Source organism: Chelatococcus sp. GCM10030263 (genome assembly GCF_042666455.1).
GTDB lineage: Bacteria > Pseudomonadota > Alphaproteobacteria > Rhizobiales > Beijerinckiaceae > Chelatococcus.
On record NZ_JBHTDB010000002.1, the window covers coordinates 513,752 to 568,884 of the forward strand.

The following is a 55,133-nucleotide window of genomic DNA, read 5'->3' on the forward strand; positions in this document are numbered from 1 at the left end:
GGCGGCACACCGGTCGTCTATCTCGCGCCCTTTTCCGACGGCCTCGTCGACCAGGACGCGCTCGTCGTTCTCGACCAAGGGGGGCTCGTTCTGGCCGGCCCGGGCGCCGTTCCCCTGCCGGAGGGCATCGGCGACCTCATGGAGGTGCCGCAATGGGAGCAGGCGGACGCGGTTGCGGCCAAGCTGGTTGTCCTCGTTTGTGATTATCACGCCACCTGGGCCATGCTGCACAATCGGGCCAGCGAGGCGTCGGCGGCGCTGCTGCCCAGGCCAGCGGCGGCATAGCGCGATGGCTGGGCTCCGCGTCACCGGATTGCTGCTCGGCCGCTTGCCGCGTTCCCTGAAGCGTGGTTTGCGCCTCGACCGCATCCCCAGACGACCCGCTTCCCGCATGCGAACGGGAGAGGAGCCGCTCAACCGCCAGTCGAGCATCAAAGCCGCGGCGCGCATGCGCCCACGTCCGGGCGAAACGCTGGTTACGCCGCTGGCGCCGGCTTTCGCACGCTGGCTGCCGGAGGAGGCGGTGGTGGTCACCGCCATCACATCCGAGGCCGGAACGCCGCTCAACTTGACCTCGCTCGCGCTGCCGACCGGCGGCGAGCGCATCCGCAATCTGCGCGCCGGCCATGGCCTCCATGTGCCGCTGGCGATCCGGATCACTCCCGGCGATGTCCTGCGCCTGCCGCACGGCGCCTGCACGATCGAGCTTTTGAGCGAGCCCGACGCTGGGCTGGTGCGCATCGAGACGGCCGGTCACCCGCCCGTCTTCGCCGATCTTTACGACGTGACGCCGCGGCCGGTCCGCTTCGCCATGCCGAAGGCGGCAGGCGCACGGCGCCGCCGCCATGTCAGCGCCCGCCAGCTGCGCTTGGCCGCCTTCGAGGCGGAACTCGACAGCCGCATCGCAATCGCCATGGCGGCCACAACCCGGTCCGATACCCAGGCTGGAACGCTCGCGATCTATTCGCCGCGATGGCGCGACGCCGCGGCAACGACGACCAATCTCTTCACTCGGACATTGCCTCTCCCGACGGATGACGGCCATCCCGAGGATCTGACCGCCGCAGAAATCGAGCTCGGTGCGGCGCGGCTGGCGGGATTGCCGGTCGATCGTCTCGTCATGGCGGGCAGCGATCCGGCCATGCTGAGGCTCATCGAGGCGGTTCGTCGACGCAGACGCCTCGAGATCGATCTGCTCTGGCATGGAAGCTATCTCGACATGGGTGAGCCCGAAGACTGGCGGCTGCTCTCCATGTGGCTCGATGCCGCCAAGGGCCGCGTCATTCGGCGCGTCGGCGCCGTCAGGAAGGGATTCGACGGCTTTCTGCGCGCCTTCGGCTTCGACGCCCGCTATGTGCAGAACCGCATTCCCGCGGATCCGGCGATCCTGCGCCCGCCGAAGGTGCGCGACACGGTCGGCATCTGGATCCCGCAATCGCGGCAACGGGGTAGTCTGCCCTATTCCAGCCTCTGTGCCCTGGCGGATCTTCCCGGGGTCATGGTGACCGGCGCGGGCTTCGACGATCGAGCGCTGGCGCTCGCCGAGGAACTCGGCATCAGGGCGCGCGATCTCCGTCCACAGCCGCTCGCGCCAGATGATCTCAAGCCGGCGCTGCGCGAGACGGCGCTCACCCTTTCGGTCGCCACGTCGGAATATGTGCCCGGTCTCTCTCTGGAGAGCCTGGCGCAGGGCGTGCCCTGCCTGATCGGAGCCTCCTGCCCCCTCTTCCAGGATGACGCGGAACTGCGGGCCCTCTATGTCGCCGAGCGGCCGGAGCATCCCGCCTATCTCGCCGGTAAGATCCGCGAGCTTCTGGGCGCGACGGACGCCACATTCCCGCGGCTGATGGCCTATGTGGCCGCCTGGAATACGACCTCTGCCGCGAGCGTCGAAGCCTTCCTCAGCCCCGCCGCGGCCGTGCGATGACCCGGAGCTGCGCCGCATGAATGTCGATCTGCAGGATCTGAGGCATCTCTACGGCCGTTTGCGGCGCCTGCCGCTCGTTGGGCGCCTCGTCACGAGCATCGTCCGGGCGACGAAGCTCGTTCGGCGCGTCGGTTCCCGTTTCGATCGCGACAGGGACGAGCTCCATCTCGTCAGCGCCATCGTGCAGGATCTGCGCGCCGAAGTAGACAGGCTCGGCCGCGAGGTCATTGCGCTGCGGGCGGCGCGCCTCGATCTCGAGCCGTTGCGCGGGCTGCCCGCGCAGACGATCACCGAGGTCGCGGGAGCAATGCCGGCGGCAACGGCCGTTCTCGCCAGGGAGGGCGCCGCGCCTGCCGAGGAAATCGCGCTCGACCTTCACGCCGACGATCGCTCGGATTTGATCGCACGGCTCAAGGCCTATGCGCCGGCCGAGCTCTGCGCCGCCACCATTCCCCTGTCGGGCAGCGAGACGCCGGAAATGCTGCGCAACATGGCGCATATGCTGGCTCGCGCCATGCGTGGCCGCGCCATCCTGTGCCTGCGGCTGCTCGACCGCTTGTCGCTGTTTCTGATCGGGCCGCGCATGCCGGCTGCCTCGGGTGACGGTCCGCAAGTCTCGCCTCGAGCTTCACCGCAAGTCTCACCACAAGTCTCACCGCAAATGTCACCGGAAGTCGTGATCGAGCTTTTCGAGCTTCACGGCTGCCGCCTTGTCGGTCTGAGGCGCGGCACGACCGGAGCCCTGCCGACCCTCGACCTCATCCTGGAAATGCGAGAGTTGTAATGCCTGTCGAACAGCTGCCTGCCGTCAGCCTGATCATCAACACGCTCAACCGCGCAGCCTATCTCGCGTCGACGCTGTCGGCGCTCAAGCTGCTGCGCTACGGGGCCTTCGAGGTGATCGTCGTCAATGGCCCGTCCGACGATGGCACGGACGCCATTCTCGCGGCCTATGGCGACCAGATCCGGATCGCGCGCTGCGACACGGCCAATATTGCCGCCTCCCGCAATATCGGCCTTGGGCTCGCGGGCGGAGACATCGTCGCCTTCATCGACGACGACGCCATTCCGGAACCGGGCTGGCTCGATGCCCTGGTCAAGCCCTTTCGTGATCCGCGCGTCGGGGCGGCGGGCGGTTTCGTCCGCGACCGCACCGGGCTTCATTTCCAGGCGCGAGTCATCACCTGCGATCGCACGGGGCGGCTGGAAAGCTTCGCCACGGCGGAGGCGGCCGGGCTCGATCAGCACCCGGGTGCGCCGCGCGTCCTCGCCCTGACGGGTGCGAATATCGCCTTCCGGCGCGATCTCCTCCTGGAGCTCGGCGGCTTCGACGAGAACTATCGCTATCTGCTCGACGAAACCGATCTGAATTTCCGCATCATGGATGCGGGCTATCTGAATGTGGTCGTGCCGCAGGCCGAGGTGCATCACAAGCAGGCCCCGAACCACTTGCGCAATGCGGCCCGGATCCCCCAGTCGCTCTATGCGATCGCCCGCAGCACCTATTACTTCGCGCTGCGGCACAGCCGCGGCCATCTCGATCCGGCTTTGGTCGAGAGGCGGCTCGAGCGGTTCCGGCGCGATCGCTCCCGCGACATCGCGCTGCTTGCGCGGGAAGGCCATATCGATCTCCCCAAGAAGGCGTCCTTGATCACCGATCTCGCCCAGGGCGAGGCGGATGGCCGCGCGGCGGCGGCGCGGCCGCCGCTGACCCCGCTCACGCCACCTACGGCCGCGCCGATGTTCTTCGTGCCGAGCAGCCTGTCTGTGGCGCGGGACCGGCTGCGCATCGGCCTGCTGTCACAGCAATATCCCCCCGGATCCACGGGCGGCATCGGCAACTGGACGCAGACGCTCGCCGAGGGCCTGGCGGGCGAGGGGCACGAGATCTCGGTCATCACCGATGCCGCACCCGGCGATGGCGACAGCGTCGATTTCGAACGGGGGGTCTTCGTTCACCGCCTGTCGCACCGACAGGTCGTCGGCTCCGCGCGATTGAACCTTGGCCCGGCGGTTCGCCACCTCGAAGCGCGCTCCGTCCGTTGCTTCGACGAGGCTATGCGCATCCACGCCTTGCGTGGGCTTGATCTCGTCTCCGGCCCCATTTGGGACCTCGAGCCCTTCGCCTGCCTGAAGAGAGGGCTTCTGCCGACGGCGGTCTCGCTTCACACCACCTATGCGCTCGCGCGGCCGCGTAACCTTGAGATACCGCTGGCTTCGGCCAAGGAGCGGGCCATCGTGGACGGGGTGATCGCCGCCGAGCGCTGGATGCTGGCCACCGCTCCCTTTCTCCTGTCGAATTCGCACGCCATCATCGACGATCTCGAACGGGTCTATAAGCTGCCGGGTCTCCTGCGGCCGCGCACCGTCGCCGTGCCCCATGGCGTTCCCGATCGCCGGGGAGCGATCCGCGCGAAGGCGCCGAAGGACAACCGGGTGACGGCCGTGTTCATCGGCCGGTTGGAGCCGCGCAAAGGGGCTGATGCATTGCTCGCCATCGCGCCGCATCTGCTCGATGCCGCGCCCCATCTCGAACTCGTCATGGTTGGCGAGGATCTGCCGATCGACGGCGCCGGCACCACGCTGCGGCAGCGGTTCCTGGAGAGCGCCGATGCGGATATCGCCGCTCGCGTCACCTTCTGCGGCAATGTGCCGGCGGAGGAGCTGCGCTCCTGGTACGAGCGGTCCGATTTTATCCTGGCACCCTCCCGTCACGAGGCCTTCGGGCTCGTCTATGTGGAGGCTATGATGCATGGCAAGGCGGTGATCGCCGGCCGCAACGGCGGCAGCGCGGATATCGTCCTGCCCGGCGAGACGGGCTTGCTCGTCGATCCCGATGAGACCGAGGATTTCATCGACGCCATCCTGCGCCTGACGCTGGCACCGGCGGAGAGGGAGCGCATGGGCAGCGCCGGCCGGCGGCGCTATGAGGATCATTTCAGCGTGGCGGCGATGATCGCAGGCGTGGAGACGGTCTTCAGGACCTGGATAGGCTCGCTCAAATCCATCGAGCGCCCCTTCTCGTCCTCCGCTCCCGGCGCGGGCGATCACATCCGGCTGAAACCGCTGTTTCCTTGAACGAAGGCCGGCAGGTCCGGGTGCTTCGCCTCTGGTCGCCTTACTCGCCCGAGACGAGCGGCCCGGTCACTCGGCGGCGTCGGCGCCGGCAACCACGACGGCTTCGGCAACCTCCTGCGCCTTCAGGACTTCCGGGCGCGGCATGGAGATGATGTTGTAGCCGGAATCGACGTAATGGATTTCGCCGGTGACACCGGTCGAGAGATCCGACAGCAGGTAAACCGCCGCCCCGCCGATCTCCTCGATCGTCACCGTGCGCCGCAGCGGCGCATGGGCGCGCTGGTAGTTGAACATCAGCCGCGCATCCGTGATGCCGGCCCCGGCGAGCGTCCGCACCGGCCCTGCCGAGATGGCATTGACGCGGATCCGGTCGGCGCCGAAGTCGCCCGCGAGATAGCGCACGCTGGCCTCAAGCGCGGCCTTGGCAACCCCCATCACATTGTAGTTCGGCATGACCCGTGTCGAGCCGCCGTAGGTCAGCGTGATCAAGGATCCGCCACGTGTCATGAGCGCGGCGGCGCGCTTGGCGATCTCCGTGAAGGAGAAGCAGGAGATCAGCATCGTGCGGGCGAAGTTCTCCCGCGTCGTATCGGCATAGCGGCCCTTGAGCTCGCTCTTGTCGGAAAAGGCGACCGCATGCACGACGAAGTCGAGGCTTCCCCATTGCTCTTCGAGGGCCGCGAAAACCGCGTCGACGGAAGCGAGGTCCTCGACGTCGCAAGGCAGGAGCGTAGACGAGTTCACTGACGCTGCGAGCGGCGCGACGCGCTTGCGCAAAGCCTCGCCGTGATAGGTGAAGGCCAGTTCCGCGCCGTGCGCGCTCAGCTGCTTGGCGATGCCCCAGGCAATCGAATGATCGTTGGCAACGCCCATGACGAGACCGCGTTTACCCTGCATCAGTCCCGTCGTGGTCATTCCTCGTGCCCCTGTGAAAAGCCTGCTCATGTAGGCTCATTGCGAATGCGCCAGCTGTCCATCAGCCCGGCGCGTCCGGTCAGAGATCGACTCGTTTCATGACGATCGTCGCGTTGGTGCCGCCGAAACCGAAGGAGTTCGACAGCACGCAATCGATCCGCACGTCGTCCATGCGCTTTCTGACGATCGGCATGTCGGCGAAGGCGGGATCGAGCTCCTCGATATTCGCGCTTTCGCAGATGAAGCCGTTGTTCATCATGAGCAGCGAATAGATCGCCTCCTGTACGCCCGTCGCGCCGAGCGAGTGGCCGGTGAGCGACTTGGTGGCGGCGATCGGCGGGCATTTCTCCCCCGCCCCGAAGACGGTGCGAATGGCGTCGATCTCCGGCGCGTCGCCGGCCGGCGTGGAGGTCGCATGCGGATTGATGTAGTCGACCGGCACCTTCACGGTCTCCAGCGCCATGCGCATGCAGCGCACCGCACCCTCGCCGGAGGGGGCGACCATGTCGTAGCCGTCGGAGGTCGCGCCATAGCCGACGATCTCGCCGTAGATCTTGGCGCCGCGAGCCTTGGCGTGCTCCAGCTCTTCGAGCACGAGAACGCCCGCTCCGCCGGCGATGACGAAGCCGTCGCGGTTCTTGTCATAGGCGCGCGAGGCGGTGTGCGGCCGATCGTTATATTTCGACGACATCGCGCCCATGGCGTCGAACAGCACGGACAAGGTCCAGTCGAGCTCCTCGCAGCCGCCGGCGAAGATCACGTCCTGCTTGCCCATCTGAATGATCTCGTAGGCGTTGCCGATGCAGTGATTCGACGTCGCGCAGGCCGAGGAGATGGAATAGTTCACGCCCTTGATCTTGAACCAGGTGGCGAGCGTGGCCGATGCGGTCGACGACATCGCCTTCGGCACGGCGAAGGGCCCGACGCGCTTGGGGCCCTTGCTGCGGGTCGTATCGGCGGCCTCGACGATGGCTCTCGCCGACGGTCCGCCCGACCCCATGATGATGCCGGTGCGGGTATTCGACACTTCATCCGGTTCGAGCCCGGAATCCCGGATCGCCTGTTCCATGGCGATATGGTTCCAGGCCGCACCCTCGCCGAGAAAGCGCATGGCGCGGCGGTCGACCAATTCGGCGGCGTCGATCTTCGGCGCTCCATGCACTTGGCAGCGGAAACCGAGCTTGGCGTAGTCGTCGGCGAATACGATTCCCGACCGTCCTTCGCGCAGCGACGCGAGCACCTCCTGCGTGTTGTTGCCGATGGACGAGACAATGCCCATCCCGGTCACCACAACGCGTTTCATCGCAATCGTTCCTCTGCTTGTCCCACGACCCGGCGGCCGCTTTCGCTCTGCGATATGACCACTCGAAAGGGGCAAGTCCAGCGCCGGGACGAAAAGATTTCGTCAGCCACCCTGCTCGGCGCCGACCTGGAACAGCCCGACCCGAAGGTCCTGGGCGACATAGATGCGCTTGCCATCGGCCTCGAGCCAGCCGTCGGCGATGCCGAGGACGAGCTTCGACCGGAACACGCGTTTCAGATCCACACCGTAGACCACGCGTTTGACGCTCGGCAGCACCTGATCGATGAATTTGACCTCGCCGACGCCGAGCGCCCGGCCGCGCCCCGGCGCTCCCAGCCAGCCGAGGAAGAAGCCCACGAGTTGCCAGAGCGCGTCCAGCCCAAGACAGCCCGGCATCACCGGGTCGCCCTTGAAATGGCACGGGAAGAACCAGAGGTCCGGTCTGACGTCGAGCTCCGCGCGCAGGAAGCCCTTGCCGTGTTCGCCGCCGGTATCGGCGATAGCCGAGATGCGATCGAACATCAGCATTGGCGGCAGCGGCAGCTGCGCGTTGCCGGCGCCGAACATCTCGCCGCGGCCGCAGGCCAGAAGCTCTTCGTAGTTGAAACTGGACTGCCGCTCCATCCCTTGAGGCAACCTCTTCATAGTTTCGTCAAGTTTCGCAGGCTCCGTCTGAGCCGGCCGACCCATCGTTGTCCTAACATACCGACTTGCGCGCCGAAAGTCGGGATCCCATCCTTTTAGCGAAGGAACGGTCGTAGATCATTTCGTGTGGCGCGCAGAACCGGCAGCGGGAGATGCGGCGGCCGCAACCGCCGGCGCCAGCCTTGCGCGGCTGCGCCGGGTTGCGGGGATGTGCTAGAGTTCCTATGATTATAAAACCTATGGGCGCAGATTTGGAAAGCGGGACAATGAGCGAGACCGTCAAGGTCCGTGTGGCTGGAGATGCATCGGAGCCGTCGGACCAGGCCGGCGGGCCGCAGGAGCGGTCGGTGCGGAGCGGCTGTCCCGTTCACGAGCTGCGCGAGCATCTTCGCCGCGCGGGATTGCGGCCGACCCGCCAGCGGGTCTCGCTCGGCTGGCTGCTCTTCGCCAAGGGTGACCGGCATGTCTCGGCTGAGATGCTCTATGAGGAGGCGACGCTCGCGCGCGTTCCCGTGTCGCTCGCAACCGTCTACAACACCCTGCATCAGTTCACCGAAGCCGGCCTCCTGCGGGAAGTCGCTGTCGACGGATCGAAGACCTATTTCGATACCAATGTGACGGATCATCACCACTTCTTCCTGGAAGGTGATGACACGCTGGTCGACATTCCCGCGCCCGCGGTCGAGGTCGGCGACCTGCCGCCGCCGCCGCCCGGGATGGAAATCGCTCGGGTCGACGTCATCGTTCGTTTGCGCCGCAAGGCCTGAGACTGCCACAGCAACTCGGGGCCGGGCGTATCGGGCCGGAAATCAGTATGTCGATTGAAGACAAGATGAGCGGCGATGCGCCGGAGGCGGCATCGTCGCTTTTGCAACACGTTATCGACCATCCCTCGGATTATGCCTTCTTTTTCGATGTCGACGGGACGTTGCTCGAGATTGCGCTTTCGCCCGACGCCGTCGAGGTTCCTCCAGGTCTGCCCGACGCATTGCGGGACCTTGCGGAGCGCTACGGCGATGCGGTCGCCCTCCTGAGCGGGCGCGCGATCGCCTGGCTCGACGGGCGTTTCGACAATGCCGTCGTGCCGATCGGCGGCCTCCACGGACTGGAGCGCCGCGACGCCGGCGGCACCGTACGGCGGCGCGAGCCGCCCCCTATGCTGGACACGGCGCGTGATGCGATCCTCGCCGCCCTCGACGACATGACTGGGGTGCTGATGGAGGACAAGGGTCTCTCGATCGCTCTCCATTATCGAGCTGCACCTGAGCAGCGCTTGACCGTTAAGCGGCTTTTGACCAAGCTCGCTGATGCGAGCGACGGCACGCTCGAGGTGTTGCCGGGTAAAGCTGTCGTGGAGCTCAGGACCACAGGCGCCCACAAGGGATCGGCATTGCTCGCCTTCGCGAGCGAGCCGCCCTTTGCGGGGCGGCGGCCCGTCTTCTTCGGCGACGATCGCACCGATGAGGACGCCTTTGTGGCCGCCAAGGAGAAGGACGGCATCGCGGTCGTCATCGGCCGGCCGGCGGAGGAGGTCGGGGCGACCCTCTCCCTGCCCGATCCCGCCAGCGTCAGGGCGTTCATCGCGCGTGCCGGCGCATCATCGCGGGTCGATCGGACGGGTGCGACTGCATGATGAATCTTGATCTTGGCGTTATTGGTAACAGCGCCCTTGCGGCGCTGATCGACGACAAGGGCAGCATCGTTTGGTGTTGCTATCCCCGCCTCGACGGCGACCCGGTCTTCCACGCACTGCTCGGCAGCCCGCAGCCGGGCGATGGCGCCTTCGCCGTGGAACTCGCCGATGTCGTTCGCACCGAGCGGCGCTATTGGCCCAATACCGCCATTCTCGAGACCATCCTCGAGACGGCGGATGGGGCGCGCGTGCGCATCACCGATTTCGCGCCCCGCTTTAAATCCAGCGGCCGTCTGTTCCGTCCGGCCATGCTGATGCGCAAGATCGAGCCGCTCGTCGGCACACCGCAGGTGACGATCAGGGTCAGGCCGCGCCACGATTTCGGACGCCTGCCGCCGGAAATCACGCGCGGGTCGAATCACATCCGCTTCCGCCTCGGCGATCAGACGCTGCGCCTGACGACCGATGCGTCGCCCGGGCTCATCCTCGATGAAGTGGCCTTCGTGCTCGAGCGGCCGCTCACCTTCGTGCTCGGCCCCGACGAGACGTTGAACGAGGCGCCCGGCGCGGTTTTCCGCCACTTCCTCGAAGAGACGATGCAATATTGGCGGGAGTGGGTGCGCTATCTCGCCATTCCCTATGAATGGCAGGACGTCGTCATCCGGGCTGCCATTACACTCAAGCTCTGCGCTTATGAGGAGACGGGCGGCATCGTCGCGGCGCTCACCACCTCGATCCCGGAATATGGGACGAGCGGGCGCACCTGGGATTACCGCTACTGCTGGCTGAGAGATTCCTTTTTCACGGTCCGTGCGCTGAACCGCCTCGGCGTCACCAAGACGATGGAGGATTTCATCAGCTACGTGGCGAATGTCGTCACCCGCAGCGCCGGGCGCGAGTTGCAGCCGCTCTTCGGCCTGCACTTCCAGGAGCGGCTGGACGAGGAGGCTCTCGACTGCCTGCCGGGCTACCGCGGCTTTGGGCCGGTGCGCCGCGGCAATGCCGCCTATCTGCAGCGGCAGAACGACGGCTACGGCTCGGTGATTCTCGCCATCGCCCAGTGCTTCTTCGACGACCGGCTGGAGCTCAAGGGAGATCTCGATCTCTTTTACCGGCTGGAAGCTCTCGGCGAGCGCGCGGCCGCCCTGTGGGATCAGCCGGACGCAGGATTGTGGGAATACCGGACCTTGTCCAATGTCCACACCCATTCGGCGGCGATGTGCTGGGCGGCCTGCGACCGGCTGGCGCGTGTTGCGCTCAAGCTTCATCTCACCGATCGCGCCGCTTACTGGCGGGAGCATGCCGATCGCCTGCGCAGCGGAATTTTTGCGGCAGCCTGGAACGAGGAGGTCAACAGCTTCGTTTCGTCCTTCGGGGGCAACGACGTCGATGCAAGTCTCCTCCTTCTCGCGGATGTGGGTCTGGTACGCGCCGATGATCCGCGCTTCCGCAGCACGGTCGAGACCATCGGTGTCCGGTTGAAGCGTGGCGATCATCTGTTCCGCTATGCGGGTGAGGACGACTTCGGCCGGCCTGAGACGGCCTTTACCATCTGCACCCTCTGGTATATCGAGGCCCTCGCCAAGATAGGGCGAGGGGCGGAGGCGCGCGAATTGTTCACGCATATTCTCGGCCGCCGGAACAGTCTCGGCCTTCTCTCCGAAGGCATTCATGTGGAGACTGGCGAATTGTGGGGTAACTTTCCCCAAACCTATTCGATGGTCGGACTCATACATGCGGCAATGTCGCTGTCGCGTTCCTGGGAGGAGGCCTTTTGAGCAAGCTGGTGGTCGTTTCCAACCGGGTTGGCGTTCCCTCGAAAAAGAGTGGCGTCGCCGCCGGTGGATTGGCCGTGGCGCTCAACGACGTGCTCTCCGAGAGGGGCGGATTATGGTTCGGATGGAGCGGGCGTTGCGGCCGACAGCAGGGCGAGGCCACGCTCATCGAGCACGGCAAGGTCACCTATGCGGTCTGCGATCTCTCGCATGAGGATTTCGACGAATATTACAACGGCTTCGCCAACCGCACACTCTGGCCGCTGCTCCATTATCGCCTCGACCTGACCGAATTCGCCCGCGGCGACCTCGCCGGCTACAGGCGGGTCAACAGCTATTTCGCCGATCTCCTGGTCAAATATATCGAGCCGAACGATCTCGTCTGGATCCACGACTATCATCTGATCCCGCTCGCCGAGGCGCTCCGCGCGCGTGGCGTGACCAATCGCATCGGCTATTTCCAGCACATCCCCTGGCCCTCGCCCGACATCTTCCTGGCGCTGCCCAATCACACCGAAATCGGCCAGGCCTTGACGGCCTGCGACCTCGTCGGCTTCCAGACGGAGCGCGATGCGGTCAATTTCGGGCGCTATCTCGTCGAAGAGGCAGGCGCCTTCGCGCGCAAGGATCACGTTTTCTCAACCGGCGGACGGGAGCTGAGGACGGGCGTCTATCCCGTCGGCATCGACCGCCACGGCTTTGCCAAGATGGCCAAGCGCGCGAGCCGGTCGCGCTTCGTGCAGGAGGTCGCCGAGAGCCTCAACGGCCGCCCCATGCTGATGGGCGTCGACCGGCTCGATTATTCGAAGGGTCTGACCCAGCGGCTCGATGCCTTCGAGCGCATGCTGGAGATGTCGCCCGAATGGCGCGGCCACGTCACCTTCCTGCAGATCACGCCCAAGAGCCGCGGCGACATTCCCGAATATGCCGCCATGCAGCGTGCGCTGGGCGAGACGGCCGGGCGCATCAACGGCCGCTACGGCGAGGCGAACTGGACGCCGATTCGCTACGTCAATCGCTCCCACACCCGGCTCGAACTCGCCGGCCTCTACCGGGTGGCGAAGGTGGGAGTGGTCACGCCGCTGCGTGACGGCATGAATCTGGTCGCCAAGGAATTCGTGGCTGCGCAGGACCCCGACGATCCCGGTGTGCTGGTGATCTCACGTTTTGCCGGGGCCGCCAGCGTTCTCGACGGGGCGCTGGTGGTCAATCCCTATGACATGGACGGGACCGCGGCAGCCTTGAGCCAGGCGCTCGCCATGCCGCTCGAGGAACGCTGCCAGCGCTGGCAGTCCATGTGGGAGCGTCTGGGCGACACCGATATCGCCCAATGGGCGCCCGGCTTCCTGTCGGATCTCGAACATGTCTCGCGCCGGCGCCGCGCCGTCGGCTGGTAGGGCGCGCCGCTCAGTCCATGTTCTCGTGGGGATAGACGCCCCACAGCCGGTCCTGCTTCAAATAACCTGACACGTCGCGCACCGACACATGGCACCAGGTGCCGTCGCAGGAGCTGACATTGGCGATGACGCCAGCCTCGACGCGCGCGACGATTTCCGAGTTAGACTCGGTCCCGCCGTGCATCTCGAAGGTCTTGCCCTTTTCCCAGGGCGCGACCAGCGCCGTCCGCCGGCCTGACAATAAGCTGTGCAGCACCCAGCCCTCCGTGCCCTCCGCATCGCGGATACGCCGCCAGGTGTCGAATTCCGCGGTCACCTCCACGGGGAGCCCCGCCCGCTGATAGACCCAGGCGACGCGATGGTCCTTGGAAGGTCCCTCGCGCAGATTGACCCGGTCGGACTTCAGGCTGACGTAGCGCGGCACGGGCAGCCCGCTTGCGGTGCCGGGCATGGTCGCCGATGCGGCCGCCATCTTCACGCCGCCGCCGTCGGAGGCCGGCTTGGGCGCGGAGGCTGATTCGGGCGCGGAGGCCGTCGCGCTCAGTTCCGCGGCCACGACCGGCACGGCGATCGCGAGGATCACCAATAGAGAAGCGAGGCGGGTGATGGATGACTTGATCGGCATCGGCATGATCTCCTCAAACTACCACAATCGATCGGGCCGGGCAGTGCTTCGCCTTGTCTCCCCAGAGGCAGGCGCCCTTGCAGGCGCCGTCGGGCGGCGCTTGCGCACCCATCGCGCGTGCATCAGACGCTTGACGGGCGGGCGCATAACGCCAATCTGTGGCCGATCCGCGTTAACGCGGCCTTAACTTCACGGAGCGCGGATCTAATCGGATCCGCGTCTTTTCGTCCCGTGCGAGCGGGCCGTCGGCGAGCAAGGCATGAACAGCGAGGGGTCATCGCCGAATGCGACAGGGAGCTCTCGTCGTCGTCACGCGCCGGCTGCCGGACGCGGTCGAGGCGCGCATGCGCGAATTGTTCGATGTGCGGCTCAGCGCGGATGATCGTCCCCTGTCGCGCGAAGCGCTCGTCGCGGCGGTCGAGAGCGCCGATGTTCTCGTGCCCACCATCACCGACCGAATCGATGCGGGGATCATCGCCGCCGCGGGCGACCGCCTCAAGCTCATAGCCAATTTCGGCAATGGCGTCGATCATATCGACGTAGGCGCGGCCACCGCGCGCGGCATCACCGTCACCAATACGCCGGGCGTGCTCACCGAGGACACGGCCGACATGACCATGGCGCTGATGCTGGCGGTGACCCGCCGCCTTCCCGAGGGCGCGCGCATTCTGCCGGATGGCGAGCCCTGGCCCGGCTGGTCGCCGACCTGGATGCTCGGCCGGCGCATCACCGGCAAGCGCCTCGGCATCGTCGGCATGGGCCGCATCGGCCAGGCCCTGGCCCGCCGCGCCCGGGCCTTCGGCCTCTCGGTGAATTACCACAACCGCCGACGCCTGCCAGTGGAGACCGAAACGGCGCTCGCCGCGACCTATTGGGCCTCGCTCGACCGCATGCTGGCGCGCATGGACATTGTCTCCATCCACTGCCCGCATACGCCCGCCACCTATCATCTTCTTTCGGCGCGGCGCCTGAAGCTCATGAAGCCCGATGCGGTCATCGTGAATACGGCGCGCGGCGAGGTGATTGACGAGCAGGCCCTTATCGCCATGCTGGAGAGGGACGAGCTCGCCGGCGCCGGCCTCGACGTCTTTCAGCACGAGCCGGCAGTCGATCCGCGGCTCATGCGCCTTGCCAAGGCCAATAAGGTCGTGCTTCTGCCCCATATGGGCTCGGCCACCCTGGAAGGGCGGATCGACATGGGCGAGAAGGTCATGGTCAATATCCGCGCGTTCCTGGACGGCCACCGGCCGCCCAACCGAGTCCTGCCCAGCATGTTGTGAGTGATGTCGATCGTTCTCGTTCTGCAAGCGGCCATCAAGTCGGCGCGCCAACTCGTCTCGCCGGGCTTTCGCCGGATTCTGTGGCGGTCGCTCGGGCTCACCGTTCTGCTGCTCGTCCTGGTCTGGTTCGGACTGACGCGGCTCATCGCCTATTTCATGGACGGCACCGACCTCCTGTCGGATTACCCGCTGGTCGACACGCTCGCCTTCTTCTTCGCCGGTATCGGCATTTTCATCGGGCTCGCCTATCTCATCGTGCCGGTCTCGGCCGTGGTCGCCGGCTATTTCCTGGATGATGCCGCCGAGCTCGTCGAGACGGAGCACTATTCCGCCGATCCACCGGGCAGGGCGCTGTCCTTAGGCCGCTCGCTGCTTTACGGCCTGCGCTTCGCGGGGCTTGCGCTGCTCGTCAATGCGGTGGCGCTCATCCTGTTCTTCATTCCGGTGGTCAATATCGCGGCCTTCTTCCTGGCCAACGGCTATCTGCTCGGACGGGAATATTTCGAGCTCGCCGCCGGGCGCTTCCGGCCGATGCCGGAGGCGGCCGCCATGCGCGTCGCCAACCGCGGCACGATCTACGTCGCCGGCCTTCTGCTCGCCGTCCTGGTGGCGGTGCCCATTCTCAATCTGTTCACGCCGCTCTTCGGCGTGGCGCTGATGGTGCATGTCCACAAGGCTCTCGCCCTGCGCGGGCGCGCGCCCGCACCGACGTGATGGGCGGGCGTCAGATCGTGCGGATGTCGGAAAACTGGCCCGAGCGGCGGAAGCGCCAGAGATAGCCGGGCACGATCGCCTCGTAAGCCGTTGGCGCGATCCCGAGGTCTTTGAGCGTCCGGCCGCTGTCGATGGCCGTTTGCGAGACGACATTGTCGGTGCCGAGCAGAGTGACCTGGTCGCGGGTCAGCACCATGTAGTCCGGCATCAGGCCGAAGCTCAGCTTATCGGTGAGCTGGACGATGCCGGCCATGGCGCCGGCGAGCGCCGGCGGCAGCGCGATGACGGGGCGCCTGCGGCCGGTCACCTGCATCGTGTAGTCGACGATCTCGCGCAGCGTCTTCACTTCGGGGCCGCCGAGCTCGTAGACATGGCCGCCGGGCACGCGGCCGTCGGCTGCCATGGCGATGGCCTCGGCGACATCGCCCACATAGACCGGCTGGAAGCGCGTCGCGGCCCCGGCGAGCGGCAGCACGGGCAGGCGCGAGGCGAGCGCTGCGAAGCGGTTGAAGAGCTGATCCTCGGGCCCGAAGATCACCGAGGGGCGGAAGATCGTCGCCTTGGGCACGGCGCTCAGCACGGCGGATTCGCCGGCGGCCTTTGTGCGGGCATAGTCCGATTGCGAATTGGGATCGGCGCCGAGCGCCGAGACATGCACCAGGCGCGCGCCTTGCGCGGCGGCGGCCTCCGCGACCATGCGGCTGCCGAAGGCCTGCACGGCGGAAAAGGTCTGGCGGCCGCTTTCCTTGAGCACGCCGACGAGATTGATGACGACGTCGGCGCCGCGCGCTGCCGCCATCACCGAATCCTTGTAGCGCAGATTGGCCTGCACGGAATGGATCTGCCCGACCCGGCCGAGCGGCTGCAGGTGGCCCGCGAGATCCGGCCGCCGCACGGCGACGCGGATGCGATAGCCGTGCTTGGCGAGCGCGCGCACCACATGGCGCCCGACGAAGCCCGACCCGCCATAGACGGTGACGAGCTGCGAGGATTGGATCGGCACACCCTCTGCCATCGAAAGGCTCCGCCTCTATGAACGCTATGGACCCTGTGGGCTGTTCCATAGTGCGCTTTGCGCTCGGAGGGAACATGCGAGATGGGAGAAATGCGCGATTGCGCATTTTGGTCGCGAGGCGGACGCCTGCGTCCAGGCGCACCGGCTTCAGTTCGCCGCTCCCCCTCTGTGGGGAGGGGTAAGGGTGTGAGGGTCGATCTGGAAAGCGCCCGGCGCCCGCTTACCCCCACATCAACACGTTGACACGAGCCGCGGCGAGGCTCTAAAGGAGCGCCTTGCCCGCCGTGAGGCGAGGCCACCTGCCCAGGTGGTGGAATTGGTAGACACGCAGGTTTCAGGTACCTGTGCCGCAAGGCGTGAAGGTTCGAGTCCTTTCCTGGGCACCAAGGCTGCAAGGCAGCGTTGATCGTCGCAAACTCACCGGTCGATCTGTAGTCCGCGCCGTTCTGCACGGCCAAGGTGAGCACGCTCCTGTGGCGGCCAGCCCTAATGCAGCATCTCGGCCGTCTTGGAGGCCGGATCGGGGCCGATCGCCCGCCGTGCCCCACACAACCGACGCATGATGGTCATGGAATGGCCCCCGAACCAACAGGCTCCGTCCCCATTGGGGTTGTCTGATCGGGGTTCATCCCAAGGCCCGAGTCCATGTTCCAGGAGCCATCCATGCGTATCATCACAACACTCGCGACGGGCGCGATGCTCGCACTGACGGGCGCCGCCTATGCGCAAGCACCGTCCACTCAAGCCCCCGCCCCGCAGCAGCAGGCACCCGGCGGCGCTCCGGCCATCCAGAACGTCAAGGTCGTCGATATGGAGCAGCTGCCGGAGGCGACACGCGCCGAGGTCGATAAGGTCGTTGCCCAACGGGGCCCGGAGCAGCTCAAGAAGCTGCGCGAATCGATCGACGCCACGCCCCAGATCAAATCGGCGCTGGAGGCTCAAGGCCTCACCTCGGCGCAGGTCATCGTAGCGAGCCTCAGCCCCGAGGGCACCTTGACGCTGGTGACCAAGAAGGCCGGCTGACGCGTTTTTTACGACTGGCGATCCCGGCGGCCTCCTGGCCGCCGGTCGCAACACTACCGGGCCTTCAGGATGGAACGTTCTGAGAGCCTTTTGCTGTGGCGCGGCGTGCCAGCTGGCGTCAGGCCGCGTTTGGCCTCGCCTCGTCACCATTCCATATCCGCCAAGCTCTCGCCCTAGTGCGGCACGCGGCGCGCCGTCTCGATTCGGTCGTGTAGACGCTGAGACGATTGGCTGTGGTGAAACGCGCGAGGATCGCGTGCGTCGGCCGATCGGTCACCTAATCCCGATGTAGGCGTCGAAGCCAAATGGCACTAGACGAGTTACCGCGTCCTAAGCGGGATTGTAAGCCGCTCACTCATTTGTTTCATTCTCTCTGGTTGAACTATCCTCTTCCCGAACGAGCAGGTAAGGGAATTTTTGAGAAAGGTTATGGATTTGAGCTCGTAATTGGGCGCGTTGAGCCTTCAAGAGCTGCAGGTAATTTCTTGTCCTGGCAGCTTCGCCTTTCCTGTTTAGTGCGGAATGTAAATGTCGCTTCAAATCACTTATTCTCGCGTCTAATCTTTTGTCCTCGCTCTGCAGGGCCAGAAATAGCTCTACAAGTTCTAGATCTTTATCCTCTTGGGCATCTTCAGCTTCGCTGGCGTTCCTGGCTTCGTCTTCCACCCTCTGAACTTCTGTCACGACCTTCGGGAGGGCCCCAAATTCTGCAAGGAATTCGGAGAACCGAAGAAGGTGAACGGTATGCCCTGCACTACAAAACCGATACTCTTCTAACAGCTCGTATCGAGGAAAAAGAGCAGCACCATCTGCTTGCGACCACCAGTCGGATTTTTGGTCAAGGGTAACGAAGACGAGATCCTTTTGTTGGTCTGCCCCGACCTGCAATAGTGTTTTCCAAATTATGAGATCGCCTGCGCCGCCATCCGGTTTTTGGCTATCCTTGTAACCGGGAGGTATGTTGTGCATAACACGAAATTTCAAGTCTTCCGCTATGGTTTCTCTGCTGGACTGGTGCAACTCAACAGTCGCTGCAGGCAAAACACGACGATAAATGTCCCAAACGGGATCTGTTGTATCCCACTACGAACAGAATCCGCGACCCTTCTAAGGGCGGTTAATAATGCTCTTTGCTTCTCCTGAATTTGGCCCGCGATTTCGATCGCAATTTCATAATCAGGAAGATTTTTCAAAAACGCATACTGCTTCGCCATAGGATCGCTTTGACGGCTCATTTGATCTTTAACCGTCTTCAGCAATTCTCCAATTTTCGCATTTCTGTTCTTTGCGAATTCTCTGGCCGCGTGGGCTGGAATAATAAGTCGGCCTTCCCCGGCTAGCCTTTCATAGGTCGCAGCGATATAAGCCAAAGGCTCTTCACTCAAGCTGTAAGGCGCCAAAAGGACGTTCGCGTCAATACCAACGAGACAGTCCTTTTTGATTTCCTCGATCGCCCGAAATCGTGCGGTGAAAATCGCATCGGCGTCTCGAAAGCAATAGGAGAGGGGATTTATGTCAGTCACAATCGCGGTCCAGAGTTGCGGATCATCAACTAAGTATCAGTATAGTATCGATTCGTAAAGTATTCTCAATCGCTTTTCGGCCCGACCAAAAGACGGCGAAATTTTACCCGCAGGCCTACGCGAACCATCTTCGTCATTCCCGGCCTTGTGCCGGGGATCCCGATCGGTAGGGCGCAGCGCCTCAAGCAGCGGGGATGGCACGGAACTCGGCTGTACCGACGTCCGTACGTGGCAATTGGCTGAAATCGGAATATCCGACTTCAGCGACAAGCCCGGCCATCCCGGACGAGGTTCGGCGCTCCACGGCGAGGCGCCAGTCAGCCACCCCCTCAATCGTGTTCGTAGCCGTAAATCTCCGGCAGGATGAAGATCGCGGCCAAGAGGCCGACGAGCGGGAAGATGGCGACGAAGAGCGTCGCGCCGGCCTGGCCGATGGCCGTAAACAGCGCCGGAAAGAGAAAAATCGCCAGGAAGGACGGCAGCTTCACGAACATATAGGCGAAGCCGCTCGCCGTGCCGCGATACTCGGGCTTGGCGACGACCGTCGGGATCGTCATGCAGTTCGATGCATCCCAATAGTGGCCCCAGAGCATGGCGGCCGCGGCGAAGGGCAGGAGGATCGTGTTCTGCGTATAGAGCGCCCAGGCGGCCACCAGCAGCGACACGAAGACGATGCCGAAACCGGCGATGCCGATGCCGCGATGGCCGATCTTCGGCGTCAGCATCGGCCCGACCCAGCCGGCGATCGCCGCGATGACATAGAGCAGCATCGTCACGAGATTGGTGCCGAGGATGGAGCTGACGCCGACCATCACGAAGAGCACCGGCAGATAGAAGGCGAAGGTCGAGAATTCGCTGCCCTGGCAGAAGCAGGCGATCCAGCCGTAGAGCGTGGCGCGCCAGCGGATCGGATCCTTGCGGATATCGGCGAGGAAGGCGGTGGTGCTCGCCTTCGGCACGGTGACATCCTCGTTCGGCAGCATCTCGAGAGAATCGCCGAACATCTCGTGGGAGACGCGCTTGGCCTCCTTGAAGCGCCCGCGCCTCACGAGCCAGACAGCGGTTTCCGGCAAGTCGTGGCGCATGATGAGAATGATGAGCGCCGGCAGCGCGCCGAGGCCGAGCGTCACGCGCCAGACGAGCTCCGGCGACATCTCGGCGATGAGAAAGACGGCGATGATGGCGAGCGTCAGCACCTCGCCGACGGCGAACATGAACTGCCAGCGGTTGCCCATCACCTCGCGCTCGCCTGAGCGCATGGAATCCATGATGTAGGTGTAGCCGTTCGAGATATCGCTGCCGAGCGGCACGCCGAGCAGGAAGCGCACCACCACGAGCCAGGCGACGCTCGTGACGAAAGCCTGGGTGAGCGCCAGGATGATGAACAGGATCATCGTGGCGAGAAACATGATCCGGCGGCCGATCTTGTCGGAGAGCCAGCCGCCGACGAGCGCGCCGACCAAGGCGCCGCCCTGCGTGCCGGCGGCGGCGAGGCCGAGCAGCAGCGGATCGGGATTGAACTGCTGCTTGATGAAGATGAGGACGAAGGCGATCGAGTAAAGGTCCCAGGCCTCGACGAGGATGGAGGCCATCATCAGCCAGCCGATGCGATTGCCTTTGGGGTTGTATCGCGTGACCAGATGCCGGACGGCATTGTCCATGGCGCTCTGGCTGTTCGCCGCAACCAACATGGTCAATTCCTTCTGATTATTTGCGTGCAGCCGCCGCGGGCGGCCCTGCCAGAGGTATAGGCCTGCCGATTGGGGCGGCCCATTACGTCAGGCGGCATCAGCTATGCAGCTGGATCGCGACTGAGATGGGAACAGATGTCGGGTCGTGAACTCATAAGCGCGCAGCCACAGCCACAGCCGCAACGAGGCGAGCTGAACAATGCTCGATGACGCGCCAGCCTAATTCGGTCAGGTCATAGGGCTCGTTTTGAGCTTGAATCATAGACTGGGCGTGGCCGTAAGCGGTCCTTGGCGATGTTCTGCGTGACAAAACCGCAAGATCGGTCGAGCGCGTCATGTCTGCCTGCGTTTAGCTGGACTGCCACGGAGGACGGACCGATGAAGGCGGCGCTTCAAAACTACCATGCCCGGATGCAGCGGGTGCTCGATCACATAGACCGGCATCTGGACGACGATCTGGACCTGGACGCGCTGAGCAGCGTCGCGGCCTTCTCGAAGTTTCATTTCCACCGGCAGTTCACGGCCACCTTCGGGCTGTCCGTGCATCGCTATGTCCAGCTTGCCCGTATGAAGCGCGCTTCGCACCGGCTGGCCTCTACGGACGCGCAAAGCGTCACGGAGATAGCGATGGATGCCGGCTACGACACGCCGGACGCCTTCGCCCGCGCCTTTCGGCAACGGTTGGGGCAATCGCCTTCGTCGTTCCGGAAATCGCCCGATTGGGCGCCGTGGCTTGCGGCCTTCGGGCCTCTCGACAATGCGAGGAGCAAGCTCATGAAGATAACCTATGAACCCGGCGACGTGACGATCCGCGACGTCGCTCCAACGCCGGTGGCGATTATGGAGCATCGAGGCGACCGGGCGCGGCTGCCCGACACCATCCAGCGGTTCGTCGCTTGGCGCAAAGCCGCCGGCTTGTCGCCGGAGACGAGCCCAACCTTCAATATCTTCCGGTCCGAGCGGATACCCGCCAACCCGGAAGATTACAGCATGGACCTGTGTGTCGGGACTGACCTGCCGATTGATGCAGATGACAAGCAGATGAAGGCGGGTGTGATCCCCGGCGGACGCTGCGCGGTGTTGCGCGTCGTCCACAATACACACAACCTCGAGCCCGCCGCGCTCTACCTTTATCGCGATTGGCTTCCGGCTAGCGGCGAAGAAGCGCGGGATTTCCCGATCTACTGCCAACGGCACTTCTCGGTGTTCCCGAATGTGACGGTGCCTGAGGTCGTCTGCGAACTATTCTTGCCGCTGAAATAGGACCCTCTGACGGCGGCCTGTCCCTTCCGATCGCAAGAAACGGACAGGCCGCTATCCACCGATGTGGGTCTTTATGGGGTTGCCGCTGCGACGCTGTACAGATCTCGGGCGCAGAGCGCGTCCGACCTTCCCCTACCCCTGCCCCACAAAAGGGGAGGCGAGAGCATGAAAGGGTGCGCTCCTTCCGCGGAGCAAACGCCTGCCAGCGCCCTCAGTCGCGCAACAGCTCGTTGATGGCCGTCTTGGAGCGGGTCTGCGCGTCGACGCGCTTCACGATCACCGCGCAATAGAGCGAGGGGCCGGGCGTGCCGTCCGGCAGCGGCTTGCCGGGCAGGCTTCCCGGCACCACCACGGAATAGGGCGGCACGCGCCCATAAAAAATCTCGCCGGTCGTGCGGTCAACGATCTTGGTGGAGGAGGAGATGAAGACGCCCATGGAGAGCACCGAGCCCTCGCCGACGACGACGCCCTCCACCACCTCGGAGCGTGCGCCGACGAAGCAATTGTCCTCGATGATGACCGGGCCCGCCTGCAGCGGCTCGAGCACACCGCCGATGCCGACGCCGCCCGAGAGATGGCAGTTCTTGCCGATCTGCGCGCAGGAGCCGACGGTCGCCCAGGTATCGACCATGGTGCCCTCGTCCACATAGGCGCCGAGATTGACGAAGGAGGGCATGAGCACGACGCCGGGCGCGATATAGGCGCCGCGGCGCACGGTGCAGTTCGGCACGGCGCGGAACCCGGCCGCCTTGAACGCGGCCGTGCCCCAGCCGTCGAATTTCGAGGGCACCTTGTCCCACCAGCTCGCTTGGCCGGGGCCGCCGCCGATGAGGCCCATGTCGTTGAGGCGGAAGGAGAGGAGCACGGCCTTCTTGAGCCACTGGTTGACGCGCCAGCCGGTCGGCTCGCCGGGAGCCTTCTCGGCGATGCGGCGCTCGCCGCGGTCGAGCAGGGAAAGGGCGGTTTCCACCGCCTCGCGCACGGAGCCTCCCGTCGCCGGGCTGATGTCGGCGCGTGCCTCCCAGGCAGCATCGATGACGTCGGCGAGGGGCTCGGTGCTCATGACGGGGTCCTTCCGGGGCGGTCCTTCGGGGGCCATTGCGCGCAGGCGATGGCCGTGGCGGCGACGTCTGTTCGCATAGACCGCCGCCCGGCCGATTGGCAAGTCGGGTCGCCTCTCCGGCCCCGGTGGCGCGTCACGGCCTTGAGCGCGAGCAAGTTATTGACCACTTGTGCCTTCGGGATTTGAACTTCAGCGCTGCGGATGCCATCAAGGGGCAGGCTTCCGCTGCCCGCAACCGGTTTTCGCATGGAACGCAATCCAATCCGCTACGTCCTGGCCCGCAGTCGCGGTATCCATGGCCTTGCGCTGCTCCTCGTCATCCTGTCGCTGCCGGTGCTCTGGTTTCTCATTTCCGTGCCGCGGGCGCTGGTGGACGACGTGTTTCTCGGCCGTTCCTTCCCGGCCGGCACGGACCTTGCGCCCTTCCTGCGGCTCGCGCTGCCGCTGCCGTGGCAGCTCGGCGGCGAGCGCGTGCTCTTCGCGGGCGTTGAATTGCCGCGCGATCTCTACTTCATCGCGGGCGCCATGCTGGTCGGCGGGCTCGTCATCGTGCGGGCACTGCTGCGCGTCGGCCTGCGCCTCCTCAGCGCGCGGCTGGGCCCCCGGCTCGCCGACGACCTGCGTCTCGCGCTCTTCCGCCAGCTGGTCGGGGAGCGGGCGGCGAGCGACGATGTCGAGAACGCCATCGCCTCGCTCGGCCATCGGGTCGCTGCGGTCACGCCCTTCCTCGGGCGGGCGCTGGTCGCGCCGATGCTCTCGATCGCCGAGGCGGCCATCCCCGTCCTCTTCGTGCTGACGCTGAACCTCTGGCTGGGGCTTGCGCTCGCAGCCGCTGGCGTCCTCGACGCCCTGCTGGTGCCGGCACGCGAGAACGAGCGCGAGGAGGCGGGCCGGCGCCTCGCTGCCGGCGAGCGCGAAGCGACCCAGATGGCGCGGCGCGCCGTGGACCGGCTGCCCGCCATACGGGTGCACGGCACGGCCGACCGCGAGGCCGGGCATTTCGCCGAGCGGTTGACGGCGGTCGCTCGGAAGAACCGGCCGTCGCTGCGCCAACTCACCTGGCTCGGCTTCGTCCTGCGCACGCTGCGTGACGGCATGCCCGTGCTGATGCTCATCCTCGCCGGCTGGTTCGTCATGCATGGGGCGCTGACGCCGGGCGGCTTGGTCGCGGCCGTGACCGCCGCCTTTCTGGTGATCCGCCCCGTGGAGGCTTTGGCGCTGTGGACGCGCGAGCGGCATGCCGCGGTGGAGACCTTCGACGAGATCGCCCGGTCCATCGGCGAGATGAAATCCCGCGCCCGCCGTCACCCCGAGGCGCCGCTGCCGGAGGGCTGGCGCAGCCTCAAGGCGGTGCATCTGTCGGTCTTCGATCCGGCGACCAGCCATCGCCTGTCGACGGTCGATCTCGAATTGCCCTTGCCCGGCCATGCGGCCCTCGTCACGGATGGCGACGGCGGTGGCCATATCCTCGCGGCGGCGATCGGCGGCGCGCTCGATGCCTCGGCCGGTGAAGTGCTGCTCGACGGCGTCAATCTCGCGCATGTGCCGCCGGCCGTTCGGGCGCGGCGCATCGCGCTCGCCGGCGTCACGCCCATCCTCTTCGACGGCACGCTGCGGCAGAACCTGCTCTATGGGGCGTCGCTCGCCGAGGGGGACGACACAGACCGCCTCCTGTGCGACGCCCTGCGGGTCGCCGGCATCGATGATGATGCCTATGCGCTCGGCCTGGCCACCAGCGTCGACGGCCAGAATGCGCCAAAGCTCGCCGCGCGTGTCGTCGAGGTGCGCCGCGCCGTGCGGGCCGAACTCGTCGCCGGCGGCATGGAGGATCTCGTCGATCCCTTCGAGCCCAATCGCTACAACCGTCACGGCACGGTGGCCGAGAACATCCTGCAGGGGGTGCCGGTCGGCGACACCTTCCACGAGGAATATCTCGCCACCAACCCCTTCATGCGGGCGGTCTTGGAGGCGGAGGATCTTACCCGGCCGCTCGCCGAGATGGGCTTTGCCATCGCCGAGAGCCTGGTCGAGATCTTCGAGGGGGTCCCGGACGGCCATCCGCTCTTTCAGCGCTTCGCCTTTTTCAGCGCCGCCGAGCGCGGCCTCTGCGCCGACATGGTGGCGCGCCGGGCGGAGCGGCGACGCGGCGCCGAAACCGGGCGCGACCGCGATCGGCAGATCGCGCTGGCGCTACGCTATGTGGAGACGCGCCATCGCCTCGGCGTGCTCGATGCCGAGATGGAGCGGCGCCTCGTCCAGGCCCGCCATACCTTCGCGCGGCTCCTGCCGTCGAGCTTGAAGCCGGCGATCACCTTCTACGAGCCCAATGAGATCTGCACGGCTGCTTCGCTCAGCGACAATCTGCTCTTCGGGCGCATCGCCTATGACGTGGCCGGTGCTGAGGAGAAGGTGCATGCGGTCGTGCGCCGTGTGCTGACTGCGCTCGCTCTCGACGACGAGGTGCTCAGGCTCGGCCTCTCCGCGCATCTGTCGCACGGCAATGAGCGGTTGCAGCCGGTGTCGCCAGTGCTCATCGATCTCGCGCGCTGCCTCGCGCGGCAGCCGGAGCTTCTCCTCGTCGACCATGTCTTCGAGGGCCTGTCGGTCGCCGAGGCCGCCGCCTTGATGGAGCGTCTCTCGACGGTGATGGCCGGGCGCGGCCTTATCGCGGTTCTTCCACCGGGCTTCGATACGAGCCGGTTCGATCGCGTGGTCCGTTTCGAGGGCGACAAGCTCCTGGTGGAGGACCCGGCCGAGCCCGGTAACACTTCGGTCGAAACTGTGGCGGTGGGCAACCCGGCTGCGGCCGGGTCAGCGTGACGAAGCGCACATGATGCGACATTGCGGGCCATGCATTTCACCGCCCGCCATCCCATATCAAGCATCAGCCAAGGAATGGCTTTTCGCGAGGCCGCAGCCCGCATGTCGGTCCCGGATGCGCCGCATACAACCGGCCAGGGAACCGAGATCCTCGGATGAGGATTGCGCCATAAGTCCGCTTCATGTGTGATAGCGCACGGCCTTTGCGGCGAATTTGAGGTAACGGTGGCAAATGTGCGCCTATCCATCTCCTGCCGATGACGCGCTCCTGGTCCGCTTCTGGGGCGTCCGCGGCTCTATTCCGGTTTCGGGACCGGATCACCTCGTTTTCGGCGGGAACACGGCCTGTGTCGAAATCCGGTGTGGCGGCAAGCAGTTCATCGTCGATGCCGGAACCGGGCTGATCGAGCTTGGGCTCGCGATGAAGCACGAGACGTCGACCGACGATATCGATATTCTGCTGAGCCATCTGCATCTCGACCACGTCATGGGGCTGCCGTTTTTCAAACCGGCCCTGATGACCGGCAGGACCATCAGGCTGTCCTGCGGCAATCTCGGTGGTGGTACGGCGGAGAAGCCGCTCGAGCGGCTGTTCTCGCCGCCGATCTTTCCCGTCACGCTGGCGCAGCTGCCGGCGAAGATCACTTATAACGGCTTCAAGGCGGGCGAGACCTTGGCCTTCGAGCCTGGTCTCAGCGTGCGCACCTGCCCGCTGCAGCACCCTTCGGGCGCGACGGCCTACCGCTTCGAGAACGGCGGCCGCAGCGTCTGCTATGTCAGCGATCTCGAGCACTGCGAAGGTTGGCCGCCGGCCGACCTCCTCAGCTTCGTGGAACATGCCGATCTCGTGATCTACGACGCCATGTTCTGCGAGACGGAATACAACAAATGCCGCGGCTGGGGGCATTCGACCATCGCTGCTGGTGTCGAGCTCTGCAAGCTCGCCGGTGTGAAGCAGCTCGCCGCCTATCACCTGAGCCCCTTCCACGACGATGCTGCGCTGTCGGCCATGGAAGCCAAGCTCGTGAAGGCAATGCCCGGCTCCTTCATCGCCCGGCAGGGCCAGGTGCTGACCTTCGCTCCCGCCTGCGTCGCCGCTTAGAGCTCTTTCGCTTCCTGAGGCCGACGGGGCAGGAACATGCCCCAGAGCATCAGGCTCGCCAAACCGGCGGGTGATCGCGGCTCGGCGACACGTCTCCACCACTGCGGCCGCCCGCTTGCCCTTGCCTCAACGATGGTTATTGTCCGGGCCAACGTCATCTGCCTGGAGACCGCCGTTGTCGATCGTCGCAGCGCCATGCATGCGGGGTGCTCTCCAGAGAAGCGGGCCGGCGCGTGATCGCGAGGCGGGCGCCTCGGCGGCCCGGAATCGCGCCCCATGAGCCTGCCTCTTCCGCTCCTCCTCGGCCTTGTCGCGCTCGGTGCCGCCGCGTTTGCAGCGGCGCTCATCCTCCTGCTCCATCCGCTCATGCGCCGCTATGCGCTCGCCCGGCCGAATGCACGCTCGAGCCATAAGGTGCCGACGCCGCAAGGCGGCGGCATCGCCGTGGTCGCGGCCTGCCTCATCGCGACGGGGCTGGCGCTTCATCTCGGCTGGCTGGGCGCGAGCACCGGCTTTCTGGTGCTGAGCCTCGCTGCCGTCGTGCTCGCCTGTGGCGGCGCCGTCGACGACATCCGCCCGCTGCCCGTCCTGCCCCGGCTCGCCATCCAGGTGGGCGCGGTGGCGGCTGCCGTCACGGCCCTGGGCGAGGCCCGGCTGCTGCCGGAGCTTCTTCCCGGCCCGGTCGAGCTCTGCCTGGTGATCCTCGCCGGCGTCTGGTTCATCAATCTGGTCAATTTCATGGACGGCCTCGACTGGATGACCGTGGCCGAGGTCGTGCCGGTGACAGGGGCGCTCGCTCTCTTTGCCCTCGGCGGCGCCATGCCGGCCGATGCGGGCCTCCTCGCCGCCGCGCTTCTCGGCGCGATGCTCGGATTCGCGCCCTTCAATCGGCCCGTCGCCAAGCTCTTCCTGGGAGACGTCGGCTCGCTCCCGATCGGCTTGATCGCGGGAGTTCTCCTCTACCGGTTGGCCGCCGAGGGGCATTTCGTGGCGGCCCTGCTCCTGCCGCTCTACTATCTCGCCGATGCGACGCTGACCCTGCTGTTGCGTCTCGCGCGCGGCGAGAAGGTCTGGCAGGCGCATCGCAGCCATTTCTATCAGCGCGCCACCGACAATGGTTTCAGTGTCGCCGATGTGGTCGGTTCCGTCCTTCTGCTCAATCTCGTCCTGGCTGCCCTGGCCGCGGCGAGCCTCGCCACCGCCGGTCCGGCTGCCCAGGTCGGGCTGCTGCTTGCCGGCCTGGCGGCGGTCACGATCGTTCTCGTCCGGTTCGCCCGCTCGCGCGTTGAACACGCATGAGCGGCCCGCGCATTCTGCTCACCGGCGCCAGCGGCTTCGTCGGGCGCCATCTCCTGGCCGATCTCGCGGCGGCCGGTTATGGCGTGCGCGTGGCGACCCGCCGACGCATGGTTGTCCCGCCGGGGGTCGAGCAGGTGGTCGTGGGCGATCTCGCCGAGTCGGTCGACTGGACAACGGCGCTCGCCGGGGTCGATGCCGTCGTCCATGGCGCGGGCATTGCCCATGCCGGTCCCGGCATTCCCGAGGAGCGCTATCGGCGCGTGAACACCGACGCGACGGTCGCCCTGGCACGCGCCGCCCAGGGGCGTGTAGGCCGCTTCGTCTTTATCTCCTCGATCCGCGCTCAGAGCGGACCGGTTGCTCCCACCGTCTTGACGGAGGCCGATCCGCCCCAGCCGACGGATCCGTACGGCCGCTCGAAACTCGCCGCCGAACAGGCATTGGCGGCGCTCGATCTGCCCTGGGTGGCGCTCAGGCCGGTGCTCGTCTACGGGGAGGGGGTCGCCGGCAATATGGGGGCGCTCATCCGGCTCGCCCGTTCGCCGCTGCCTCTGCCCTTCGGCGCCTTGCGCGGCGAGCGCTCGCTGGTTGCGGTCGAGACGCTCGCCGCCGCCATACGCCATGTCATCGCGCTGCCCGAGGCGCCACGCCGCGCGATGATCGTCGCCGATCCGGCGCCCGTCACGATACCCGTGATCATCACGGCCTTGCGTGCCGGCTTCGCCCGCCCACCCGGGCTGTTGAGCGTGCCTCGGCCGGTGCTTGCCGGCCTTTTTCGCCTTGCCGGCCGAAGCGCGTCCTTTACGCGGCTCGGCAGCGCGCTGGCGGCGGATGCTGCCGCGCTCAGGCGCTGCGGATTTGCGCCACCATGGCCGACGGAAGAGGGGCTGCGGCGGCTTGCGGCGCGGCTTTCCGGGCAGCGAATTCTGGAATAGCCTCTTCCAAGATGGCCTCGGCTTCCTGGCGGTCGCCGCGAGCGACGGCATCGGCGAGCGCCTTCATGGTCGCTTCGAGATGCCGCCGGTCGGCGAAGAGGGGCTTGGCCGCCATGACGCCGTCGATGCCGGTTTCCGCCATCGGCTCCTCCGGGCTGAAGAGGATCTCGTGGAGGCGCTCGCCGGGGCGGATTCCGGTCTCCACGATCTCGATATCCACGCCCGGCTCGAAGCCGGCGAGGCGGATCATGCGTTCCGCAAGCGCGTAGATGCGCACCGGCTGGCCCATCTTGAGCACATAAACGGCGGCTTGTTCGCGCGCATGCGCATTGGCCTGTCCCAATGACCCGCCGTCCGCCCCGGACTGGCGGTCCGCCCCGGACCGGCCTTCGCCGTCGGCGTGAGACGCGGCGGTGATGACGAGATCGACCGCCTCGCGGACCGTCATGAAATAGCGGACCATGTCGCGGTGCGTGATGGTCACCGGCCCGCCGCGGTCGATCTGCGCCTTGAACTTCGGCACAACCGAGCCGTTCGAGCCGAGCACATTGCCGAAACGCACGGCGATGAGGCGCGTGCCCGTGCCCGCCACGTCCGGCGCAAGGCCGGCATCACCTGCCTTTTCGGCGATCTCGGCGTCGAGCGCCTGCGCATACATTTCCGCAAAACGCTTGGTGGCGCCGAGCATCGACACCGGCTCGATCGCCTTGTCGGTGGAGATCATGACGAGCGCCTTTGCGCCCGCCGCCACGGCGGCATCGGCCACATTGACGGAGCCGAAGATATTGGTGCGGATGCCCTCGCCCCAGTCCTGCTCCAGATAGGGCACGTGTTTGAGCGCGGCGGCGTGGAAGACCACATCCGGCCGGAAAGCCAGGAGCAGATCATCCATGCGCCCCCGGTCGCGCACGTCGGCGATGGCGCCCTGGACGCGGACTTCGGCGCCGAGCGTGGCGAGCGCTTCGGTGATCTGGTGGAGCGCCGGCTCGGAATTCTCGATGACGAGGATGTCGGATGCGCCGAAAGCGGCCGCGCGCAGGCAGAGCTCGCTGCCGATGGACCCGCCGCCGCCGGTCACCGCTATGCGCCGCCCGCGCACGAAGCGGGCGAGGCGCGCGCGGTCGATCTCGACGGTCGGCCGGAGCAGCAGATCCTCGATGTCCACGGGCTGCAGCGCGGCCGAACCGACGCCTTCCTCGACGTCCTGCATGCGCGACAGCGGCAGGCCGAGGCGGCGCGCCCTGAGGAGCAGGTCGCCGCCGTCCACGTCATGGTCGTTGCCCAGCGCGTTCGGCGTCAGCACCAACCGGCGGACCGAGATGCCGCGCTCGGTGAATTCCGCGATGACCCGTTCCAGATCCGCGAAGCTGCCAAGCACGGGAACGCCGCGAATGGATTGTCCAAGGTCGCCCTTGCGCGGCGACAGGATGCCCTTGGCCGCGATCTTGCGAAAAGCGCCGGACTCGATTGCGCGGAGGAGCGCCTCGATATCCGCACCTCGGCCGAGAAGGAGCGCGGGATGGGCGCCGTCCTTCGCCTGGGTCTGCTTCGCCTGTTCGTACTTGACATAACGATAGGCGAGCCGCGGGCCGCCGAGCAGGCAGATCTGCAGGAGCCAATAGAGCGCGATGGTGATCTTGCCGAAAAAGAAAAAGCCGTAAAAGCTCGACGAGGCGAGCACATAGTCGGCGACGAGCAGCGTGAGCGCGAGCACCGTCGAGGCGCGCACGATGTTCGAGAGGTCCGGCAGAGACGCGAACCGCCACTTCGAGCGATAGAGCGAGAAGAACCAGTAGACCACCCCCGCATAGACGACGAAGAGCGGCAACATGGTCGGGAGCGCGGCGAGCCGCGTCGCGAGCCGCGCATCCTCGAAGCGGATCACGAAAGCGAGAGTGACGGCAAGCGCCGTCACGACGAGATCGTGCGCGACGATCATCGTCCTTTTCAGGGGGGGAATAATAGCAAGCCGGGCCATGAACTCAGCCGGATATCCGCCCAGCTTGCCGCTTTGTCAACGGCTGGCCAACGGGATGGTAAGCGGAATGCTTGAATATCGACGAGGTTCAGGTCATCTGCAGGGCGATCCTACCGATTCGGCCGAAGGAGCCGTGCCACATTGTTGCACCTTTTCAAGGTCAAGGTCTTTGCAACCCTCTGTTGTCGTTCAACAACAGAGGGTTCCAGAGTTGGAACAAAATATATTGGCAAGATATTGCATTGAGCGTGTTGCGTCGTGCAAGTGGCGGCCAACGGCGAATGCTGTTGCAAGGAGCGCATATTGCGATGAGCGGTGCGAAGCGGATTGACGGCATCGACTTCTGGCGTGGCATCGTTCTTGCGATGATTTTCATTAACCACGTGCCGGGCAACGGGTTCGACCTTTTGACGCACCGCAACCTGGGCTTCAGCGATTCGGCCGAGGCCTTCGTCTTCCTCGCCGGCGTGTCGGTCCTGCTCGCCTATGGCAGCCGTTTCGTCGGTGGCCAGACCCGCAGCGGCATCCGAGCCGTCGCGAGCCGCGCCTTGGCGCTCTATGGCGTGCAGGTGGCGCTGTCCTTCGCTGCCATCCTGATCTTTGCCGCCGCGGCCGTGATTTTCGACGACGACATCCTGATGCACGAGCACGGGCGCGACCTCTTCCTGTCGAATCCGCTGCGCGCAGTTGTCGCGGTGGCGGGCTTGAGCCACCAGCTCGGCTATTTCAACATCCTGCCGATGTATATCGTCTTTCTGCTGGCGGCGCCGGCTCTGCTCGCGCTTGCCCGCATCAATGACCGCGTGATGCTGCTGACCTCGGCGGCGGTCTATCTCACGGCGCGCGCGCTCGGCCTGAACCTGCCGACGTGGCCGGTGCCGGGCGGTTGGTTTTTCAACCCTTTCACGTGGCAGTTTCTGTTCGCCATCGGCATCTTTGTCGGGCTGAGACTGCGCGAGGGCGGCATTCCCTTCGACCGGCGCCTGTTCGCGGCAAGCATCGTCATGCTCTTCGTCTCGGCCGTCATCGTCACCAAGGCCTTCGGCTTCATGCCCGGCCTGCCCGAGCTCGTGAACCGCTATGTGGACATGAGCAAGACGGATCTCGCGCCGCTGCGGGTCATCCATTTCCTGGCGCTCGCCTATGTTCTCTATCACTCGGGCATCACGGCGCGCCTCAAGCGCGGCGCGCTTTATGAGCCGCTCTGCGCGTTCGGCCGCCAAAGCCTGCCGGTCTTCGCCGCGGGGTCGATCCTGAGCGCCATCGGTCAGATCGTCATCGGCATGCGCCACACCGGCTTCATCGACGACCTTCTGTTCATCGGCGGTGGCCTGCTGGTGCTTCACGGCGTCGCCCTCTACATGAGCGACCGCAAGGCGCGCGGCGCCAAAACCGCCTGATCAGAGGCCGGTGCGGGCGAGGGCGAGCAGCCCGTCCGTGTCGATATGAGCGGCGAGATGGTCCGCGAGACGGTCGAGGGTCGCCTCGACCGTCGCCTCATAGGCGAGATCGCCATCGACCCCAGTGCCGCCGAGACGGCCGAGATAATCCCGGCGGAAAGCATCAGCGCCAAAAATGCCGTGCAGATAGGTGCCTGCGACCCGGCCATCGGCAGAGCAGGCGCCCTCGGGCGTGCCGCTTCGCCGAAAGAGGGGGCGGGCGGTATCCCCGCCCCGCGTCTCGCCGAGGTGGATTTCATAGCCGCTGACGGCAAGGCCGCCGTCCGCGGTTTCGGCGGTGACGGGCCGCACCGCCTTGTCGCCGGTGAGCACGGTGTCGACGGCGAGCAGCCCGAGCCCCGGCACGGTCGTCGCGGGACCTTCGATGCCGTCGGGGTCGGCGATGGTGCGGCCGAGCATCTGGTAGCCGCCGCACAGGCCGAGCACATGACCGCCGCGCCGGACATGGGCGGTCAGATCGATGTCCCAGCCATTGGCGCGGAAGGCGGCGAGATCGGCGATCGTCGTTTTCGAGCCGGGCAGGATAACGAGATCGGCATCGCCCGGCAGCGGCTCTCCCGCCTCGACCAGCGTCAGAGCGACCGACGGCTCGAGCCGCAGGGGATCGAGGTCATCGAAATTGGCGATGCGCGGCAGCACCGGCACGGCGATGCGGATTGCGCCCGACGTCTTCGCCGCATCGCGGCGAAGGTCGAGTGCGTCCTCCGCCGGCAGCTTGGATGCCTCCGGGAACCAGGGCACCAGCCCGAGCGACCGCCAGCCGGTGCGCGTCGCGATCTCCGCCATGCCGGCGTCGAAGAGGGCGGGGTCGCCGCGGAACTTGTTGACGAGAAAGGCGCGGATCATCGCCCGATCCGCATCGTCGAGGACCGCATGGGTGCCGACGAGGCTCGCGATCACGCCGCCACGGTCGATGTCCCCGGCGATGACCACGGGCACGCGCGCCTCACGGGCAAAGCCCATATTGGCGATGTCGCCGGCGCGCAGATTGATCTCCGCAGGGCTGCCCGCACCTTCGACGATGACGAGATCGGCATCCCCGCCGAGAATCGCGAAGCTTTCCATCACGAAGGGCAGCAGGCGCTCGCGCTTCCTCGTGTAATCGCGCGCTTCGAGCTGCCCGAAGCGGCGGCCCTGGACGATGATCTGCGCGCCGCGCTCGCTCTCGGGTTTCAACAGCACCGGGTTCATATGGACGGTGGCGGGAACGCCGGCGGCACGTGCCTGCAGCGCCTGGGCGCGACCGATCTCGCCACCTTGAACGGCGGCGGCGTTGTTCGACATGTTCTGCGGCTTGAAGGGCCGGACCTTCAGTCCTTGCCGCGCGAAATGCCGGCAGAGCCCGGCCACGAGGAGTGACTTGCCCACATTGGAGCCGGTGCCCTGGATCATGATGGTGGGGGTGTCAGTCATGGGGAACGCCGGCCGAGTTGGATCGCGGATCCCACCGGCGTCATCCCCGGCCTTGAGCCGGGGATCCCGATCGGAAAAGCGCGGCGTTTTACCGATCGGGATGGCCGGGTCAAGCCCGGCCATGACGCTGGCCATGGAGAGTTCATCCGGTTGGCTCGCTAGCCCGCAGCACTCGCAATCTCGTCATAGCCGCGATTGAGGAATTGGATGACACAGAAGCCGTGGCCGAAGGGGTCGGCGACGACCGCGATCTTCCCCCATGGGGCTGTTCGTACATCGTGTTCGAGCCGCGCGCCGGCCGCGACCGCCTGCTTGATCGCCTGATCGATATCCTCGACGACGACGTCGAGATGCACGGGCGTCCAATGGCGCTCATAGCTGCGCGGGTTCGTGCCGGCGCCGATCGTGCCGGCCGCCTTCTCCAGGAGGAAGAGCGGCACGGACCAGCCGGCGAGCTCCGCGACGTGATCCCCGAGGTGGCGCTGCACCGTCAAGCCGAAGGCCGCCGTATAGAAGGCGATCCCCGCGCCGAGGTCGGGAACGTCGATATTGATCAGCACGGACATGGATACCTCGTTACTGTGATGCCGGCGATCGTAGAGGCGCCCCGCCTTCACAAGGAGAGCTATCGCATGCGGCGGCCGCTCCCTCCCCCCTTGTGGGGGAGGGTTAGGGTGGGGGGTATCGCACTGGGCGGCGAACCCATTTCCACCCCCCTCTCCACCTCTCCCCCTCAGAGGGGGAGAGAGCAGGTTCGCGCTCTTTCATATGCGAAGCCCCTAAAACTCGATCCCCTCCTGCGCGCGCACGCCGGCGTCGAAATGGTGCTTCACCACCGTCATCTCGGTCACGAGATCAGCGGCCTCGATCAGTTCGGGCTTGGCGTTGCGGCCGGTGACGACGACGTGCAGGTCCGCCCGGCGGCTTTTTAGCGTCTCCACCACCTCGGCAAGCGGCAGATAGTCGTAGCGCAACGCGATATTGAGTTCGTCGAGTACGACGAGGCGGATTGTGGGATCGGCCATCAGGGCTTTTGCCTGCTCCCAGGCGCGGGTGGCGGCGGCGACGTCGCGCGCCCGATCCTGCGTCTCCCAGGTGAAGCCCTCGCCCATGCTGTACCAGCGGATGCGCTCGCCGAAGGGGGCGAGCGCTGCCCGCTCGCCGGTCGACCAGGCGCCCTTGATGAACTGCACGACGCCGACCGCCCAGCCATGGCCGAGCGCCCTGAGCATGAGGCCGAAGGCGGCGGTCGATTTGCCCTTGCCCTTGCCGGTATGGACGATCAGCAGGCCTTTCTCGACCGTCTTGGAAGCGACCTCCGCGTCTTGCACGGCCTTGCGCTTCTGCATCTTCTCGCGATGGCGGGCGGCCTCCTCGGCCGTCGGTTCGCTCACGCGCATCTCCTCACTTCAGCTTCATGGGAAGGCCGGCGATCATCATCACGACCTCATCGGCCACCTCCGCCACCCGTTGATTGAGGACGCCGGCATGGTCGCGGAAACGGCGTGCGAGCGCGTTGTCCGGCACGATGCCCAGCCCGACCTCGTCGCTGACGATGACGAGCGGCCGGTCGTTGGCTTCGAGCCGGGCGATCAGGCGATCGCATTCGCCGACCACGTCATGTTCGGCGAGCATGATGTTGGAAAGCCAGATCGTCAGGCTGTCCACGAGAACCGGCGCGCCCTGCGGCGCATCGTCGAGCGCCTCGACCAGGTCGAAAGGCTCCTCGCAGGTCACCCAGCCCTCGTCGCGGCGGGTGCGATGCAGCGCGACACGCTCCGCCATTTCGGCATCGCCCGTCTCCGCCGTCGCCACATAGATCCAGGGCGGCGCATGGGCGCAGATGCGTTGCTCCGCCGCCTGGCTCTTGCCGGAACGCGCGCCGCCGATCACCAATGTGAGAAACGCCGTCATGACTCTTTGGTGTCATGCCGGCTGGCGATTGGCAAGAACAACGGAGATAGGGGGGAATCGACCCGGTGCCCTGTACGGCTGGGAGGGGGCACCGCAGTAAATCGGTCCAGACGGCCGGTCACCGGGTCGACGCGAGAGAAGGTGCACCACGTGCCCTTTTCAGGAGGTGCGCTCGCACACATGCCTTCATCGCCGGCGCGAGCGGTGTTAAGCCAGTGCCGCGACCGCCCTGCATCGGCGGCCCGAGGGAGCGCCCATGGATCGCGTTTTTGCCAATCGCGTTTTCGCCGCCTTGCCCACCACCGTCTTCGAGGTCATGTCGCAACTCGCCCGCGAAACGGGCGCGGTCAATCTCGGCCAGGGCTTTCCCGATGATCGCGGGCCGGAGGACGTGCGCGCCAAGGCGGCCGAAGCGGTCGTGTCGGGCTGGAACCAGTATCCGCCGATGCTCGGCCTGCCGGAGCTGCGCACGGCGGTCGCGGCCCATTATGCCCACCACCAGGGGCTCGACCTCGTGCCCGAGGAGGTGATGATCACCTCCGGCGCGACGGAAGCGATCGCCGGCGCACTCTTCGCGCTCATCGAGCCGGGCGACGAGGTCGTGCTCTTCGAGCCGATGTACGACGCCTATCTGCCGCTCGTGCGCCGCGCCGGCGGCGTGCCGCGTTTCGTCGCGCTGGAGCCGCCCCATTGGCGCCTGACCGAGGAGGCGCTCGCCAAGGCCTTCTCGCCGAAGACCAAGGTGGTGCTCTTCAACAACCCGCTCAATCCCTCCGCCGTCGTCTTCCCGAAAGAGGATCTCGAACTGCTCGCGCGTTTCTGCGTGAAATACGATGCGGTCGCCGTCTGCGACGAGGTGTGGGAACATGTCATCTTCGACGGTCGCCGGCACCGGCCGCTCATGGCCGAGGAGGGCATGCGCGAACGCACGGTGAAGATCGGCTCGGCCGGTAAGATCTTTTCATTGACCGGCTGGAAGGTAGGCTTCGTCTGCGCCGCGCCGGACCTCCTCAAGGTGCTCGCCAAGGCGCATCAGTTTCTCACCTTCACGACACCGCCGAACCTGCAAGTGGCCGTGGCCTATGGCCTCACCAAGCCCGACAGCTATTTCGCCGGCATGCGCGCCGATTTCGCGGCAAGCCGCGACCGTTTTGCCAGCGGCCTCGCCGAGCTCGGCTTTGCAGTGCTGCCGAGCCACGGCACCTATTTCCTCAATATCGACATTACGCCGCTGGGCGAGAGCGACGACGTCGCCTTCTGCAAGCGTCTCGTGTCCGAGCACGGCGTGGCGGCCATTCCCGTCAGCGCCTTCTATGCGGAAGGCAGCCTGCGCCATGTCGTGCGCTTCTGCTTCGCCAAGACGAACGAGACCCTCGACCGGGCGCTCGAGCGCCTCGCCGGATTGACGAGGTAACGGTTGCGGCGTGCGCGCCGCTCTCCTAACTTTGGCGCAAAATCGCACTAGAGTTGGGGGCAAAATCGATGATTCGTTTCTTGCTGATCCGTTCCTTAGCGCCCATCGCCGTGCTCGCGGCGTTTGCCGGCGCCGCCGCCGCGCAGGAGAAGGTCGTCAACGTCTATAACTGGTCCGACTATATCGACCCGGCCGTTCTCGACGAATTCACCAAGGAAACCGGCATCAAGGTCGTCTACGACACCTACGACAACAATGAGATCGTCGAGACGAAGCTGCTCGCCGGCAAGTCCGGCTACGATATCGTGGTGCCCTCCGGGCCCTTTCTGCAGCGCCAGATCAAGGCCAAGGTCTTCCAGCCGATCGACAAGGCGAAGATACCGAACCTTTCGAACATGTGGCCGGAGATCACGAAACAGCTCGGCGTCTTCGACCCCGGCAATGTCTATGCCGTGAACTATATGTGGGGCACGACCGGCCTCGGCCTCAATCTCGACAAGGTGAAGGAGCGGCTCGGCGACGTCCCGTTCAATACCTGGGATCTCGTGATGAAGCCGGAGATCGCGTCGAAGCTTAAGGACTGCGGCATCTACATGCTCGATTCGCCGGAGGATCTCTTCCCCGGCATCCTCAATTATCTCGGCCTCAACCCGGATTCGAAGGACCCGAAAGACCTGCGCAAAGCGGCCGATGCGTTGATGAAGGTGCGCGGCAATATCCGCAAGTTCCACTCCTCCGAATATATCAACGCCCTCGCCAACGGCGACATCTGCGTGGCCGTCGGCTATTCCGGCGACGTGCTGCAGGCCAAGAGCCGCTCCGAGGAGGCGAAGAACGGCGTGAACATCGGCTATGTCATTCCGAAGGAAGGCGCGCTGATGTGGTTCGACTCCATGGCGATCCCGGCCGATGCCGCGCATGTGGAGGAGGCGCATGCCTTCATCGATTTCATGAATCGCCCGGAGATCGCGGCGCGCAACGTCGATGTCGTGTCCTATGCGAGCGGCAATCTGGCGGCCAAGAAATTCGTCGATCCCGCCATCCTGAACAACCCCGGCATCTATCCGGACGATGCGACGATGAAGCGGCTCTTCACGAACACCGCCTATGACGACACGGCCCAGCGGACGGTGACGCGCCTCTGGACGCGCATCAAGACCGGGCGGTGAGGCAGGGCCTCAGGGCTTATCGCAGCGGGCGCGGATGAGCGCCTGAAAATCGGCCACGGAGGCATTCATCTGGCCGACGTTTTCCTCGCGTTCGCGTCCCGTGGTACAGCGCGCGAACACGGCGCTCGCCTTGCGCATTGTCTCGATGTGGCTGCGGTAGGCGGCGCATTTGTCGGCGTCCGAGGCGTCGCCCGCCGCTTCCAGGCGCTGCATCGCTTCGCGCAGGGTCGAATCGATGACCAGGAGATCGCGCTGGCAGGCGGCCGTGCGCGCCTGCGCTGCCGCCGGCAAGGGTGCGAGCACCACCAAGCCGATGCCGATCAAGAGGGCTTTCGTCCGACGCGAGCACACGACGAGCGGCATGAGCATCCTTCCTCCGCGATCACCTGATCGTTGACAGCCATAGCGCGATCGCGGGCTTTTGCCATCAGGCGGTGCATGTCCACACGGATTTATGGCAAGCGAGGCGACCTATTCGCCCGCTGACCGGAGCGAAGGGAACCCTCGGCATCGGCGCCTCGTTAAAGTCGGCGAGGGAGAAGCAGCATGACCAAGCCAGCCGAATTGGAAGCGAAGTTCTGGAAGGCCCTGAAATCCGACATGACCATGATGCTCGGCATCAGCGGTGTCGCGGAAGGGCATACGCGCCCGATGACCGCGCTCCTGGACGGAGACGAAGGCGGTCCGATCTGGTTCTTCACGACGAAGGACAATGACTTGGTGCGCCAGCTGCACGGCGGCGACCGCGCCGTCGCGACCTTCGCCTCCAAGGATCACGATGTCTTCGCCGCCGTGCACGGCAACCTCCGTGTGGACACCGACAGGGCGGTGGTCGACCGGCTGTGGAACCGCTACGTGGCCGCCTGGTACGAGGGCGGCAAGGATGACCCCAAGCTCGCCCTGCTGCGGCTCGACCCAGACGAGGGGCAAGTGTGGGCCGACGCGTCGAGCCTGGTGGCGGGCGTCAAAATGCTCTTGGGGCTGGATCCCAAGAAGGACGTCCAGGACAAGGTCGCAAAAGTCGATCTGAGCTGACATTGCCGGGAGCGGACCGTGGCGGCCAAGGACTTCAAGAAGGGCGACAAGGTCGCTTGGGACACGAGCCAAGGCGAGACCCACGGCACGGTCGTCAAGAAGCAAACCTCCGAAACCCACATCAAGCGCCACCAGGTTGCCGCGTCCAAGGACAACCCGCAGTTCATCGTCGAAAGTGACAAGTCCGGTAAGCGCGCGGCGCACAAGCCGGAGGAGCTGAGGAAGAAGGGCTGACCGGGGCCGCGTCCGGACCGCATACGGGCCGTAACGGCCCCGCCTTTGACATTCGCATTTCCGTACACGCATATTGATATGCGCTCATTTTTCGTGTACGTAATTCATGTTGATCATTTTCGACGAGCCGAAGCGGCTCGCCAACATCGAGAAACACGGCTTCGACTTTGCCGAGCTCGATGTCGAGTTCTTTGAGGCGGCGCGCATCCTCCCTGCCAAGGTAGGACGATTCATGGCGATCGGTGAATTCAACGGCGAGATCCTCGCGGTGTTTTTTCGCCCGCTGGGCAAGGAAGCCCTTTCGGTTGTCTCTATGCGGCCCGCGAGCCGCAAGGAGAGGAGGATCCTCAAATGACGAAAAGACACCCGCGCCTCGACATCTCCGACGAGGAGGAAGCCTGCATCCAGCGGCAGATCGCGAGTGATCCGAATGCCCCGGAGGCAACTGAAGAGCAGCTCGCTCAGGCCCGACCTTTCGCCGAGGTCTTTCCCGAGCTCGCGGCGAGCATCCGCCGGACGCGCGGGCGGCCACGCGTCGAGGCGCCAAAGGAGGCCGTGACCCTTCGCCTCGACCCGCGAACCATCGCTAAGTTCCGGGCGGCTGGCGAAGACTGGCGCGCCAAGATGGCGGCGATCCTGGAAAAGGCAAAAGTGTAAGATGGGGTGAACGCACCCGGCCGGCGCAGTTGCGCGCCGGATACGATGGCTGGGGCGGGAGGATTCGAACCTCCGCGTGGCGGAATCAAAATCCGCTGCCTTACCACTTGGCTACGCCCCAACGCGGGCTCCACCGGCCAAGGCACGGCGAGCGGGCCGGACCATAGTTCGGCGCCGCCGCGATGGCAATGCCGGCGCGCGCTCACGGATGTGAGTTTTGCTATTCGGCCGGTGCGACGGCGTGGCTCGCTTCCAGCGCTTCCGGCTGGCGGTGGCGGCGGCCGATCAGGCTGTAGACGACCGGCACGACGAAGAGCGTCAGGATGGTGCCGAGCGTCATGCCGCCGACAATGACGAGGCCGATCTGCTGCCTGCTTTCGGCGCCGGCGCCTTCCGAGAGCGCGAGCGGCACGGCGCCGAGCACCATGGCGCCCGTCGTCATCAGAATGGGCCGCAGCCGCAGCGTGGCTGCCTCGACCACGGCGTTCAACCGGTCGCGGCCGGCCTCCTGCTGCTGATTCGCGAATTCGACGATCAGGATGCCGTGTTTGGTGATGAGCCCGACGAGCGTGACGAGGCCGATCTGCGAATAGACGTTGAGCGTGCCGTCCGCGTAGTAGAGCGCAGCCAGCGCGCCCGTCATCGAGAGCGGCACCGTGAGCAGGATGATGACCGGATCGCGAAAACTTTCGAACTGCGCCGCAAGCACAAGATAGATGAAGCCGATCGCCAGCATGAAGACCATGGCAAGGCTCTGGCTCGATGCCTGGAATTCGCGGCTTTGGCCGCTCAGGTCGGTCTGCACGGTCTGCGGCAGCACGTCCCGTGCCGCCTGTTCGAGATAGGCGAGGCCGTCGCCGAGCGCGTAGCCCGGCGCGAGATTGGCCGCGATGGTGGCAGAGCGCAGCTGATTGAAGCGTCGCAGCTCCTTCGGCGCGACCGATTCGGAGACGCGCACCACATTGGAAAGCTGCACCATCTCGCCGGACGGCGCCCGCAGGAAGATCGTGGACAGCGTCGAGGGCGAAGCGCGGTCTTCGGCCGCCATCTGCACGTAGACGTCGTACTGCTCACCATCGATTTCGAAGCGCGTCACCTGGCGGCCGCCGAGCAGCGTCTCCAGCGTACGGCCGACCACCGAGACATCGAGGCCCATATCGGCGACCTTGTCGCGATCGAGCTCGATGCGGAATTCCGGCTTGTTGAGCTTCAAGTCGGAATCGAGATTGACGAAGCCGGGATAGTCCCCCGCCCGGTCCATGAATTTGTCGACGAAGCCCTGGAGCTCCTCATAGGTGCCGGAGGTCTGGATGACGAATTCGATGGGTCGCGACGAACCGCGCTGGCCGAGCGACGGGGGATTGTTGGCATAGGCCTGCACGCCGGGGATGCCGGCGAGCTTGTCGCGCATCGCGGCCGCCACCTCCTGCTGCTTCACGCCACGCTCGTCCCAGTCCTTCATGCGGCCGATGGCTATGAAATTGGTGATTTCGGGGAAGCCCAGGATGATAAGCACAGAGCGCACTTCCGGGATGGCGCTCAGCATCTCTTCGATCTGCCCGGCATAGCGGCTCATATAGGCCAGCGTCGCGCCTTCCGGGCCGCTGCCGCGGACCATCACCACGCCGCGGTCCTCGACCGGCGCGAGCTCCGCCCTTAGATGCGTGAAGTAATAGGCGCTCATGCCGGCGACGCCGGCGGCGAGGAGAACGACCAGCCAGCGCAGCTTGAGGGAACCGACGAGGATCCGCCGGTAGCCGCGCTCGAAGGCAGCGAAGCCGCGCTCGAGCATCACGAAAACACGGCCCGGATTGGGATCGTGCTTCAGGATCTTCGAGCACATCATCGGCGTCAGCGTCAGGGCCACGAAGCCCGAGACGATCACCGCACCGGCGAGCGTCAAGGCAAATTCGAGGAAGAGGCGCCCCGTCCGGCCGGGCGAGAAGGCGACCGGCGCATAGACCGCCGCCAGCGTCAGCGTCATGGCGACGACGGCAAAGCCGATTTCCCGGATGCCCTTGATGGCCGCCGCCATCGGCTTCATGCCGTCTTCGATATGGCGGTGGATGTTCTCCAAGACGACGATCGCATCGTCCACCACCAGGCCGATGGCGAGCACCATGGCGAGCAGCGTCAGCGTGTTGATGCTGAAGCCCATCGCATACATGACGGTGAAGGAGGCGATCAGCGAGATCGGGATCGTGACGATCGGAATGAGCGAGGCGCGCAGCGAGCGCAGGAAGAAGAGAATGACGAGCACCACGAGCCCGATCGCCTCGGCGATAGTGTGGTAGACCGCTTGAATCGAGCGATCGATGAAGACGGCCGTGTCATGGGCGATCTCGGCGCTCACGCCCTCCGGCAGCGAGGCGTTGATCTCCGGCAGAACGGCGCGCAGGGCGTTCGAAACGTCGAGCGGATTGGCAACAGCCTGTTTGACGATGCCGACGGTTACGCTGGTCGCGCCGTTGTAGCGGCCGTCGCGACGCTCATCCGCGGCGCCGAGCTCGACGCGCGCCACCTCCTTCATCTTGACCTGGTAATTGCCGGACAGCTTGATGACGATGTTCTCGAACTGCTCCGGCGTCGTCAGCCCGGTGCGGGAGAGCACCGTGAACTCGCGATCGCGGCTCTCGATGCGGCCCGACGGCAGCTCGACATTCTGCGCCCGCAGCGCGTTCTCGATATCCTGGACGGTGAGGTTATAGGCGGCGAGGCGCTCGCGATCGATCCAGATGCGCATGGCATAGCGGCGCTCGCCGAAGATCGTCACATCGGCAACGCCGGTCAGGTTCTTCAGGCGGTTGACGACATAGCGGTCGACATAGTCGGTGAGCTCCAGCGCATTCATGGTTTTGGCCATGAAGGAGAGGTAGATCACCGGCTGTGCATCGGCCTCGACCTTGGCGATGACCGGCTCGTCGATTTCGTCCGGAAGGCGCCGGCGCACCCGGCTGACGCGATCGCGCACGTCGCTCGCCGCGACGTCGGCATCGACGCCCAACTGGAAGCGCACGGTGATGCGGCTCGACTCCGAGCGGCTCGTGGATTCGATCACGTCGATGCCGGCGATGCCGGCGATCGAGCCCTCCAGCACCTGCGTGACCTGGCTTTCCATGATGGTGGCCGAGGCACCGGGATAGGTCGTCGAGACCGAGACCACGGGCTCGTCGATATTCGGATATTCGCGGACCGTCAGCCGGTCGTAGGACACGGCGCCGATGAGCACGATAATCAGGCTCAGCACCGTCGCAAAAACCGGTCTGCGGATGCAGAGCTCCGACAAGTTCATCAGTCGCGCCTTTCACTTGATGGCGTCAGTCGCCGACCAGCCCGGTCGCTGCATCACGGCGCTCGCCGGGTGGCTGCGCATCGCCGCACATGCCGTACCAGTCCCGCCGCCGTCAGCTTTCCCGCGGCGGGCCTACCGTGATTTCGACGGGAGCCCCGTCGCGCAGCCGGAGCTGGCCTGCGGTGACGACCATCGCGTCGGGACCGAGCCCGTCGACGATCTCCACCTCGCCGGCCTTGCGGGTGCCGAGCTGGACCTTTGTTTCAACCGCCTTGCCGTCGACGATCTGGTAGACGAGCGTGTCCTTGCCGCGCGGCACGATGGCCTCTTCGGGAAGGAAGACGACGTTCTGGGTGGTCTCGCCCTTGATCGTAATGCGCGCGAAAAGGCCGGGGCGGAGCACCAGCCCTGGATTGGACAGCCGCGCCCGGATCGTCAGCGCCCGCCCGTTCACATCGACCATCGGATCGATGGCATAGATCGTGCCGGTAAAGGTGCGGCCGGGCAGGGCATCGACCGTGAGCTCGATGGTCTGGCCGACGGAGACCTGCGCCAGATAAATTTCCGGGACTTTGAAATCGACCTTGAGCGTGTCGATCTTCTCGAGATTGACGATTTGTGCGCCTGGGCTGAGATAGGCGCCCACCGACACCTTGCGCATGCCGAGCACGCCGGGGAAGGGCGCGCCAATCGAAAGCTTGTCGAAGCGCGCCTCCATGAGCGCGACGGCCGCCCGGGCGGTGGCGAGCGCCGCGAAGGCCTCGTCATTGGCGCGCTCTGTGGCATTGCCGCTCTTGGCGAGCGCGTTGGTGCGCTTGTAGTTCGATTCGGCGAGATCGAGCCGCGCGCGGGCGTCGGCGAGCTCCGCCTCCGTCAAGGAGCCGTCGAGCTTCACGAGGATAGCCCCCTCCTCGACCGCTTCGCCCTCCTTGAATAGGATTTCGGACACCCGGCCGGCGATCTCCGAAGAGACGATCACCGATTCATCGGACTGCAGGCCCCCGACCGCCTGGATATCGGAGCTGCTGGTGCCCTGGCGTGGCTTGATCGCCTCTACGGGCAGGGCGCTCGCCTGCCGCACGGGCTTGGGCGCTTCGTCGCGCGCCCGGGCTTCGCCGAAGATCGCCTCGCGCAACCCTGCGATGGGCGTCAGCCCGGAATTGCCGCTTTCCAGCACGAAAGCCCCGGCAGAGGCCAGTGCAACCAGACCCACCACTGCCCAAAGAGACTTCCGCATCGTCGCCCCATGTCGTAACCGATCACGGCATCCTGCTATGCAACTCGCGTGCCGATCAAGTTAACTTTTGCTCATACAAATATGTAGGCTAGCTACGGAGCGTTATCGAGCAATTACGTCTGGGTTTGGAATCACGTCTTCGCCAGCATGCCCGTTGGGCGCTGGATGGGGCGTCGATCAGTCCACGGCCGCGGCCGTGCGCGCGCCGCGCATCTCGTCATAGGCCTCGATCACCTCGTCCACGCTGCCCTGGGCGAGGATCCTGCCCTCGTGCAGCACGATCGCACGGTTGCAATATTGCCGAAGCACTTTGTTGTCGTGGGAGGCGAGCACGAGGATGCTCGCGTTGTTCATCATCTCTTCCGTCCGGAGGAGCGCCTTTTCGGCAAAATTCGTATCACCCACGCTGATCAGCTCGTCGAGCAGCAGGATGTCCGGCGGCACCGCGGTCGAAATGGCGAAGGCGAGCCGGAGCGTCATGCCGCTCGAATAGGTCCGCATCGGCAGGTGGACATAATTGCCGAGCTCGGAAAATTCCGCGATCTCATCGATGCGGGAGCGCGCCTCGGCGATCGACATGCCGACGAACACGCCGCGCAGGACGATGTTTTCCGCGCCCGTCAGCTCGGGATCCATGCCCATGGTGATGTCGAGAAGCGAGGAGATGCGCCCCTCGATATCCGCCGTTCCACTCGATGGTTCGTACGAGCCGGAGAAGACGCGCAGCAAGGTCGACTTGCCGGCACCGTTATGCCCCACGACGGCCAGGCGATCGCCGGCCTTCAAGGATAAGGTGATGTCGCGCAGGGCCCTGACGGTGACCACATCCGTATCGTCCTGCTCGATCTGGCCGCCGACGCGACGCAGCAGGCTCGACCGCAGCGAACGGCCGCGCGCGTTGTAGATCGGGAACTCCACCGAGACATTGACAAGATCGATCGACGGCATCGGATATCCCACCTACAGCCAGTACACGATACGCGCCCGGAACTTGGCGAAAAGCGGCGCCGCAATCGCCGCCAGCACGGCGATCACCACGAAGGCGCTGACATAGGTCGCCAGCCCTGGGATACGGCCGTGCAGTGGCTCGGCGACGATGCGCAGGAACACAGCGAAGGGATTGAAGCCGACGATATACCAGGCGGCATTGCCCATCTGGTCCACCCGCCACATCACCGGCGTCATGAAGAAGGCGATCTGCAGGAGATTGGTGATGATCTGCGGCAGGTCGCGAAATCGCGTGGAGAGAATGCCGATGATCGCGGTGACGAGAAAGGCGGCCACCATCATCAGCACCAGCCCCGGAATGGCGAGTAGCGCCACGGGCGACGGCACGATCAGGAAGACGAGGAAAACGATGGGAATGATGATGAGATTATGCGCGAAGGCGATCAGATTGCGGACGAGGACGCGCATCACGAAGGTCGTCTTCGGCATCGCCTCCTGCCTGAGATAGACGCTCGCCTGAACGAAGGCGAGGGTTGCATCGTTGACGATGCCGGAGATCAGCGTCCAGACGATCATGTTGACTGCCAGGAAGGGCAGATATTCCCGGATCGGCTGTTTGAACAGAAATGCATAGACCACGCCGATGCCGCCGACGAAAATGCCCATGCTGAGCGTGATCCAGAACTGCCCGAAGCGCGATCGCTTATAGCGTTGCCGGACGTCGCTGACACCGAGCAGAACCCAGACGTGCCAGGCGGTGATGCCACGCACGACATCGTTCAGCATGAGCCGCCAGTCGCGACGTGTCGGGCGCAGGGACATGGAATGGAGTCTCGATCAATCGGGTGTGTCTGGCCTACGAGGAGAAGGCCCGCCCAGCCCGCGGAAGATTCCGTCGCTCGATGGCCCGTCGTGCCGGTCGCCGCCGAGCGGCAGCCACGAAGGGCCTCCTATTAGTAGCGGCTGTCTAGCGAAGGCGACGATAGGGGTCAAGGCGACGCAAAGTGACAGGTTGGCGCGGCAGACAAGGAACGGGCTTGCCAGGATCGGCGGGCCGATGATCTAACGCGCCTGCGGCTAGAGACAGGGGCCCGACCGGCGCTCCCGCATCTGTGGCGGGGCGGCGCGAGGGAGAATGGAGAGGACCATGGTGGAATCAGCGTCACTGGTGGACAGAAGGACGATCGCGCATCAGACGGCGCGCATGATGCTCGAGGTCAAGGCGATCCATTTCAATGCCGAAAAGCCGTTCATTTTCACCTCCGGCTGGGCGAGCCCCGTCTATACCGACTGCCGCAAGCTGATTTCCTATCCGCGGCTGCGCGCCGGTCTCATGGATTTCGCGACGACCACGATCCTGCGCGACATCGGCTATGAGTCGCTCGACTGCGTCGCCGGAGGCGAGACCGCGGGCATTCCCTTCGCGGCCTGGATCGCCGATCGCCTGATGCTGCCCATGCAATATATCCGCAAGAAGCCGAAGGGCTTCGGCCGCAACGCCCAGATCGAGGGCGAGGTGGTGGAGGGCGCGCGCACGCTCCTCGTCGAGGATCTCGCGACGGACGGCCGCAGCAAGGTGACCTTTGCGGAGGCGATCCGCACGGCCGGCCAGACCGTCGACCACTGCTTCGTCCTCTTCTTCTACGACATCTTTCCGCAGGCGCGCGCCGAGCTCAAGGCGGTCGGGCTCGAACTGCATGCGCTCGTCACTTGGTGGGACGTGCTCGAGGTCGCCAAGGCGAGCGGCGATTTCGACGCCGGTATGCTGGCGGAGGTGGAAGCCTTCCTGCACCAGCCGGCGCAATGGTCGGCAGCCCACGGTGGCATCTCGGAATTCGGCCAGAAGAAGGAGTGAGGGCCCGAAGGTCCGATAGCGGCGGGCCTATTGCACCCGGGCTCACGCCCGGCGCAGAGCCGGGCGAAGCCGTTCGCGTCGTTCTCCTGCACTCTGGTCGACCACCATCAGAAGGTCGAGAAGCCGGCGGATCCGGCGGCGTGAAGACGGCCGTCCCTGCTGTGGCGCCACGGCGCCGGCTTCGAGCCGGGACAGGGCCTCGGCGAGCTCGGCGCGGCTCGCGCCCGTTCCGATCATTTCCTGGATGATCAGCTCATCGACTTCGCCGACGAGTGTGTCGATGTCACGTCGCGACATGCTGCTCATACAGCTCTCCCACGGGCTATCCGTGCCTTAAGCGTAATACGCGGCAAGAGTCACTACAGCTCGAAGTATAAAGCTCCCGGCTAAATACATTTTCTTATGAGACTGCATTCTAGTTTGTAGGAAATCTTATTATAATGAAACCGGCCCCGCCAGCGATGCTGACCGGGAAGCGACTGATTCGTCGGCATCATACAAGATCTGATGAGGGAATCTAATATTTGGTTGCCGACTTGTGGGACGGGGACGTCGCGAGCCATGACCCCTCGCTTTGCGCGCCGTCCCGCATTATCTTGGGAGACAGGCGGATATCCGCAGTGTGAGGAACTTGGATCATGGCTCTTCCCGGCCCGCTCCTGGGGGAGGATCGCGCAAGATCTGACGATCGTTTGCTGCGCCGCGGGCTCATCGCGGCGGGCGGGCTGCTGGCGCTCGTGGCCGGCGCTCTGCTATGGGCGAGCCAAGGCGAGGCCGTCTTCGTTGCCTGGCTTTCGGCGGCCGTCGCCGGTTGCTTCTGAAGGCAGGAGAAGACCTTATTCATGATGTCGCCCCGCGTACGGCGCCTCGCCCTGCCGCTTGCCGCTTTCCTCGCCAGCGTCATCCTGGTCGGCGTGGCCGTGCTCGCACTCATTGGGCGTCCTGAGGCGCCCGCGGGGTCCTCCGTCGGCGGACCCTTCGCCTTGACCGCCCAGGACGGGCGCACCGTGACCGAGGCGGATCTGCGCGGCGCGCCCTTCCTGGTCTTCTTCGGTTTCACCCATTGCCCGGACGTCTGCCCGACGACCCTGTTCGAGGCTTCCGAGGTGCTGCGCGCCGCCGGCCCCGAGGGGGACCGCCTGCGCGTGCTCTTTATCACCGTCGATCCCGAGCGCGACACGCCCGAGGTGTTGAAGAGCTACCTGGCGAGCTTCGACCCGCGCATCACCGGTCTCACCGGCTCGCCCGAGGCGATCGCCGGCGTGCTGAAGGCCTATAAGGTCTATGCCCGCAAGGTGCCGACCAGCGACGGGGATTACACCATGGATCATACGGCCATGGTCTATCTCATGGATTCCCGCGGCGCCTTCGTGAACGGTTTCGATCTCAAGCGCCCGCCGGACGTGGCCGCCCGGGATCTGCTGCGTTTTCTCTGAACGACGGCGCCTCGCGCCGCCGCGCCAGCCCGTGCTCGGTCTTGTTCCAGCTGAAGGGGGACAGGATGAGGCCGCCGAGCCCACGCCAGGACGCCATGGAAACGAGGACGTAATAAAACGGCAGCAGCGGCAGATAGAGGAGAAGCCGCCGCGGGCCGCGTCTGATGATCCCGACCAGAGCTGGCAGGATCATCGAGAAGGCGCCCGCGACGAAGACGGTCAGGGCGAGCGCCGCCAGGCCCGCACTCGGGACGGAATGGGTCTCGAGGCTGTGCGCGCTGCTTGCAACCGCGTCGATCGTCGCGGCGACGGCGATGGCAATAAAAATGGGATAGCAGAGCGCGCTCGCGACGGTGCCATAGGCCATGGTCAGGACCCCGAGGAAGCCGAAGCCCCCAAGCGCCTGGATCGTGGCGATGGGCCTGCGGCTATGGGTGACACAGACCTGCATCCAGCCCTTCATCCAGCGTGCGCGCTGGCGCACCCACGCATTGAGCGCAACCGGTGCCTCCTCCCGTGTGGCCGAGGCGAGATCTGCCACCCCATAGCCCATGCAGGCCAGGCGAATGCCGAGATCGGCGTCTTCGGTGACGTTCCACGCGTCCCAGCCGCCGACCTCGCGCAGCACCGGCGTGCGGAAATGGTTCGAGGTGCCACCGAGCGGAACGGGCAGGCCGTAGCTGGCGAGCCCTGGATTGATGACGTCGAACAGCGCCATATATTCCATGGCGAAGAGGGTCGGCAGCAGCCCGTCGCCGGCATTATCGATGACGAGCCGCGCTTGCAGACAGGCGATCGACCGGGGCATGCGGGCGAAGGTCGTCACGGCCAGCCGCAATTGTTGCGGGTCGGGAATGTCTTCCGCGTCATAGACCACGACGAAATCGCCACGCGCCAGGGGCAGGGCGACGTTGAGCGCTCGCGGCTTCGTCCGTGGCTCGCCACGCGGCGCGACAATGACCTCGACGAAGCTCGGCAGCGCGAGCGCTTGCACAGCCGTGCGCATGGGCCGATCGTCCTCCTCCAGCACGAGCTTGATGTCGAGCTTGGCGCGCGGATAGTCGAGCGCCGTGAGGGCGGTGAGAAGTTGGCCGATGATCCGTGTCTCGCGAAACAGTGGGACGATGATCGTATAGACCGGCAGATGGTTATCCGCGGCGCGGCGGACCGGCCGTCGTGGCTTGACGGGTGCGGCTTGCGTCGTACAGGCGAGCCGCACGACGATCGTGGCCAGGAACACGAGGCTGATCAGTCCGGTCAGCACGCCGCGCGCCAAGGCGGGCGCCAGCGTCGCCGCGAAGCTCACGGCGCCGAAGAAGGCGGCCGTCGTCATGAGCTGGACCAGCGTCGCGCCATCGCGGGCCGAGAGCGTGGGGGCGGCATCCGCCAAGCCGTGCGCCGCCTTGCGGGCGACCGCCGCCCCGGTCGCGGCCACGACCCGCTCGCTCAGCCGCCGCGGCGAGGCGAGCGCCACCCCGGCTTCGGCAAGACGCGGGCCGCGCAGCAGGAACTCGCGGACGGCCCCGCCGCGTGGCGCGACCGCGAAGGTGAGCCGGCGGTAGTTGGGTTGGAGCGGTGCGACACCCGCGCGTATGCTCTCCTCGTAGCGGATGCGCGGGCTGATCCCGACATCGGCTGGCAGAAGCGCCACTCCGGTTTCGGCCGCCAAAGCCCGATAGAAATCCTCCTCGTCGATAGAGCCCAGCGCGAGCAGGGCCTCCGAGGGCGACACGCCCCAGGAGGCTGCATAATGCGTAGCCGACATGAGCTCAGGAATAGTGATGCCGTGCGCGGCCAGAAAAGCGATCTCCGGCGGGAGAGGCCCATCGCCTCCGCCCCCCGAAAAAGGCAACAGCCGACTCCCCACGCTGGCACTGCTGCCGCGATGCATCGAATTTCCCCCGAAATTCCCCCTCCCGTAATGTGATAGGATTTGTGCAGGAATTGCGAGTCATTCATGACCGATTCCATGGTCGAATAGACGCCGCGCTGGCGTTGCGGGAACATTGGAAGAAAATGCCGCCCTTGCCTTTCCGACGGTTTATCGCCGCGCTCGTCGCGGTCCTCGCCGTGATGTCAGTCGCCCGGGCCGAGGTCGTGGTGCCCAATTTCTGGGACCCGGCCGCGAGCCTGAACAAACCGGATCTGGCCGGACTGCGCGTTATCCGCTTCCTCACGGACGATCAGTATCCGCCCCTGCATTTCGTCGATGCGGAAGGCCTGCCGACCGGCTTCTCGGTCGATCTGGCGCGCGCCATCTGCGACGTGCTGCAGGTCGCCTGCACGATCCAGGTGCGCCGCTTCGACACGCTGCTCGATTCCCTCGCCGAGAGCCGGGGCGATGCGATCGCGGCGGCGATCCCGATCACCGCGACGTTGCGCCAACGCTTCGCCGTGACGGCGCCCTACCACCGCATGCCGGCGCGTTTCGTTACCCGGGACGGAGTCGATCTGCCGGACCCGAGCGCCGCGTCACTCGCCGGCCACAGCGTGGGTGTCGTCGAGAAATCCGCCCATGCTGCCTATCTCACAGCGGTCTTCCCCGCCGCCAAGCAGCAGAGCTTTGCCAGTCTCAACCTGGCGGAGGACGCCCTGCGCGAGGGCAAGGTCGATTATCTCTTCGCCGACGGGCTCAGCCTGGCGGTGTGGCTGAACGGCAAGGACGCCGGAGGCTGCTGCCGCTTTCGCGGCGGCGCTTATACGGAAAGCCGTTATTTCGGCGAGGGGGTCGGCTTCATTACCCGCCGCGACGACCAGACATTGCGCCGGGCCCTGGACTATGGACTGCAGAAAGTTTGGCAGGATGGCACCTATACGGAGCTCTTCCTGCGCTACTTCCCCGTCAGCTTTTATTGAACGCCTGCGAGTTGACGGTTTGCCGCGGGGATCTTAGAGACCGCGGAGGAGCGCAATCCGGCCCTTCCCATGGCCGCTGACCATGCAGTGGCCAGGCGGCCCTGTCCGGCCGATCGCTTCGATCGCAAAATCCGTTTTCAAGAATAAAGGCCTTCCATTATGACCGCCCCTCTTGCGCTCGATCGCGATGTCGTCGAAGCGGCACGCGCCTCGCAGGCCTGGCCCTTCGAGGAGGCGCGCAAACTCGTCGCGCGGCTGGAGCGCTCGGGCAAGAAGGAAGCCCTGTTCGAGACCGGCTACGGTCCCTCCGGCCTGCCGCATATCGGCACCTTCGGCGAGGTGGCGCGCACTTCCATGGTGCGCCACGCCTTCCGGGTGCTGACCGAACACAAGATCCCGACGCGGCTCGTCGCCTTCTCCGACGACATGGACGGGTTGCGCAAGGTGCCGGACAATATCCCGAACAGGGACCTGATCGCCGCCCATCTCGGCAAGCCCTTGACGGTGGTGCCGGACCCCTTCGGCACGCATGAGAGCTTCGGCCACCACAATAATGCGCGGCTGAGGAGCTTTCTCGACGCCTTCGGCTTCGATTACGACTTCATGTCCTCGACCGAGCAATACCGCGCGGGCGCCTTCGATGCGACGCTGCGCCTGGTGCTGGAGCGCTACGACGCCGTCATGGCGATCATGCTGCCGAGCTTGCGCGCCGAGCGGGCGCAGAGCTATTCGCCCTTCCTGCCGCTCCATCCCAAGACCGGCATCGTCATGCAGGTGCCCATCGACGAGGTGAAGCCGGATGCGGGCACCATCGTCTGGCGCGATCCGGAGACGGGCGAGCGTTTCGAGACGCCGGTGACCGGCGGCCACGCCAAGCTGCAGTGGAAGCCGGACTGGGCCATGCGCTGGGTCGCGCTCGGCGTCGATTACGAGATGGCCGGCAAGGACCTGATCGATTCCGTGAAGCTCTCGGGCGAGATCACCCGGGCGCTCGGTGCCGTGCCGCCGGAGGGCTTCAACTACGAGCTCTTCCTGGACGAGCAGGGCCAGAAGATCTCGAAGTCCAAGGGCAACGGCCTTACCATCGACGATTGGCTCCAGTATGGCATGCCGGAGAGCCTTGCGCTTTTCATGTACAACAAGCCGCGCGAGGCCAAGCGCCTCTATTTCGATGTCATTCCGCGGCAGGTCGACGACTATCTGAGCCATCTCGCCGCCTTTTCCCGGCAGAGCGAGGCTCAGAGGCTCTCCAATCCCGTCTGGCACATCCACTCCGGCCATCCGCCCGCGCCGGAGGTGCTGCCCGCCGGCGATGGCAATGCCCCGCAGACGCAGCTCACCTTCACGATGCTGCTCAATCTGGCGACCGTCGCCAATGCGGAGGATCCGGGCGTGCTCTGGGGGTTCGTCCAGCGCTATGCGCCGGGCGCTTCGCCGGCGACGCATCCGCGTCTCGACAAACTCGCGGGCTATGCGGTCTCCTATTTCCGCGGCTTCGTGAAGCCGGCCAAGACCTATCACGCGCCGACCGAGGCGGAAGCGGCCGCGCTCAAGGATCTGGCGCAGGAGCTTGCGCCTCACGAAGGCTCGCGCGACGCCGAGGCGCTGCAGGCGGTGGTTTACGAAGTCGGTCGGCGGCATTTTCCGGACACGACCGGCAAGGCCAAGAGCCCGGACGGCCGCCCCGGCGTGTCGCAAGCCTGGTTCTCGACCATCTACCGGGTGCTGCTCGGCGAGGAGCGCGGCCCGCGCTTCGGCTCCTTTATCGCGCTTTATGGGGTCGCGGAAACGCGCCGGCTGATCGAAAAGGGCCTGTCCGGCGAGCTCATCGCCGAGCACCAGGCCTTTCTCGAGGATATGCGGGCGGGGTAAGTTGCGCATTCCGAGGAGGTCGCGAAGGCCGAGGACTTCCAGCCTTCGCTAGATGTCGAGGATGTCGCGACCTCAGTGACCTTTTGTGTCGAGCACCTCGACTTCGCGCTGCAGCGCAATGCGGCAATCCGATCGAGCTCTTCCAGCCGGTGCGGTAAAGGCGACGGACGTCAGCCGCGCCGCGCTGCCTCGATCGCGGCAACGTCGATTTTGCCCATACCCATCATCGCTTCAAACGCGCGCTTTGCTTCATCGCCGCCGGCGGCCATCGCCTCCATCAGCACGCGCGGCGTGATCTGCCAGCAAATGCCCCATTTGTCCTTGCACCAGCCGCATGCGCTTTCCTGGCCGCCATTGCCGACAATGGCGTTCCAATAGCGGTCGGTCTCTTCCTGATCCTCGGTGGAGATCTGGAACGAGAAGGCTTCGTTGTGCTTGATCGCTGGCCCGCCGTTGAGGCCGAGACAGGGGATGCCGGCGACGGTGAATTCGACCATGAGCACGTCGCCCCCCTTGCCTGACGGGTAGTCGGTGGGAGCACGGTGAACGGCACCCACCGTGCTGTTCGGAAAAGTCTCGGCGTAGAAGCGGGCTGCAGCCTCTGCGTCCTTATCGTACCACACACAGATGGTGTTCTTGGCGATCGCCATTGCTTGTCCTTTCGCTTCTGGAAGCCAATTCTGACCGGGTTTAAATGCGCCAAGGCGGGTTCATCGCCGGCTGGACGGTGCGCCACGGACCATGGGTGGACGGCCCGTGGCATCTGACGTTCCACCGGCGACGCCTGAAAGGCTGTGCCCGTCATCAGAGCCGCAACCCTTGAGACCAGATGCGGGCCTGGCCTCGATCAGGACGACGGCCTGATCGAGAGACGTCGCCCGTCATCTGATCCCGGCGGCCCTTGCCCGCCTTCCGATGCGCTATTGATTGATTTCCGGCTCGACGAGCCTTGCGAGGTTCCGCAGCGACTCCTGCCAGCCGAGATAGCAGGCCTCCGGCGGAATGAGGTCGGGCACGCCTTCTTGCGTGATATCCACCTCGGTGCCAACCGACACCTTCTTCAGTGTCACGGTCACCCGCATCTCGCCGGGCAGGTTGGGATCGTCGAATGTGTCCGTATAGCGGACGCGTTCGCCCGGAACGAGCTCGAGATATTCGCCGCCGAAGGCGTGGCTTTGGCCGTTCGTGAAGTTCCGGAAGGACATTTTGAACGTGCCGCCGACGCTCGGCTCCAGATGATGCACAGTGCAGGTGAAGCCATTCGGCGGCAGCCATTTTGCGAGCGCGTCCGCCTCGATGAAGGCGCGGTAGACTTTCTCCGGGCTGGTCGCCAGAAC

At 65.5% G+C, this 55,133-nt stretch carries 51 protein-coding genes and 2 tRNA genes (2 of these 53 running past the window's edge); 29 read left to right on the forward strand and 24 right to left on the reverse strand.

Translation table 11 applies throughout. The annotated features are described in order from the left end of the window. The 4 genes in view from ACFQU1_RS02295 to ACFQU1_RS02310 are tightly spaced (at most 16 nt apart) and all read left to right on the forward strand, a layout consistent with a single transcriptional unit that may run on beyond the window. Positions 1 to 285: the 3' portion of a hypothetical protein gene (locus ACFQU1_RS02295; RefSeq protein WP_378128806.1), read on the forward strand. It extends 807 nt beyond the left edge of the window; 285 of the gene's 1,092 nt are visible here — the last part of the coding sequence; its start codon lies beyond the left edge, outside the window; the stop codon is at positions 283 to 285. Positions 286 to 289: 4 nt separating this feature from the next. Further along, positions 290 to 1,927: a hypothetical protein gene (locus ACFQU1_RS02300; RefSeq protein ID WP_378128808.1), complete on the forward strand. Its 1,638-nt coding sequence runs from the start codon at positions 290 to 292 to the stop codon at positions 1,925 to 1,927. A 16-nt stretch (positions 1,928 to 1,943) separates the two neighbouring features. Next, positions 1,944 to 2,711, forward strand: a complete 768-nt coding sequence (locus ACFQU1_RS02305; RefSeq protein ID WP_378128810.1) for a hypothetical protein — start codon at positions 1,944 to 1,946, stop codon at positions 2,709 to 2,711. Continuing rightward, positions 2,711 to 5,005, forward strand: a complete 2,295-nt coding sequence (locus ACFQU1_RS02310) for a glycosyltransferase (RefSeq protein WP_378128812.1) — start codon at positions 2,711 to 2,713, stop codon at positions 5,003 to 5,005. Before ACFQU1_RS02305 ends, ACFQU1_RS02310 begins: the two co-directional genes overlap by 1 nt. 66 nt (positions 5,006 to 5,071) lie before the next feature. Here the strand turns inward: ACFQU1_RS02310 and fabI are convergent, their stop codons facing one another. From fabI to fabA, 3 genes are all read right to left on the reverse strand, one after another. Further along, on the reverse strand, positions 5,072 to 5,950 hold the full coding sequence (gene fabI / locus ACFQU1_RS02315; RefSeq protein ID WP_378128814.1) for an enoyl-ACP reductase FabI: 879 nt from the start codon (positions 5,948 to 5,950) through the stop codon (positions 5,072 to 5,074). A gap of 49 nt (positions 5,951 to 5,999) precedes the next feature. Then, positions 6,000 to 7,223: a beta-ketoacyl-ACP synthase I gene (fabB, locus tag ACFQU1_RS02320; protein WP_378128816.1), complete on the reverse strand. Its 1,224-nt coding sequence runs from the start codon at positions 7,221 to 7,223 to the stop codon at positions 6,000 to 6,002. Between the two features lie 102 nt (positions 7,224 to 7,325). Next, the gene (fabA, locus tag ACFQU1_RS02325) at positions 7,326 to 7,868 is read right to left on the reverse strand and encodes a 3-hydroxyacyl-[acyl-carrier-protein] dehydratase FabA (RefSeq protein ID WP_378128818.1); all 543 of its coding nucleotides are present in this window, start codon (positions 7,866 to 7,868) and stop codon (positions 7,326 to 7,328) included. 266 nt (positions 7,869 to 8,134) lie between these two features. On the opposite strand from fabA, the gene irrA reads away from it, so the two are divergent. The 4 genes from irrA to otsA are packed head-to-tail and all read left to right on the forward strand — an operon-like array spanning position 8,135 to position 12,673. Continuing rightward, positions 8,135 to 8,635 carry an iron response transcriptional regulator IrrA gene (gene irrA / locus ACFQU1_RS02330; RefSeq protein ID WP_378128820.1) on the forward strand — a complete coding sequence of 167 codons (501 nt, stop codon included), beginning with the start codon at positions 8,135 to 8,137 and terminating at the stop codon, positions 8,633 to 8,635. Between the two features lie 47 nt (positions 8,636 to 8,682). Next, positions 8,683 to 9,501: a trehalose-phosphatase gene (gene otsB / locus ACFQU1_RS02335; protein ID WP_378128822.1), complete on the forward strand. Its 819-nt coding sequence runs from the start codon at positions 8,683 to 8,685 to the stop codon at positions 9,499 to 9,501. Continuing rightward, complete coding sequence (locus ACFQU1_RS02340) at positions 9,498 to 11,279, forward strand: glycoside hydrolase family 15 protein (RefSeq protein WP_378128825.1); 1,782 nt, start codon at positions 9,498 to 9,500, stop codon at positions 11,277 to 11,279. Before otsB ends, ACFQU1_RS02340 begins: the two co-directional genes overlap by 4 nt. Then, positions 11,276 to 12,673 (forward strand): alpha,alpha-trehalose-phosphate synthase (UDP-forming), encoded by a 1,398-nt coding sequence (gene otsA / locus ACFQU1_RS02345; protein ID WP_378128827.1) that lies wholly within the window; start codon positions 11,276 to 11,278, stop codon positions 12,671 to 12,673. The genes ACFQU1_RS02340 and otsA overlap by 4 nt, the downstream gene beginning before the upstream one ends. Positions 12,674 to 12,683: 10 nt before the next feature. On the opposite strand, the gene ACFQU1_RS02350 is transcribed toward otsA, so the two are convergent. Continuing rightward, a complete protein-coding gene (locus tag ACFQU1_RS02350; RefSeq protein ID WP_378128829.1) occupies positions 12,684 to 13,298 on the reverse strand; it encodes an SH3 domain-containing protein in 615 nt (204 codons plus the stop codon). Positions 13,299 to 13,582: 284 nt separating this feature from the next. On the opposite strand from ACFQU1_RS02350, the gene ACFQU1_RS02355 reads away from it, so the two are divergent. Then, entirely contained in the window at positions 13,583 to 14,578 is a 996-nt protein-coding gene (locus tag ACFQU1_RS02355; RefSeq protein ID WP_378128831.1) for a 2-hydroxyacid dehydrogenase, read from the forward strand. A 3-nt stretch (positions 14,579 to 14,581) separates the two neighbouring features. Beyond that, positions 14,582 to 15,292 (forward strand): sulfate transporter family protein, encoded by a 711-nt coding sequence (locus ACFQU1_RS02360; protein WP_378128833.1) that lies wholly within the window; start codon positions 14,582 to 14,584, stop codon positions 15,290 to 15,292. Positions 15,293 to 15,302: 10 nt separating this feature from the next. Here the strand turns inward: ACFQU1_RS02360 and ACFQU1_RS02365 are convergent, their stop codons facing one another. After that, positions 15,303 to 16,307, reverse strand: coding sequence for a complex I NDUFA9 subunit family protein (locus ACFQU1_RS02365; RefSeq protein WP_378128835.1), 1,005 nt, complete (start codon positions 16,305 to 16,307; stop codon positions 15,303 to 15,305). A 301-nt stretch (positions 16,308 to 16,608) separates the two neighbouring features. On the opposite strand from ACFQU1_RS02365, the gene ACFQU1_RS02370 reads away from it, so the two are divergent. Both ACFQU1_RS02370 and ACFQU1_RS02375 read left to right on the forward strand, forming a co-directional pair. Beyond that, positions 16,609 to 16,693 (forward strand) — tRNA-Leu (locus ACFQU1_RS02370). A gap of 277 nt (positions 16,694 to 16,970) precedes the next feature. Then, the gene (locus tag ACFQU1_RS02375) at positions 16,971 to 17,330 is read left to right on the forward strand and encodes a hypothetical protein (protein WP_378128838.1); all 360 of its coding nucleotides are present in this window, start codon (positions 16,971 to 16,973) and stop codon (positions 17,328 to 17,330) included. A 351-nt stretch (positions 17,331 to 17,681) separates the two neighbouring features. On the opposite strand, the gene ACFQU1_RS02380 is transcribed toward ACFQU1_RS02375, so the two are convergent. The 3 genes from ACFQU1_RS02380 to ACFQU1_RS02390 form a co-directional block, all read right to left on the reverse strand. Continuing rightward, positions 17,682 to 18,314, reverse strand: a complete 633-nt coding sequence (locus ACFQU1_RS02380) for a PIN-like domain-containing protein (RefSeq protein WP_378128840.1) — start codon at positions 18,312 to 18,314, stop codon at positions 17,682 to 17,684. A gap of 8 nt (positions 18,315 to 18,322) precedes the next feature. Continuing rightward, positions 18,323 to 18,853 (reverse strand): PIN-like domain-containing protein, encoded by a 531-nt coding sequence (locus ACFQU1_RS02385; protein ID WP_378128842.1) that lies wholly within the window; start codon positions 18,851 to 18,853, stop codon positions 18,323 to 18,325. Between the two features lie 329 nt (positions 18,854 to 19,182). Next, the gene (locus ACFQU1_RS02390; protein WP_378128844.1) at positions 19,183 to 20,544 is read right to left on the reverse strand and encodes an MFS transporter; all 1,362 of its coding nucleotides are present in this window, start codon (positions 20,542 to 20,544) and stop codon (positions 19,183 to 19,185) included. 378 nt (positions 20,545 to 20,922) lie between these two features. Between ACFQU1_RS02390 and ACFQU1_RS02395 the strand changes: the two genes are divergently transcribed. Next, positions 20,923 to 21,807: a GyrI-like domain-containing protein gene (locus ACFQU1_RS02395; protein ID WP_378128846.1), complete on the forward strand. Its 885-nt coding sequence runs from the start codon at positions 20,923 to 20,925 to the stop codon at positions 21,805 to 21,807. 211 nt (positions 21,808 to 22,018) lie between these two features. Here the strand turns inward: ACFQU1_RS02395 and dapD are convergent, their stop codons facing one another. Then, positions 22,019 to 22,870 (reverse strand): 2,3,4,5-tetrahydropyridine-2,6-dicarboxylate N-succinyltransferase, encoded by an 852-nt coding sequence (gene dapD / locus ACFQU1_RS02400; RefSeq protein WP_378128848.1) that lies wholly within the window; start codon positions 22,868 to 22,870, stop codon positions 22,019 to 22,021. A gap of 246 nt (positions 22,871 to 23,116) precedes the next feature. On the opposite strand from dapD, the gene ACFQU1_RS02405 reads away from it, so the two are divergent. The 4 genes from ACFQU1_RS02405 (at position 23,117) to ACFQU1_RS02420 (ending at position 29,026) form a co-directional block, all read left to right on the forward strand. Next, positions 23,117 to 25,690 (forward strand): hypothetical protein, encoded by a 2,574-nt coding sequence (locus ACFQU1_RS02405; protein WP_378128850.1) that lies wholly within the window; start codon positions 23,117 to 23,119, stop codon positions 25,688 to 25,690. A 232-nt stretch (positions 25,691 to 25,922) separates the two neighbouring features. Further along, positions 25,923 to 26,792: an MBL fold metallo-hydrolase gene (locus ACFQU1_RS02410; RefSeq protein WP_378128852.1), complete on the forward strand. Its 870-nt coding sequence runs from the start codon at positions 25,923 to 25,925 to the stop codon at positions 26,790 to 26,792. A 276-nt stretch (positions 26,793 to 27,068) separates the two neighbouring features. After that, positions 27,069 to 28,091, forward strand: coding sequence for a glycosyl transferase (locus ACFQU1_RS02415; protein ID WP_378128854.1), 1,023 nt, complete (start codon positions 27,069 to 27,071; stop codon positions 28,089 to 28,091). Beyond that, on the forward strand, positions 28,088 to 29,026 hold the full coding sequence (locus ACFQU1_RS02420) for an NAD-dependent epimerase/dehydratase family protein (protein ID WP_378128856.1): 939 nt from the start codon (positions 28,088 to 28,090) through the stop codon (positions 29,024 to 29,026). The genes ACFQU1_RS02415 and ACFQU1_RS02420 overlap by 4 nt, the downstream gene beginning before the upstream one ends. Here the strand turns inward: ACFQU1_RS02420 and ACFQU1_RS02425 are convergent. Then, positions 28,935 to 30,965, reverse strand: coding sequence for an SDR family NAD(P)-dependent oxidoreductase (locus tag ACFQU1_RS02425; protein ID WP_378128858.1), 2,031 nt, complete (start codon positions 30,963 to 30,965; stop codon positions 28,935 to 28,937). The two genes, ACFQU1_RS02420 and ACFQU1_RS02425, sit on opposite strands and share 92 nt — an antisense overlap. 347 nt (positions 30,966 to 31,312) lie before the next feature. On the opposite strand from ACFQU1_RS02425, the gene ACFQU1_RS02430 reads away from it, so the two are divergent. Next, a complete protein-coding gene (locus ACFQU1_RS02430; RefSeq protein ID WP_378128860.1) occupies positions 31,313 to 32,404 on the forward strand; it encodes an OpgC family protein in 1,092 nt (363 codons plus the stop codon). On the opposite strand, the gene ACFQU1_RS02435 is transcribed toward ACFQU1_RS02430, so the two are convergent. The 4 genes from ACFQU1_RS02435 to cobU form a co-directional block, all read right to left on the reverse strand. After that, positions 32,405 to 33,877 (reverse strand): cobyric acid synthase, encoded by a 1,473-nt coding sequence (locus ACFQU1_RS02435; RefSeq protein WP_378128862.1) that lies wholly within the window; start codon positions 33,875 to 33,877, stop codon positions 32,405 to 32,407. 158 nt (positions 33,878 to 34,035) lie between these two features. Next, a complete protein-coding gene (locus ACFQU1_RS02440) occupies positions 34,036 to 34,443 on the reverse strand; it encodes a VOC family protein (RefSeq protein WP_378128864.1) in 408 nt (135 codons plus the stop codon). Positions 34,444 to 34,656: 213 nt separating this feature from the next. Beyond that, positions 34,657 to 35,271, reverse strand: coding sequence for a cob(I)yrinic acid a,c-diamide adenosyltransferase (gene cobO / locus ACFQU1_RS02445; RefSeq protein WP_378128866.1), 615 nt, complete (start codon positions 35,269 to 35,271; stop codon positions 34,657 to 34,659). 10 nt (positions 35,272 to 35,281) lie between these two features. After that, a complete protein-coding gene (gene cobU, locus ACFQU1_RS02450) occupies positions 35,282 to 35,791 on the reverse strand; it encodes a bifunctional adenosylcobinamide kinase/adenosylcobinamide-phosphate guanylyltransferase (RefSeq protein ID WP_378128868.1) in 510 nt (169 codons plus the stop codon). A 256-nt stretch (positions 35,792 to 36,047) separates the two neighbouring features. On the opposite strand from cobU, the gene ACFQU1_RS02455 reads away from it, so the two are divergent. Together ACFQU1_RS02455 and ACFQU1_RS02460 are read left to right on the forward strand one after the other, a co-directional pair. Next, the gene (locus tag ACFQU1_RS02455; RefSeq protein ID WP_378128870.1) at positions 36,048 to 37,205 is read left to right on the forward strand and encodes an aminotransferase; all 1,158 of its coding nucleotides are present in this window, start codon (positions 36,048 to 36,050) and stop codon (positions 37,203 to 37,205) included. A gap of 68 nt (positions 37,206 to 37,273) precedes the next feature. Beyond that, positions 37,274 to 38,374, forward strand: a complete 1,101-nt coding sequence (locus tag ACFQU1_RS02460) for a polyamine ABC transporter substrate-binding protein (RefSeq protein WP_378128872.1) — start codon at positions 37,274 to 37,276, stop codon at positions 38,372 to 38,374. Positions 38,375 to 38,383: 9 nt separating this feature from the next. Here the strand turns inward: ACFQU1_RS02460 and ACFQU1_RS02465 are convergent, their stop codons facing one another. After that, positions 38,384 to 38,737 (reverse strand): hypothetical protein, encoded by a 354-nt coding sequence (locus ACFQU1_RS02465; protein WP_378128874.1) that lies wholly within the window; start codon positions 38,735 to 38,737, stop codon positions 38,384 to 38,386. 183 nt (positions 38,738 to 38,920) lie between these two features. Between ACFQU1_RS02465 and ACFQU1_RS02470 the strand changes: the two genes are divergently transcribed. The 4 genes from ACFQU1_RS02470 (at position 38,921) to ACFQU1_RS02485 (ending at position 40,300) form a co-directional block, all read left to right on the forward strand. Further along, entirely contained in the window at positions 38,921 to 39,409 is a 489-nt protein-coding gene (locus tag ACFQU1_RS02470) for a pyridoxamine 5'-phosphate oxidase family protein (RefSeq protein ID WP_378128876.1), read from the forward strand. An 18-nt stretch (positions 39,410 to 39,427) separates the two neighbouring features. Continuing rightward, positions 39,428 to 39,643 carry a DUF2945 domain-containing protein gene (locus ACFQU1_RS02475; protein WP_378128878.1) on the forward strand — a complete coding sequence of 72 codons (216 nt, stop codon included), beginning with the start codon at positions 39,428 to 39,430 and terminating at the stop codon, positions 39,641 to 39,643. Between the two features lie 106 nt (positions 39,644 to 39,749). Continuing rightward, positions 39,750 to 39,998, forward strand: coding sequence for a BrnT family toxin (locus tag ACFQU1_RS02480; RefSeq protein WP_378128880.1), 249 nt, complete (start codon positions 39,750 to 39,752; stop codon positions 39,996 to 39,998). Next, the gene (locus ACFQU1_RS02485) at positions 39,995 to 40,300 is read left to right on the forward strand and encodes a BrnA antitoxin family protein (RefSeq protein WP_378128882.1); all 306 of its coding nucleotides are present in this window, start codon (positions 39,995 to 39,997) and stop codon (positions 40,298 to 40,300) included. The genes ACFQU1_RS02480 and ACFQU1_RS02485 overlap by 4 nt, the downstream gene beginning before the upstream one ends. A gap of 46 nt (positions 40,301 to 40,346) precedes the next feature. Here the strand turns inward: ACFQU1_RS02485 and ACFQU1_RS02490 are convergent. The 5 genes from ACFQU1_RS02490 to ACFQU1_RS02510 all read right to left on the reverse strand — a co-directional run bounded on the left by ACFQU1_RS02490 (position 40,347) and on the right by ACFQU1_RS02510 (position 46,599). Next, positions 40,347 to 40,421, reverse strand: a tRNA-Gln gene (locus ACFQU1_RS02490). 99 nt (positions 40,422 to 40,520) lie between these two features. Further along, positions 40,521 to 43,592, reverse strand: coding sequence for an efflux RND transporter permease subunit (locus ACFQU1_RS02495; protein WP_378128884.1), 3,072 nt, complete (start codon positions 43,590 to 43,592; stop codon positions 40,521 to 40,523). A gap of 112 nt (positions 43,593 to 43,704) precedes the next feature. Further along, positions 43,705 to 44,829 (reverse strand): efflux RND transporter periplasmic adaptor subunit, encoded by a 1,125-nt coding sequence (locus ACFQU1_RS02500; RefSeq protein ID WP_378128886.1) that lies wholly within the window; start codon positions 44,827 to 44,829, stop codon positions 43,705 to 43,707. A gap of 177 nt (positions 44,830 to 45,006) precedes the next feature. Further along, positions 45,007 to 45,777: an ABC transporter ATP-binding protein gene (locus tag ACFQU1_RS02505; protein WP_378128888.1), complete on the reverse strand. Its 771-nt coding sequence runs from the start codon at positions 45,775 to 45,777 to the stop codon at positions 45,007 to 45,009. Between the two features lie 12 nt (positions 45,778 to 45,789). Then, positions 45,790 to 46,599 (reverse strand): ABC transporter permease, encoded by an 810-nt coding sequence (locus tag ACFQU1_RS02510; protein ID WP_378128890.1) that lies wholly within the window; start codon positions 46,597 to 46,599, stop codon positions 45,790 to 45,792. Between the two features lie 325 nt (positions 46,600 to 46,924). Between ACFQU1_RS02510 and ACFQU1_RS02515 the strand changes: the two genes are divergently transcribed. Next, complete coding sequence (locus ACFQU1_RS02515) at positions 46,925 to 47,632, forward strand: orotate phosphoribosyltransferase (RefSeq protein ID WP_378128892.1); 708 nt, start codon at positions 46,925 to 46,927, stop codon at positions 47,630 to 47,632. 42 nt (positions 47,633 to 47,674) lie between these two features. Here ACFQU1_RS02515 and ACFQU1_RS02520 read toward each other — a convergent pair whose 3' ends face one another. Beyond that, the gene (locus tag ACFQU1_RS02520; protein ID WP_378128894.1) at positions 47,675 to 47,938 is read right to left on the reverse strand and encodes a hypothetical protein; all 264 of its coding nucleotides are present in this window, start codon (positions 47,936 to 47,938) and stop codon (positions 47,675 to 47,677) included. A 332-nt stretch (positions 47,939 to 48,270) separates the two neighbouring features. Between ACFQU1_RS02520 and ACFQU1_RS02525 the strand changes: the two genes are divergently transcribed. Then, positions 48,271 to 48,453, forward strand: a complete 183-nt coding sequence (locus tag ACFQU1_RS02525; RefSeq protein WP_378128896.1) for a hypothetical protein — start codon at positions 48,271 to 48,273, stop codon at positions 48,451 to 48,453. Between the two features lie 24 nt (positions 48,454 to 48,477). Next, positions 48,478 to 49,068 carry an SCO family protein gene (locus tag ACFQU1_RS02530; protein ID WP_378129737.1) on the forward strand — a complete coding sequence of 197 codons (591 nt, stop codon included), beginning with the start codon at positions 48,478 to 48,480 and terminating at the stop codon, positions 49,066 to 49,068. Here ACFQU1_RS02530 and ACFQU1_RS02535 read toward each other — a convergent pair. Then, positions 49,019 to 50,920, reverse strand: a complete 1,902-nt coding sequence (locus ACFQU1_RS02535; RefSeq protein ID WP_378128898.1) for a glycosyltransferase — start codon at positions 50,918 to 50,920, stop codon at positions 49,019 to 49,021. The two genes, ACFQU1_RS02530 and ACFQU1_RS02535, sit on opposite strands and share 50 nt — an antisense overlap. A 164-nt stretch (positions 50,921 to 51,084) precedes the next feature. Between ACFQU1_RS02535 and ACFQU1_RS02540 the strand changes: the two genes are divergently transcribed. Further along, positions 51,085 to 51,924, forward strand: coding sequence for a transporter substrate-binding domain-containing protein (locus tag ACFQU1_RS02540; RefSeq protein ID WP_378128900.1), 840 nt, complete (start codon positions 51,085 to 51,087; stop codon positions 51,922 to 51,924). A 159-nt stretch (positions 51,925 to 52,083) separates the two neighbouring features. Beyond that, on the forward strand, positions 52,084 to 53,796 hold the full coding sequence (locus ACFQU1_RS02545) for a lysine--tRNA ligase (protein ID WP_378128902.1): 1,713 nt from the start codon (positions 52,084 to 52,086) through the stop codon (positions 53,794 to 53,796). Positions 53,797 to 53,966: 170 nt separating this feature from the next. On the opposite strand, the gene ACFQU1_RS02550 is transcribed toward ACFQU1_RS02545, so the two are convergent. Both ACFQU1_RS02550 and ACFQU1_RS02555 read right to left on the reverse strand, forming a co-directional pair. Further along, positions 53,967 to 54,440, reverse strand: a complete 474-nt coding sequence (locus tag ACFQU1_RS02550) for a VOC family protein (RefSeq protein WP_378129739.1) — start codon at positions 54,438 to 54,440, stop codon at positions 53,967 to 53,969. A gap of 276 nt (positions 54,441 to 54,716) precedes the next feature. Beyond that, positions 54,717 to 55,133 carry the 3' portion of an SRPBCC family protein gene (locus ACFQU1_RS02555; protein ID WP_378128904.1) on the reverse strand. Its footprint extends 27 nt past the window's final position, so only the last 417 of its 444 coding nucleotides appear in the window; its start codon lies off the right edge, out of view; it ends in the stop codon at positions 54,717 to 54,719.

What these genes read in the sequence shown, in the direction of transcription:
- ACFQU1_RS02300 (WP_378128808.1), top strand. Translation starts at nt 290, where the DNA reads ATGGCTGGGCTCCGCGTCACCGGATTGCTGCTCGGCCGCTTGCCGCGT.
- ACFQU1_RS02305 (WP_378128810.1), top strand. Translation starts at nt 1,944, where the DNA reads ATGAATGTCGATCTGCAGGATCTGAGGCATCTCTACGGCCGTTTGCGG.
- ACFQU1_RS02310 (WP_378128812.1), top strand. Translation starts at nt 2,711, where the DNA reads ATGCCTGTCGAACAGCTGCCTGCCGTCAGCCTGATCATCAACACGCTC.
- fabI (WP_378128814.1), bottom strand. Translation starts at nt 5,950, where the DNA reads ATGAGCAGGCTTTTCACAGGGGCACGAGGAATGACCACGACGGGACTG.
- fabB (WP_378128816.1), bottom strand. Translation starts at nt 7,223, where the DNA reads ATGAAACGCGTTGTGGTGACCGGGATGGGCATTGTCTCGTCCATCGGC.
- fabA (WP_378128818.1), bottom strand. Translation starts at nt 7,868, where the DNA reads ATGAAGAGGTTGCCTCAAGGGATGGAGCGGCAGTCCAGTTTCAACTAC.
- irrA (WP_378128820.1), top strand. Translation starts at nt 8,135, where the DNA reads ATGAGCGAGACCGTCAAGGTCCGTGTGGCTGGAGATGCATCGGAGCCG.
- otsB (WP_378128822.1), top strand. Translation starts at nt 8,683, where the DNA reads ATGTCGATTGAAGACAAGATGAGCGGCGATGCGCCGGAGGCGGCATCG.
- ACFQU1_RS02340 (WP_378128825.1), top strand. Translation starts at nt 9,498, where the DNA reads ATGATGAATCTTGATCTTGGCGTTATTGGTAACAGCGCCCTTGCGGCG.
- ACFQU1_RS02350 (WP_378128829.1), bottom strand. Translation starts at nt 13,298, where the DNA reads ATGCCGATCAAGTCATCCATCACCCGCCTCGCTTCTCTATTGGTGATC.
- ACFQU1_RS02355 (WP_378128831.1), top strand. Translation starts at nt 13,583, where the DNA reads ATGCGACAGGGAGCTCTCGTCGTCGTCACGCGCCGGCTGCCGGACGCG.
- ACFQU1_RS02360 (WP_378128833.1), top strand. Translation starts at nt 14,582, where the DNA reads ATGTCGATCGTTCTCGTTCTGCAAGCGGCCATCAAGTCGGCGCGCCAA.
- ACFQU1_RS02365 (WP_378128835.1), bottom strand. Translation starts at nt 16,307, where the DNA reads ATGGCAGAGGGTGTGCCGATCCAATCCTCGCAGCTCGTCACCGTCTAT.
- ACFQU1_RS02375 (WP_378128838.1), top strand. Translation starts at nt 16,971, where the DNA reads ATGCGTATCATCACAACACTCGCGACGGGCGCGATGCTCGCACTGACG.
- ACFQU1_RS02390 (WP_378128844.1), bottom strand. Translation starts at nt 20,544, where the DNA reads ATGTTGGTTGCGGCGAACAGCCAGAGCGCCATGGACAATGCCGTCCGG.
- ACFQU1_RS02395 (WP_378128846.1), top strand. Translation starts at nt 20,923, where the DNA reads ATGAAGGCGGCGCTTCAAAACTACCATGCCCGGATGCAGCGGGTGCTC.
- dapD (WP_378128848.1), bottom strand. Translation starts at nt 22,870, where the DNA reads ATGAGCACCGAGCCCCTCGCCGACGTCATCGATGCTGCCTGGGAGGCA.
- ACFQU1_RS02405 (WP_378128850.1), top strand. Translation starts at nt 23,117, where the DNA reads ATGGAACGCAATCCAATCCGCTACGTCCTGGCCCGCAGTCGCGGTATC.
- ACFQU1_RS02410 (WP_378128852.1), top strand. Translation starts at nt 25,923, where the DNA reads ATGTGCGCCTATCCATCTCCTGCCGATGACGCGCTCCTGGTCCGCTTC.
- ACFQU1_RS02415 (WP_378128854.1), top strand. Translation starts at nt 27,069, where the DNA reads ATGAGCCTGCCTCTTCCGCTCCTCCTCGGCCTTGTCGCGCTCGGTGCC.
- ACFQU1_RS02420 (WP_378128856.1), top strand. Translation starts at nt 28,088, where the DNA reads ATGAGCGGCCCGCGCATTCTGCTCACCGGCGCCAGCGGCTTCGTCGGG.
- ACFQU1_RS02425 (WP_378128858.1), bottom strand. Translation starts at nt 30,965, where the DNA reads ATGATCGTCGCGCACGATCTCGTCGTGACGGCGCTTGCCGTCACTCTC.
- ACFQU1_RS02430 (WP_378128860.1), top strand. Translation starts at nt 31,313, where the DNA reads ATGAGCGGTGCGAAGCGGATTGACGGCATCGACTTCTGGCGTGGCATC.
- ACFQU1_RS02435 (WP_378128862.1), bottom strand. Translation starts at nt 33,877, where the DNA reads ATGACTGACACCCCCACCATCATGATCCAGGGCACCGGCTCCAATGTG.
- ACFQU1_RS02440 (WP_378128864.1), bottom strand. Translation starts at nt 34,443, where the DNA reads ATGTCCGTGCTGATCAATATCGACGTTCCCGACCTCGGCGCGGGGATC.
- cobU (WP_378128868.1), bottom strand. Translation starts at nt 35,791, where the DNA reads ATGACGGCGTTTCTCACATTGGTGATCGGCGGCGCGCGTTCCGGCAAG.
- ACFQU1_RS02455 (WP_378128870.1), top strand. Translation starts at nt 36,048, where the DNA reads ATGGATCGCGTTTTTGCCAATCGCGTTTTCGCCGCCTTGCCCACCACC.
- ACFQU1_RS02460 (WP_378128872.1), top strand. Translation starts at nt 37,274, where the DNA reads ATGATTCGTTTCTTGCTGATCCGTTCCTTAGCGCCCATCGCCGTGCTC.
- ACFQU1_RS02465 (WP_378128874.1), bottom strand. Translation starts at nt 38,737, where the DNA reads ATGCCGCTCGTCGTGTGCTCGCGTCGGACGAAAGCCCTCTTGATCGGC.
- ACFQU1_RS02470 (WP_378128876.1), top strand. Translation starts at nt 38,921, where the DNA reads ATGACCAAGCCAGCCGAATTGGAAGCGAAGTTCTGGAAGGCCCTGAAA.
- ACFQU1_RS02480 (WP_378128880.1), top strand. Translation starts at nt 39,750, where the DNA reads ATGTTGATCATTTTCGACGAGCCGAAGCGGCTCGCCAACATCGAGAAA.
- ACFQU1_RS02485 (WP_378128882.1), top strand. Translation starts at nt 39,995, where the DNA reads ATGACGAAAAGACACCCGCGCCTCGACATCTCCGACGAGGAGGAAGCC.
- ACFQU1_RS02495 (WP_378128884.1), bottom strand. Translation starts at nt 43,592, where the DNA reads ATGAACTTGTCGGAGCTCTGCATCCGCAGACCGGTTTTTGCGACGGTG.
- ACFQU1_RS02500 (WP_378128886.1), bottom strand. Translation starts at nt 44,829, where the DNA reads ATGCGGAAGTCTCTTTGGGCAGTGGTGGGTCTGGTTGCACTGGCCTCT.
- ACFQU1_RS02505 (WP_378128888.1), bottom strand. Translation starts at nt 45,777, where the DNA reads ATGCCGTCGATCGATCTTGTCAATGTCTCGGTGGAGTTCCCGATCTAC.
- ACFQU1_RS02510 (WP_378128890.1), bottom strand. Translation starts at nt 46,599, where the DNA reads ATGTCCCTGCGCCCGACACGTCGCGACTGGCGGCTCATGCTGAACGAT.
- ACFQU1_RS02515 (WP_378128892.1), top strand. Translation starts at nt 46,925, where the DNA reads ATGGTGGAATCAGCGTCACTGGTGGACAGAAGGACGATCGCGCATCAG.
- ACFQU1_RS02520 (WP_378128894.1), bottom strand. Translation starts at nt 47,938, where the DNA reads ATGAGCAGCATGTCGCGACGTGACATCGACACACTCGTCGGCGAAGTC.
- ACFQU1_RS02525 (WP_378128896.1), top strand. Translation starts at nt 48,271, where the DNA reads ATGGCTCTTCCCGGCCCGCTCCTGGGGGAGGATCGCGCAAGATCTGAC.
- ACFQU1_RS02530 (WP_378129737.1), top strand. Translation starts at nt 48,478, where the DNA reads ATGTCGCCCCGCGTACGGCGCCTCGCCCTGCCGCTTGCCGCTTTCCTC.
- ACFQU1_RS02540 (WP_378128900.1), top strand. Translation starts at nt 51,085, where the DNA reads ATGCCGCCCTTGCCTTTCCGACGGTTTATCGCCGCGCTCGTCGCGGTC.
- ACFQU1_RS02545 (WP_378128902.1), top strand. Translation starts at nt 52,084, where the DNA reads ATGACCGCCCCTCTTGCGCTCGATCGCGATGTCGTCGAAGCGGCACGC.